Source organism: Pseudanabaena sp. Chao 1811, assembly GCF_027942295.1.
Lineage (GTDB): Bacteria > Cyanobacteriota > Cyanobacteriia > Pseudanabaenales > Pseudanabaenaceae > Pseudanabaena.
On record NZ_CP101416.1, the window covers coordinates 748,324 to 805,994 of the forward strand.

The window sequence follows — 57,671 nt, forward strand, 5'->3', positions numbered from 1 at the left end:
AGGTTTATAGCTTGCTCTTTGAAGCTGGCTTTAGTACTGCAGCCCAAGCCGATGAATTTAAAGGTCGTGGTGTTGGTCTCGATGTGGTTAAAACCTGTCTAGATGACATTCGTGGCGTAATTATTGTGGAGTCGATAGTTGGTAAGGGGACAACCTTTACCATTCGCTTACCATTGACCCTCAGTATTTCTAAGGCGATGTTCTGCATTAGCGATCGCGCCAGAATTGCCTTCCCTGTGGATGGTTTCGAGGACATGGTGGAAGTTCCCCAAAGTCAGATTGTACTGAATGAGAAAGGTCAACCATGCTTACCTTGGCGCGATACAATTTTGCCATTCCAGCATCTCTCCAATTTGCTTTCCTACAGCCGACATCTCAGCCGCAGCAATATCTATGGCAAACAAGACAATGACGAACTTTGCATCATTATTCTCCGTAATGACACAAGCTATCTAGCATTACAGGTGGATCAGTTCCTTGGTGAATACGAAATCGTAATCAAACAGTTAGAGGGTCCAATTCCTCAACCTGCGGGGATTGCAGGAGCAACGGTGTTAGGGGATGGTCGAGTGATGGCGATCGCTAACGTTTTAGAACTATTTGATATAGCTAGTGGCAGACTCCGTCCTTCTGCTTCGGGCATCACAATTCAGCCAACGATCGAAGAAGATGTAGCTGTCGATCCAACGGTACTAATTGTGGACGACTCAATTACAGTTCGCGAGCTATTGTCGCTAACCTTTGCCAAAGTTGGCTATCGTGTCGAACAGGCAAAGGATGGTCAGGATGCATGGGAAAAATTGCGTGCAGGACTGCCCTGTGACATGATCTTCTGCGATATTGAAATGCCACGGATGGATGGATTGGATCTACTATCCAGATTGCAAAAGGATTCTCGACTTAAGGATATTCCTGTAGCGATGTTAACTTCCCGTGGAGCCGATCGCCATCGTCAAACGGCAATTCAGCTTGGAGCAAAAGGCTACTTCACTAAGCCCTATCTCGAAGAAGAATTGTTGAGTGCCTCAAAGCGCCTCTTAAATGGAGAAACTCTGCCGATCTAAACATTCCAAAATGTGCAAATCACATTTTGGAATCAAGAAATAAACTATGCTGCTGAGTCTTAAAATTGAAAATTTTGCCCTAATCGATCGCTTAGAACTGGAGCTTTATGCAGGGCTAAATATTCTCACAGGCGAAACTGGGGCAGGGAAGTCAATTGTGCTAGATGCCCTTGATGCAGCATTAGGGGGCAAAGTTTCGGCGAGAATGCTCCGAACTGGTACTGATCGCGCCAATATCGAGGCAACATTTTCAACGAATCAGGCGATCTCCCAATGGTTAGAAGTACAGGAAATTGATGCCCTTGATGCTGACACTTTAATTTGTAGTCGCGAAATTACGGCTCGGAGCAATCGTACCCGTGTGAATGGGGTGGTAGTAAATAAGCAGCAAATTCAGGAACTACGCGATCGCCTAGTCGAAATAACAGCTCAAGGTCAGACAATTTTACTCAGTCAAGCCGCTCAACAGAGGGAATGGCTAGATAGTTTTGGCGATCAAGCTTTCAATCAGTCTCTATCCTTACAACGTCAGAAGGTCGCGAAATTATTTGAAATCAAGGAGCGATCTCGTAGGGCTTTATTTGATCGTCAGCAAAATGAACGTAATCGGTTGCAGCATCTAGATATGTTGCGCTACCAACTCAAAGAGCTTGAAGCGGCTAATCTTGACGATCCCGATGAATTGGAAAATCTAGAAAGTGATCGCAATCGCCTTGCCCATAGTGTGGAATTGCAAAAGCAAGGCTATGCAGTATACGAGGCACTTTATCAGAATGATAGTGGCAACGCCTGTGCGGATTTATTAGGGCAGGCAGAATCCATTCTCACATCAATGGTAGAACTAGACCGCGAAGCCGAAGGGATTTTGGAACTAGTGGCAAGCGCTCTTGCCCAAGTAGAAGAGGCAGGAAGACAAATTAATAACTATGCCAATCGTCTTGACTCTGATCCTGAGCAATTAGAATCCATTGAGCAAAGAATTAATCAAATCAAACAAATTTGTCGCAAATACGGCACATTACCCGAAGCGATCGCCTATACCGAAAAGTTGCAAAATGAGCTTGCAGAACTTACCGATCAAAGTATTTCTATTGAAGACTTAGAACGTAAAGCAGAGGCGGATTTACAGGCATTACTCAAAGCTTGCAAAAAGCTTACAGAACTGCGGCGACAGACCGCGATCGCCTTAGAACAGGCACAAATCGAAGCTCTCAAAATGCTGGCGATGGAGAAAGTGCGCTTTCAAGTTGGCATTTATCCAGTGGAACCCACAGCTTTAGGTAGCGATCGCATTGTGTTTGAGTTTAGCCCTAACCTCGGCGAACCCTTGCAACCGCTAGCAGAAACAGCATCGGGTGGAGAAATGAGTCGATTTTTGTTAGCGTTGAAAACCTGCTTTGTCAAACAAAAAACTCAGGAAATCAATCAAACTATCGATGTAGAAATGAGTCATGCCCATGTTGGCACGATGGTATTTGATGAAATTGATGCGGGTGTGTCAGGTCGTGTTGCCCAAGCGATCGCTACCCAACTCTGGCAACTTAGCCGCAGTTCACAAATTCTCTGTGTCACTCACCAGCCCCTAATTGCGGCGATCGCGGATCGACATTTTCATGTCAGTAAAGATGTAATTGGCGATCGCACCCAAGTCCAGATTCGTCTGTTGGAAATAGAGGAACGCAAGCAAGAGTTAGCACAAATTGCTTCAGGAAAAAGCTTTGAACAAGATAAACCTCAAGGCAAATCTCAAGGTAAAAGTAAAAAGGTAAAAGATAAAAGTGAGATAGATAGCGCATTGAGTCAAGCGATCGCCTTTGCCGAATCATTGCTTGATCAGGCAGCCACAATTAAAGCCAATATTTAAACATTTTGAGATTCAATTGCACCTTCAGCATCATTAGCGATCGCCTTTAAGCGATCCAACATATCCGCCGTCACATCTTGCCACATCCCACGCTGATTCGCTTCTAGCAAGCGTTCCGACATATCTCGCAACGCCCAAGGATTGCTAGATTTAATGAAATTCTGGACTTCAGGATTAAAGATATATGCCTCCGCAACACCCTCATACATGAAGTCGGAAACGCAGTTAGTCGTAGCATCATAGGCAAACAGATAATCAAGAGTTGCCGACATCTCAAAGGCTCCCTTATACCCATGACGCATCGCTCCTGCTATCCATTTGGGATTGACGACACGCGATCGATACACTCGCGCAATCTCTTCACTCAATTTACGAACCTTGGGCTGAGCCATCCGTGAATTATCACCAAAGTACACCTCTGGAGCGTTACCAGATATAGATTTGACAGCCGTTGTCATCCCCCCCTGAAATTGATAATAATCATCGGAATCGAGAATGTCATGCTCGCGATTGTCCTGATTTTGCAGCACGATTTGCATATTACTGAGCCGTTGATTAAAGGCTTCAGGGGCGGATTTACCCTCGGATTTACTGGTATAGGCATAGGCACTCCAATTGATATAGGCTCGCGCTAAATCTTGCTCACTTTCCCAGTTTTGCGACTCGATTAAACCTTGCAAACCTGCACCATAGGCACTTGGCTTTGAGCCAAATACCCGATAACGCGATCGCTCTTCAGCCTGTTCTAAAGTCAATCCTTCCTTTTGCCAATGTGCGGATTCTGCTTGAACTTTTGCCGCTAAGGGATTCTGATCGGCAGGTTCATCGAGATTTGCTACAGCATTCACCGCACTATCAAATAAATCGATGAGATTGGGAAACGCATCTCTAAAGAATCCTGAAATCCGCAAGGTTACATCAATACGAGGACGACCTAAAATTGATAATGGCAAAATCTCAAAATCAATCACGCGCCGCGATACGCCATCCCAAACAGGTTGCACTCCCAATAAAGCCAGCGCTTCAGCAAGATCATCGCCACCCGTTCGCATTGTCGAAGTTCCCCAAATGGATAGCCCCAAGGTTTGCGGATATTCACCATGCTCTTGCGTATAGGTTTCAATCAGCACATCCGCAGCTTTGTGCCCAATATCCCAAGCGGTTTCCGTCGGCACGGCGCGAATATCCACCGAATAGAAATTCCGTCCTGTGGGTAATACTTCGGGTCTGCCCCTTGTCGGCGCACCTGATGCACCGCTAGGGACATATTCGCCATTAAGTCCGCGTAGGAGATTGGTAATTTCTTGGTTGGTTTTGTAGAGAGATGGCAAAAGGCGATCGCGAATCCATGTTAGTTCTGTTTGAATTGCAATACCCTCATCCCCCAACCCCTTCTCCCATGAGGGGAGAAGGGGAGCAATATTGATTTTCTTGTCCCCCTCTCCCTCCTTGGGAGAGGGGCTAGGGGTGAGGGCATCCACCAACCCTGCCGCATATTCTTCTATAACTTCAATCGCATCGCCAATAATCCGAGAATTTGCTAAACGTGGATGCGAACTTGATGGAAGTGACTCACCTAAATTTGCAGTCAAGGGATCGAAATCTAAACCCCAATCCTGCGCGATCGCTCGCGTCAGTCCCAAACGGTTAACCGTCGGATTACGGGCGATCGCTACGACTAAATCCCTTAACTGCCGACCTTCTGGGCATTGACCGAAAATATGTAAACCATCACGAATTTGGGCTTCCTTAATCTCGCATAGATAACCATCGGCTGTCATGAGAATCGTATTTAGTGAATCCTCTAAACGGTCTAGGGAAATTCCTAGATCGTGATAGAGATTTTCCTGTTTGATTGTATCTATCAGGCGATCGCGGATCATGCCCAAACGAGAGGGATCGAGGGTTTCCGCTTCGTAATATTCATCAATCAAGCCTTCCAATTGCTGCAAACCACCATACAACTCAGCACGAGTCATCGGCGGCGTAAGATGATCGAGAATCACCGCTTGCGATCGCCTTTTTGCTTGAGAACCTTCCCCAGGGTCATTGACGATAAAGGGATAAAAATGTGGCATCGCCCCAAAAGCGGCTTCGGGATAGCAATTTTCCGATAGAGCCACGCTTTTTCCAGGGAGCCATTCAAGATTGCCATGTTTGCCGATATGGGCGATCGCATGGGCGTTAAATTTGTCGCGCACCCAATGATAGAACGCCATATAGTCATGGGTCGGCTCTAAATCGGGTGCATGATAATTGAGCGTAGGCTCGAGATCGTAGCCCCGTGATGGCTGAATACCGACAAAAATATTGCCAAATTGCATACCTGCGATCGCAAATTCTTGTTCGCATTTCGGCTGATTCCATCTTGTCTGAATTCCATTTTGGACAGGCTCAGGCAAATTCTGGAAATAGCTTTGATAATCCTCTAAAGATAGCGATTGATAGACCTGACGTACTCCAAAGGATTCGCGATCATTAGTCACGCCTGTAGTTAACAACTTCATCAATTCATCGCTAGTCTCAGGAATCGCCCCAACGCTATAGCCTGAACTTCGCAAAGCTTTAAGAATCTCTAAACAACTGGCTGGGGTATCTAACCCGACTCCATTGGCTAATCTGCCATCACGATTAGGATAGTTAGCAAGGATTAAAGCAATTTTGCGATCGCCTACATCCGTATGCTTTAGCTGGATCCATTTCGCCGCCAGATCCGCCACAAAGTTGATGCGTGATCGTACTGGTTCATAGGTCAATACTTCCGTTTGCAAAGCGAGATTTTGCCCCTGCATTGCTTTAAAAGAAACTGCCCTTGTAATAATTCTGCCATCGACTTCAGGCAAGACTACATTCATCGCCATATCTCGAGGATTCAATCCCTGTGTACCATTTACCCAAGTTTTCTTCAGTCCACCACTAAAAATCACCTGAAACACAGGCACATTCAAGGCTTCCCAAAGATCAACCTGTGGCGTATCCGTTTTTAGACTTGCCAAAGAGAAGCTAGTCGTATTCAAAATCACATCAACTTTTTGACCAGATTCAGGCAAGCAATAGCGAATTAATTCCGCTTGCACATCGGGTTCTTTTAAGGATGAAACATAGATCGGTAAAGGCGTAAGATTACGTTCAGTTAAGGCTTTACATAAAGCTGCGATCGCCCCCGTATTTCCTGACAAATAATGAGCGCGATAAAAAAGAATCGCCACTCGTCCCCCCTCTCCCAATGGGAGAGGGGGCTGGGGGGAGAGAGTTTCAAATATCCCAATCCGAGGCACTGATTGCGGAATTGCATATTCTATCGCTATCTCTAGAAATTCCTTTGCAACAAACTTCAATAAATTCTGATAGTTCTCAATCCCTGCTTCAATAAAATATTGCCAAGCCTGATTTACTAAAGTTAGCGTTGTTGTCGAATGGCTAGTTAAGCTCGGATCGGGACGCTCATCCCCCGGTAATACGATCAAGACTGCGCCTGTATTTGCCACAGTTTCCTTAACCACCTCTAAGCCGTAGCTCCAGTAAGACTGTCCCCCAATTAATCTGACAATAATTACTTTGGCTTGCTCTAACACCTCTTCTGCATAGGTATCGATCGCGATTTGTTGCTGCAATTGCAAGACATTCACCACCCGAATCTGCGGAAAATCTTCAGGCAATTGAGCCGTAGCCGCCGCAAGGGTTTGGATATCCGTATCCGCAGCAGTAATGATCACAATCGGTGCAGGTTGCTGATCAACAAAAACAACGCTGTCGGTGGACTGGTTCCAGCCGCCTGAAATAGTGGCAATACGGTGCATTAGTTAGCTAAATTAAGGATAAGCATTTCTATATAGCGTACATTGCAAAGGCAGATAGAATCAGTTGAGTCTAAGAGAAAGCCTTGTAAATGTTTAAGGATAAGTAACTATTTCGGATCTGACCAAGGCGCAAATTTAATTTGTAATCCCCTTACTTCCATTTTGAAGTAAGCATAGGGTGCTTTTGCCAACTCTGGAAACTGAGGTATTTTTAAGTCATAACCATTGGTTAGTCTTAAAGGTAGTTTTTTCCCTAGTTTTTGTATTGCCACTTGATTAATTGCTTCATAGTCAACGATTTGCCCATCAGCAGAGACTTTCAGCTTAAAGATAGCAGGTTCTTCATAATAAATACCTTTATCATTCATTATGGCCAGAAAATTTTGGCTTAACTGTAAAATTGACTGTAGTACTCCTATTTCTGAAGGATTATTAAGATCAGGTGCATAGTTTTTAAAAACTGAACTAACACGAGATTCAAGGATAAGATTTTTGCAATTTTCTTGCTTACATATTTGATCAAAATATTTCTCACTGCTTGGATATGCGATTGCCCAAGGAAGAATATGCTTTACTTTGCCCTCTGAAGAAATCAAAACCTTAAAATCAACAAATTCTATTTTGCCACCTTGAGCCAATTCTGCACTTAATGTATTGATTGTTTTTTTCTCCAGCGCTTCTATAATGAAAGGCTGAGCATTTCCTAGTTCCCGTGATTTCTCATCATAGGCAAAGTATGCGATCAATTCTCCATTTTTATTCAGTAAAAATCTCCAAACAATGTCTTGGTCATACTTCTGGTTACTTTTGACATACTTATTTTGAATAACTTGAGTCAACTGATTAGCCAAATCTGCCCAAGTCTGAGGATCTTGGATTAAAACTATTCTATTGCCATATTTAGATTTAGATATTGCTTCCTCTCGTCGGTAAGAGTAAACCAGACCCATAAAAGAGATAATATTACGAATCTCCGACGCAGAATGTACATCTATATTCGATATTGGAAGTTTATAATTTCTGAACAAAGTTACGTCGGATGGTATGTAAAATTTTGTGCCCCAACTTAGTGCAGACCAACAGTCGTCCAGTATATTCTGATCGTTTATCAAAGGATCGGTTCCATTTACTTTCAAATAGTCTGATATTCTGCCAAAGAAAAAAGCCTGTTGGTAATAACATTTTGTTCTTTTAGATCCTAGGGTAGACGCAACTGTTATAGCGTCTTGCTGCTCTGCCGACTCTTTTTTAATTAAACTATCAAGACTGATCAGATTATCAACAATTCTATTTAATGAAGCTCGTGTTTTTTCGCTGATATTTTCTTCGTATTTAAGCTGTGCCATTATCACAATGGCTTGATTAATCGCAATATCTGCGGATAATCTAGGGTCTTGACTAAGATCGTTAGATGCGCGACTGAGGTTAGTTATTGCTTTGTTAGCACGGACAAGTAAACTCTCAGCTTCACGGACTATCCGCTCATCAATTCCACCCTGCCAATTATTCTTTTGCAACTCTGCCATGAGCATCACCCTTGCCTGAGCATTTAGAAATTGGGGAACTCCATAAAAAGCTCCTTTTTTGTATACTTTTAAAGCCTCATCAAAGTTACCTAATTTCTCATACAAAAAGCCAATAGCAATTTGTGATTTATAGTCATCTTGGGCAAAGTTTAAAGCTCGCTTATAACTTTGCACTGCTTGAGACCACTCGCCATTTTTTTCATGCTGCTGCGCCTGATCAAAGTAAAAATCCCCAACTTTAGGCAAATTATGATGGATGCCATATGCTGCCCCCATTAATAACAATGATGCTCCAAAGGTAGCTTCAGCATGAAGCGAAGCAGGAACTTTCATACTCATCAAAGTACTTTCAACAGCTTTTTTGCCTTTATCAGTAAGTGCGCCCCCTGCAACAAAAGCTAAACCTGCACCCTGTCCGATTGTGCTGAGAGTACCTAAAAAGTCAAAACCTTCATTAGAGAAAGCCTTCGCAGTTTGGGTAATAAAAGATGTTGCAACCACCAAACAAACTACTGTACCTACATTCCATACCCAATCAAACTTGTCCAACCAAGTCTTGGATTGAGAAGATTCTATAACTGGTTCAAGATACCACCACCAAGAAGATTCTGGCGGCTGTAAATTCTGGCGCAATTGCAGCAACTCTTCAGCATCACAAACAATGTCTGAGCGTTGTTTCAGTTCTAAGTCTAGTTCAGCCAATATTACCAATTGCTCATCATCTAGCTGTGCAACTTGGGAGAGCGCATCTTGGAGGCGATCGCGCGATCGCAATACTTGGAGAACTTGCCGATAAGATGACTTGGATTGAGATGGTAAACCTTTAAGAGCCTCCGCATAGTCAGTAAGGAGTTGGGCTAAATTAGACTCGTTATGCTGACTACCAAGGTTTTCCATAATCCAATACTTGCAAAAAACTTACTAGTTAAATTTCTCTATTGATAGGGAAGTGAGCAAACGGCTTAATTTAGTGGCAAGCGATCGCATCTCACTTAACGTCAAAATGTCTCATTTATTTTCTGCTGTAATCATTGATTATTCACCAATTCCTTAATAATTTTTTGTTTTTGAGATCGCTAAAACTAAAACCAAAACATCTTCCAAACAATCTAAAAATCATTACTTTAGCGATCGCCAAAATCTTTTTATCATAGATATCGATCGCGATTTGTTGCTGCAATTGCAAGACATTCACCACCCGAATCTGCGGAAAATCTTCAGGTAAGTTCGCAGTAGCCGCCGCAAGGGTTTGGATATCCGTATCCGCAGCAGTAATAATCACTATCGGCGCAGGTTGCTGATCGACAAAAACAACGCTGTCGGTGGACTGGTTCCAGCCCCCTGATATAGTAGCAATACGGTGCATTAGGTTCAGCTAGGAAAATTAGGCAATGGCAATTATTATCGCAGGTGAACGCAGTGGTGTGGGGAAAACTACAGTTACCTTGGCGCTACTAGCAGCCCTGAAAGCGCGATCGCAATCCGATCGAGTGCAATCCTTTAAGGTTGGTCCCGATTACATCGACCCGATGTTCCATGCCTATATCACAGGGCTACCCTGCCGCAATCTCGATCCCGTCTTAACCTCTGAAGACTATGTGCGATCGTGCTTTTCTAAACATTCTCAAAATGCTGCATATTCTCTAATCGAAGGAGTAATGGGACTATTCGATGGTGCGACAGGAAAGGATGACACCGCAAGTACTGCCCATATTGCAAGATTACTAAACGTACCAGTAGTTTTAATTCTCAATTGCGCCAGTACATCACGATCTGTTGCCGCGATCGCTCATGGATATCGCACTTTCGATCCACGTATTCAGATTGCAGGTGTAGTTCTCAATCGTGTTGGCAGCAATCGCCATTTAGAACTCTTAACTCAAGCTCTTGAGCCTCTTAACTTACCAATTTTAGGTGTTCTCCGTCGCCAAGATAATATATCAATTCCCGATCGCCATCTTGGACTAATACCCACTGCCGAAATGTCTGATCTCGATGGCATTATTCAGCGATTGGCGCATCTAGGCGAAACTTGCTTTGATTGGGAGAAGTTATTGCCATTGATGAAAATCCCTCACCCCCACCCCCTCTCCCATGGGGAGAGGGGAGTAAATATTACTCCCCCTCTCCTGCGGGAGAGGGGGCTGGGGGGTGAGGGCAAAATCCGCATTGCGATCGCCAAAGATCGCGCCTTTAGTTTCTACTATGCCGATAACCTCGATTTGTTTCGAGAATTAGGAGCAGAATTAATCTTTTGGAGTCCGATTAGCGATCGCCAATTACCAGAAAATATTCAAGGTTTATACTTTGGTGGTGGCTTCCCAGAAGTATTTGCTGCTGAATTAGCTGACAATAAAACTGCAAGAGAATCTGTTCACAATGCCATCAAATCAGGAATACCCACCTATGCTGAATGTGGCGGCTTAATGTATCTATGCGATCGCATTGTTGATTTTCAAGACCAATCTTTTCCAATGGTGAATATTTTGCCGACAGCAGCAAAAATGGGTAAGCGGCTAACTTTAGGCTACCGACAGGCGATCGCTTTGCAAGATAGTCCTTTGATGCATAAAGGCGATCGCCTCTGGGGACACGAATTTCATCGCTCATCTTTAACAGAAACTAGCGATCGACCCTTATATGCTCTGCAAGGCTATGAATCGCATTTGCAGTATCCCAATGAAGGCTGGCAAAAGTATCAAGTTCATGCCTCCTATACTCATCTCCATTTCGGCGCACAAACCCATCTTTTAAAAAGATTTTTGGCGAATTGTAAGGCAATGCGTTGCCTCTGAATTAAATTACATCAGCAAACGTTTTCTCCATTTTTCTGAAGTATCAAATTCCACTCCAAAGAAACAGGGCACTGGTCAGCTAATGTGGGATGAGTTCTGAAACGTCCATTTCATGTCGATAAAAAAGACTCAAATATGTCACTGACCAGTGCCGAATTCTTATGCGTTTAAATTAGAGCCAGAATTTTGCATCTGATGATATTTCCATAAAGCACCCTTCCTATCAATTAGTTCCTGATATGTACCCTGCTCAACAATCCTTCCCTGTTCCAAAACCACCACTTTATCTGCATTAGCGATCGTTGAAAGGCGATGGGCGATCGCAATTACAGTACATCCTTTAGATAGTCGATCAAGCGATTCTTGAATCAATCGTTCCGTCACAGAATCAAGCGCACTTGTCGCTTCATCCAAAATCAAGATATCAGGTTTACGGAGTAAGGCACGGGCGATCGCAATTCTTTGGCATTGACCACCAGATAAACGTACACCGCGATCGCCAAGTACAGTGTCAAAGCCCTGTGGCATATCCAAAATAAAATCAAGGGCATTAGCTTGGCGGGCGGCATCTATCAACAACTCTTCATTAATATTACTGTTGTCTAACCCATAGGCGATGTTATAGCGCACAGAAGCATTGAAGATGAAAGTATTTTGACTCACAATTGCCATTTTGCGCCGTAAGGAACTAATTTTTAGCTCTTTTAAGTCAATTCCATCAATAAAAATTACGCCATTAGTAGGATCATATAATCTTGGCACTAGATCCGCTAAAGTAGTCTTCCCCGCCCCCGAACTACCGACTAGAGCCGTAGTTTCTCCCTGTTTGATCGATAGATTAATGTCATGTAATACAGGCTTATCAGTGGAGTTGTAACTAAAATCAACAGCACAAAAATCAATCGAATTCTTAAGATGAGTAAATTCTAATTCTCCATCTTTAAGATAAATCTTGTCTTCTGTACTTAAAACAGCTCTCAGTCTAGCAAGAGACCCCCCATAGGAGCCGATTTCCACTCGCAATCCATTTACTTGCTCAACTAAAGGCATCATTCTAAAGAGAATGAACATAAAAGTCAGCAATGATGCTGTTTGTAGCTGACCACTACTCACAAAAGCAAAAAAAGCAGATACAATTACGCAAATTAAAATTGTGGTAGAAATTGCTTCGGCAAGGGGACGAATCAAATCGACAGATTTATTCAGTCGAAATAAGGCTTGTTTAACTCTTTCAGATACCTTATAGAAACGGACTCTCTCAAAATTTTGGGTGGCTGAGGTTTGAATTGTTCGCATTGCGCTAATTAATTCAATACCACTAGAAGTAAAATCAGCCCCCGCCTGTGATACGGGGAAACTAGCCTCTCTTACTCGCACCACAAAACTGGATATAAATACGGATAGCATCCCAAAAAGCACAAGTGCGGCGATCGATAACTGCCAAGAGATTAAAAACATGGCAACGATATAAACCAACAGAGTTGAGCCTCTAATCGCAAAGTTAGAAACCGCACCAAAACCTCTTTGGATCGTCGCAATCTCATTATTAAGGCAGTTTACTAAGTCTCCTGAGCGAGTTTGAGAATAATAACTAAGACTTAAGCTAATTAACTGCTCAAACATCGACTTGCGCATCCGATCCGCAAAGGAGGCATCGGTTAGTTTGGCGTAGACTGGTCCCAAGTAGGCAAATAGCGATCGCATCCAAGCCAAGAGAATTACTAAAAATCCTAGACGGGCAATGCGATCGTTTGTACTAGTTGTTGGGCTAAACACCCATAAATTTAGCCAGTCAAATCCTAGATTGATCGAACTATTTGTTGGATTAGTTAAAACTTGTAGAAAAGAGTTGATAACGACAAGGGCAGCCCCTTCAAAAACTGCGCCTAAAAAAGAGAATATAACCGCAAGAACGGCTATATCCCCAAAATACTTAAACTCTCGCAGAAAAACGCGGTTTTCTTGCCAAAAGGAAGTAACCTGAATTAGGCTTCGGAAGAACGCGAAGACTTTCTGCATATGGTGTTCTCAAAAATAGTTAAAACTGGCGCAGAAACCGCAAATCACTAGTGAATAAGCGGCGAATATCATCAATTTTATGCAAAACCATGGCAACTCGATCTACACCAAATCCCCATGCAAAACCTGTAACTAATTCAGGATCATAGCCAACAGCTTTAAATACATTAGGATCGACCATACCACAACCACCAAGTTCTAGCCAACGACCATTCCACATGACATCAACTTCGGCGGATGGTTCAGTGAAGGGAAAGTAGCTAGGGCGAAATCGAATCGGACATTCACCGAGGAGTTCTTCCACAAAGGTTTTCACAGTACCCTTTAGATCACCAAAGGTGAGTCCTTCCTCGACAGCTAATAGCTCGATCTGATGAAAAATTGGGGAATGGGTGGCATCAATATCATCTTTGCGATACACACGTCCGGGGCAAGCAATTCGCAATGGTGGTTCATTTTCTTCCATATAACGAATTTGCACAGAGGAAGTCTGAGATCGCAATAGTTTACCATCACTCAAATAGAGGGTATCTGCCATATCACGGGCAGGATGATCCGCAGGGGTATTCAACGCCTCAAAATTGTAGTAATCCGTCTCAATTTCAGGACCTTGAGCAACCGTAAACCCCATACCCACAAGAATGTCCAGCATTCTATCAATAGTGCTATTAATGGGGTGCATTCTACCTTGATGCGATCGCAGGATACCTGGCATAGTTACATCAAGGGTCTCCGATTCTAAGCGCTTAGCAATTACTGATTGTTGAATCGCAACTTTGCGCTCTTCTAGTTGATTTTGTAATGTTTGCTTAACCTGATTGGCGATCGCTCCGACCTGAGGACGCTCCTCCGCCGATAACTTACCCATCGCTCCCAGAATTTGTGAAAGAGTTCCCTTCTTTCCTAAGTACTCAACCCTTAGCTGTTCTAATTCTTCAGGAGTTTGCACATCCCCAACTGATTTTGTTGCTAGTTCTGCCAGAGATTGCAATTGAGATTTTAAGCTCTCTAAGTCCGTTGCCATCAACGTTTCCCGTTTATTTATGAAGAATTTTTGCTCTCCTAACTGTAGCAGAAAACATCCAATCTATACGATTACCACAATAAAAAGCGAAGGTAGCACAATGTGCTACCTTCGCTTTTTATTGTGGGATTTATCTTTTAGCACTAGCTAGGAATGACATTGGGTCGATTGCGCTACCACCATTAGGACGAATCTCAAAGTGAAGGTGAGGACCAGTACTAAACCCAGTACTGCCCATTGAACCAATGGTTTGACCTTGGCTAACAGTTTGACCTTCCTTGACATAGAGTTCGTTCATGTGGGCATATCTGGTGATTGTGCCATCAGGATGACGAATATCAATCATGTTGCCATAGCCACCATCGTTCCAGCTTGCATAGTCCACAACACCAGAAGCTGCTGCCAAAATAGGAGTACCAATCGGTGCGGCAATGTCGATACCCGCATGGATGCGCCCCCATCTCCAACCAAAACCAGAGGTGAACACACCATCTGCTGGCCAAATAAACCCCGTCGATAGTCCATAATCATTGACATCAGGCAGATAAGCACTAGCAGTCAACTGTGGCAACTGTGGTGTAATTCCTGAACGATCACCAGGGTTAGCGATCGCACTACGACTAGAATCAAAACTGCGATCGGGATTAGGAGAAGCATTTAAATTAGCGGCAGCAATCTTTGCGGCTTCTAGCTTACGAGCCTCTTCAGCTTTACGTGCAGCTTCTTTAATCTCAGCATCGCGGACTTTGGCATTGAGCTGCTCCACCTCAGTCTCTAAACGCTTAACTTCCAGAGAAGTCATTCTAGACTCAGGCTCAGGCAACAAAGCTACTTGACTGGGCTTACCGTTCGTAGCAGTTGTTTGCTCTACTGAATCTGGTGCAGGTACTTTAGGCGCTAGATTAGCCGCCAGTTTTGCAGGAATCTGGACATTGGGTTCAGCAGCAGGTTGAGCAGAAACGTTAGCAGGCTGAGAACTAGAGATAGTATTCTGCTCGATCGCACGGTTAGCAGGAATATTAGGAGCTGAGATTGCAGCTACGGTCGCAGGCTTTGCTTTTGGCTCAGATGCTGGCTGATTTTGGGCTTCAGCAGGTGCTGCATTACGCAAGCTGACTCGTTGCTCAGATAGCAAAGAAGTAGGAATCTGTGGAATTGACAACGCGGTAGCAATCTTTGCGGGAACCTGAACCTTTGGCTCAGCTACAGGTTGAGCAGAATTAGCTTCTACAGGAATTGAGCGATTAGAACTGTACTGTTCGGTAGCACTCGTTGCAGGAATTGATGGTGCAGCGATTGATCGAGCTGGCACATTGAGAGCCGTTGGAGATAGCGCCGAATTTTTCTTATTACCATTGCCACTAAGTTCGCTAAATAGTTGGTCAGGAGCAAATGGAAAGAGAGATACAGCAACCTTAAGAGCAGGCTCGGCAGCTACAGGTAAATTGGGTTGAATAGACGTAGCCTTAGCTGGAATGCCAGCTGATTGTTCTTGAGCAGGAGAATTAGGGAGATTAGCAGTACCTGTTCCTGTAAGCTGCATCAAGCCATCCCAAGGCGCAACACGATTTGCCGCCGCCACCTTAATACCCGTATTAGCAGAATTATTTGCCAACACCATAGGAGTTGCAGCCACAACACGTACCTGTGAAACCTCTTTTGGCGAAGATGCACTGGTAGTATTTGCAGATGCGGACAAATCACTTACAGGTGATGGGACTTGCTTAAATGGCTTTTCATTAGTGGCAGCAACCGTCTGGACTTGTGGTAAGTTGCGTTCTTGAGGAAGCTTTAATTCCTGATTAAGCTCTAACCATTGAGGATTTTCTAGCTTATTTGCCTCAATGATTGACTTTTGAGTAATACCGTAACGGCGAGCAATTGTCTCAATGGTGTCACCGTTCTGTACCTTGTAAGCAGTGTACTTAGGCTGTTTGGCGATCGCATTGTCAGCAACATTAGCCTTCGAGTTAGCACTAGCGAGCGTAGCGGTTGCTTTCTTCCCTTCAAGCTCTTGCAAACGCTGCATCAAGCGTTCTTTCTCAGCAACTAGCTGCCTTTTAACATGGGCTTCTTTGACCTGCATCAAGGAGGCAACATTACCTGGAATAACTAGAGGTTGGTCGATCGCTAAGAAATCCCCAGAAGTTAGCGATGTAAACTTGATAATCTCGTTTTTAGGAACATTATAGTAACTAGAGATCGCTTCTAGCGTATCTCCTGGTTTTACCTTGTGAACTAAACCATTCACAGGTGGGATCATTAATTTCATACCAGGCTGCAATTCAGTATTTGCACTGATGCCATTAGAAGCTGCGATCGCTGCCGCATCAACTTGATAAACCTGAGTTAGCTTCCATAAAGTTTCATCTTCACGCACTTCATGGACAATCACTCCTTGCGCATTGTCCCATGTACCCGAAGCGATCGCTGTGCGTGCCATTTCATACTTGCGATCTTGGTTTTGTGCCATCACGTCTGTCAAAGTACGGGACGAAGCTGCCACGGGTGTAGCTTTGAGATTATTATTCGCCGATTGTTGGTTGACTAATACCCCCACGGTTCCTGCAGATAGAGCAAACCCTAATGCTGCAAGTGAGCGACGTACCTTCAAAGAGGACAACTTCTCGCCCAATGCCAGGGAAACACTGGTGGTTAGATCCTCGTCTTTGGAAGATATCTTTTTCAAAAAACTGCCTCCTCTAAACTAGCTTCGCTCCTAATAAATCAAGTGTGAGAACAAGACGAACTACATGAGTGTATTTATGCAAATGACATAAATCACTAATTCGGTAAGGAGCAATTACAGATATTAAGTTACCTTGATTTTTTCCTTAAAACAAGTTCATGGTGAACAACAAAAAATCTATTATTGTGCATTCAAACCCCTTTCCACCCCAGAAACATGCAATGCGCGTTTTGTCAACAACCGATTCGGTAAAATAATCTCTCAAAATCTCCAAAAATAAGAATCAGAATTATATCTGCCTAAAGATAGTTTTTACTTAAAAACTAGATATCTAGAAGATCATTCTTTTGAGGCTAGGAGGTAACTTTACTTAATTTGCCACTCCAAGATATCTCTGATTTCCCAGCATAGCAAGAGAGGACTTTGTAGTTATTTATAGAGTCAATCTCTTAATTACTCTTTCTTACGTCTATTTACTCTGCTTTTCACAAAAATATACATCCCCTCTTTATGTAAGCTTTTTTTAACAATTTATATAAAAAAATTTACTAGCCGTCCTGCTTTTAGACATCACAAGATCTCGAAAACCAGAAAATTACAGGTTCAGCACTTTGACTGACCATGCCACCTTTATTTTCTGGTAAATGCCGATACAGAATCATACTAAGTACAGCAATAGCTTAAAATTACTTTAAAAATGCATTAAGAAATGAAACGACATTTATTTCAGGATCGCCAAAGCTCGACGCTTTCAGCAGCATCAAGGTACAACAAGCCTCTCTATGCTGCACAGGATAAAGCTTTTAGGTAATCTATATTATCTAGAGTTTAAAGTGTGATGTGTGACACTTTAAGCCCCATCATCTCAAGCATCATTGGCTAAATTAAGGACTTTTTAGGAAAAGAAGATCTATGAGCATTGGATATCTCGCGCTGGTCTTACACGCTCACCTGCCTTACGTCCGTCACCCTGAAAGTGACTATGTACTTGAAGAAGAATGGCTGTATGAGGCAATCACTGAGACTTATATTCCCCTAATTAAGGTTTATGAGGGACTCAGACGAGATGGCATTAATTTCAAAATGACCATGAGTATGACACCACCATTGGTGTCTATGTTACGCGATCCACTTCTCCAAGAACGTTATGACAAACACCTTGCTCTACTACAACAACTAGTTGAGCTTGAGGTCATCCACAATGAACATAACGGTCATGTTAAGTATCTTGCTGAGTACTATGTCAAAGAATTTGCCGAAACTCGCGAAATTTGGGAAAAATATGGCGGCGATCTTGTCACTGCTTTCAAACAATTTCAAGACACTAACAATTTAGAGATCATCACCTGTGGTGCAACTCACGGCTACCTGCCATTGATGAAGATGTATCCAGAGGCAGTCTGGGCACAGCTAGAAGTTGCGGTTGAACATTATACAAATGAATTTGGACGCGCCCCTAATGGCATTTGGTTGCCAGAATGCGCCTATTATGACGGTTTAGAGCGGATGCTTGCCGATGTGGGGTTGCGATATTTCCTCACCGATGGACATGGTATTTTGTACGGTCAGCCCCGTCCCAGATTTGGAACCTATGCCCCTGTATTCACGGAAACAGGTGTAGCTGCCTTTGCCCGTGACCATGAATCATCGCAGCAAGTATGGTCATCGAAGGTGGGCTATCCTGGCGATCCTGTTTATCGGGAATTTTACAAAGATTTGGGCTGGGAAGCTGATTATGAGTATATTAAGCCGTTTATCATGCCCAATGGTCAACGTAAAAATACGGGTATTAAGTACCACCGTATTACAGGGCGTGACTTTGGTTTAGATGCAAAGCAACTTTATGATCCTTACTGGGCAAAGGAAAAGGCAGCAGAACATGCAACTAACTTTATGCAGAATCGCCAAAGTCAAGTTAGTTACTTACATAATATGATGGGTCGCCCACCACTTGTAGTATCACCCTATGATGCGGAGTTGTTTGGTCACTGGTGGTATGAAGGTCCTTGGTTTATTGATTTCTTAATCCGTAAATCCTATTACGATCAAACGACCTATGAAATGACCCATCTTGCCGATTATCTCCGTGGCAATCCTACGCAACAGGTGTCACGTCCTGCTCAATCTAGTTGGGGATACAAAGGTTTCCATGAATATTGGCTCAATGAGACCAATGCATGGGTATATCAGCATTTGCATAAGGGTGCTGAGCGGATGATTCATCTCTCCTATCGTGAACCTGCGGATGAGTTGGAGTGGCGCGCACTCAATCAAGCCGCCAGAGAGTTACTCTTGGCGCAATCCTCAGACTGGGCATTCATTATGCGAACTGGCACGATGGTTCCCTATGCGATTAGAAGAACGCGATCGCACTTAATGCGATTGGAAAAGCTATTTGAAGATATTGAGGCAGGCAAGATTGATGCTGGCTGGCTAGAAAAAGTGGAATATATGGACAATATCTTCCCTGACATCAATTACAGAACCTATCGTCCTCTTACCGCTGTTTAATTTCTTATACAGCACTTTGCGCTGTCATACAGATAAGAGCATAAAAGTGCAGCGCAGAGGCACTTTTATGCTCTTATCTGTATCTTTCAAGAAGCAAGTGGTTACAACTTATGGTTCTGCTAATTGCCGTAGCTTTAGACAGTTACTAAAACCCGAAAAAAGACTTACTAAGTAGGTCTTTTTTCTTTACATTTATTTAAAAAACTTTTAGTAACATACGCTACGTTTTTTATATTTATATGTTATGTTAAGCATATAAATAATACGTGGAACTTATTAGGATATTAACTATGAATGTTAGTCAAAGAAAGGCAGAAGCAGCAGCTAATCACAAAGCAAATCTATCAGCTTCCATTAAGCGCCGTATGGAAGTTGCAAGATCTAATAATGACACCAACTTGCTAAATGTCCTTGAACAAGAAATGAAGCAATTAGGCTTAAATTAAGCGAAAAAGGCATAAAAAGGGGTACAAAAAGGGCAATTGATGCCCTTTTTGTTTAGTCAGCACCACCAAAAACTTCTATATTTTCAAATAAACAGACGGGGGATGCGTGTCCGACGCGAATTACTTGATTAGGCTCGCCTTTGCCACAGAAGGGGGAACCATAGGCTTCGACGGTAGGTTGACTACCGACTCTAGCGAGACTACTCCAAAATTGATTAGTGACACCACGATAGTTAGGATTGCGAAGAGTTTTGGTTAATTTGCCATTTTCGATGAGTTTGGCGTATTCGCAGCCAAATTGGAACTTGTTACGATAGTCATCAATTGACCATGAGCGGTTGGATTCCATATATACGCCATGTTCAATATCAGCAATGATTGATTCAAAGGAATGTTCGCCTGCTTCGAGGTTGATGTTTGCCATGCGATCGATCGCTGGGCGGTTCCATGAAGTAGCCCTAGCATTCGCCACACCTTGAAGCCCCGATCTCACTTGACTTTCGGAACTACCTAAACCTCGCAATAGTTTTCCCTCTTTAATTAAGTATTCCTTAGTGGCGGGAATACCTGCATCATCAAAGGCATAGCTAGCAAATTCCCCAGCCCTAGTAGGGTCAAAGGTGACATTCATCAGCGAGGAGCCATACTGCATTTTGCCAAAGTCTTCCAGTTTGACAAAGCTACCACCTGCGTAATTACGTTCGTCACCGAGAATGCGATCAATTTCTAGGGGATGTCCAATGCTTTCATGGATTTGCAGCAACATTTGATCGGGCGCAAGCACTAGGGATGTCGTTTCTGTAGGACATTCGGCGGCAGAAAGCAATTCCACAGCTTGCTCTCCAACTACTTTAGCTCTTTGCAAGATGGCACTGCGATCAAAAACTTCCATGCCGATTTGATTGCATCGGGCGAGTTGTCCATTATCACCACGACGCTGAATGATCGCCCCATCTTGGGCAGTTGCAGCATAGTCGGTAGCAACAACTAAAAACTTTTGATAAATATCCGAACCATTACTACTAATAAATTGGGTCTCTATTTCTGTAATTACTGCATAGGCACTGGTTTTGACAATTTTATCGGAGACCTTTAAGGTATCGCAGATCTCAATTAGTAATTCATTGAGTTCTTTAGGGGCGATCGCATCGGTTGGTTTGAGAAAAGGTGAGAAATACTGTCCAACTGCTTTGGGTCTTTGATTAATTGTGAAGCGATGTATTGCCCACCTTGCCGCAGTTTTTGCTTGTTGGTAAGCTCTTTGGGCTGTGAGTTGGATATTGGCGAGATCAAGATGATTGGTACTGGCATAGCCAAACTGACCATCAACTAATACTTCGATCATCACACCATGAGATAAGCTGCGACCATTGGACTGAGGGATGCGATCGCGCACATAACGAGTGGTATTAATCTCTTTAACTTCACGTAAGCCAATCCATTCCGCTTGGGGTAAATCAATATGAGATAGGGCAATTTTTAAATCAAATTGACCATCAGATTTTAAGTCCAATGCAGAATCAGTCTTTACATCAAGTTTCATAAGTGGGTAGATCTCAATATAATTTTGTCATCATAGCCGAATTAAAAAAGAAGAGACGCTTTGCGTCTCTTCTTTTTGTTAGGTAAGCGGGTGATGGGATTCGAACCCACGACATTCTCCTTGGCAAGGAGATGCTCTACCACTGAGCCACACCCGCATTTGGTGTTGTTTTTGTGCGCTCTTGCGTTTTGCGCTTTATTAATATGCCAAACATTGCAACGAATGTCAACTATTTTTTTTAAACAAACTAAAACTCCCGTAGGGAGTTTTAGTTTGTTTAATATTTGAAGCCATTTTTGCGTGTGTGGACAGCAGGTTCACCTTCACGGAGGCGATCGCCTGCATTAATTGTTGCCAAGATGATCGTATGGTCACCCGCATCAAGGCTACTAGTTACCGTTGCATCAAGATAAGCGATCGCCTCGGTGAGATAAAGCTGACCACTAGGAGCAGTTGCCGTGTCAACCCCATCAAAAGGATCGACATCGGGTGCGAAACCTTTCGCAAAATGTCCAATGATTTTCCCCTGCCCCTTTTCAGCAACATTAATCACTACGGGACTACCTACAGTTAAGAATGACTCAATTGGTCTACCTTTACCAACCACAAAAGTTACAGATGGCGGATTAAAGCCTGCTTGTTGTACCCAAGAAGCGAGCATCGTACCTGTTGCGCCATTTTGTTGAGAAGTAACGATAAACAAGCCACTGGGAATCGTCCCGATCGCAGCTCCAAGTTGTTCATTTTGGGAAATAGTTTCGGTCATTTTTTAGATTAAATTTTGGCTATTGAGGAATTCTGTTTTAGCTTACCGTTTCAGACGGACACAAGTTAAGACATAAGAAAAAGGCGACGCAATGCGTCGCCTTTTTCTTGACTCTAAAAATAAAAAATATCTTAAGGGCATTAGCAAAGCTAAAATCCTTAGAAACAAAAAATTAAATGTACAAATCAGGGTCAATTCAGGGTCAAAATACTAGACGTAAGCAGTCTGGAAGCCCCACCAGAGAAGGAACCCGATCGCACTCAGGACAACAATGCTCGATAGCACGATTGATAAAGGGCTATCGGCATTTTCAAATTTCATGATGCCGCGATTAAAATCTGACATATAAGCAAAACCTAACTAGTTGATTTAGATTACTTAAGCAAAACAATTTAGTTATAGCTCAACTATGAGTGAAATTACTCAAAAGTAACAAAATCTCTGGGAATCAGGACTCTAGGATAAGAAATTACCTATGCTCGAAAGGATGCGTATTTTTTGGTTGCCATCAAAGCCCGTTAAAAAATTAAAAGAGTTGCCTCCAGATGCAGGGGTCTATTACATTACGGCACTGTGGATTGTGCTGTATGTGGGTAAAGCCAAAAATCTCCGCAATCGTTGGAAGACCAACCATCATCGCTATCAACAATTTAAGTTGCTGCACCCATTTGGCAGACTACATTACAAGGTTTTAGCAGCTAGCCAAATTACTGCCTACGAGAAATCAGAAATCACAAAATTTCGTCCTGCGTGGAATGGTACTGCTAGAGTCACTTTTTGGAATCTACTATGCTTATTTATCGCTGTGTGGGGTCGCGTGATTATTTATGCCCTGTTGCTATTGCTGGCGATCGCTGCTTTTATTTATCTGCTCAGGCAATGAGTCAAGGACTTGATTGATATGCCAACGCTAGAGCCTATTTGTTGATGCTAAATTAGATAGTTAATCATCAGGAGATTGATATATGCCACAGCTAATTGGAATTTTGGTACTAGTCGCCTATGTATTTGGGGTTGTGAAATTTTTGCAAGGTTTTCAACGTACCGATTTTTCGGGTAATCAGATTGGACTTGCTTTACTCTGGCCAGTCCTATTTGTCATGAATGGTAACTATCGCAAAAATTTCTTCAAAGCACTTAAAGGCTCTTAATGAACTGGTGGAAAAGACTCAGATCCAATCCTCTCGCTTGGATTGGAATCACGATTTTAACTGTTTTTTATGCGGCAGCTCTATTTGCTGATTTCGTAACGCCTTACGGAGTCAACGAACAGGTAAAAAATGCCGCTTTGCTGCCACCCACACAGATATATTGGCATGATCGCCAAGGTCAATATATTGGCGCACATGTCTATCCGACCACCCAAGGTAAGGTTGATCTCGAAACAGGCGATCGCGCCTTGATTGTTGACTATACCAAACCATCGCAGATTCAGATTTTCCACGGTGGGCATTTATTTAGTACCACCAGCGAGGGGAAACTGAACCTGTTAGGAACCGATGAGCAAGGACGGGATCAACTAACCCGCTTACTGCATGGCGGCAGAATTAGTCTGTTGATAGGCTTTATCGGTACGACTATTTCCTATGCGATCGGTTGCCTTGTTGGTGGCATTTCTGGCTATATTGGCGGCTGGCTAGACGTAGTCCTGATGCGGTTCGTCGAAATTTTAATGTCAGTTCCTTCAATTTATTTATTAGTAGCATTAGCTGCAATTTTGCCTCCCCAAATCAGTAATACTCAACGATTCGCGTTAATCATTGCGATTATTTCCTTTGTGTCATGGGCAGGACTAGCCAGAATCATTCGTGGACAGGTATTGTCCATCAAAGAGCAGACCTTTATTTTGGCGGCTCGTGCCTCAGGCGCAAGTCCATTGCGGATTATTGTGAACCATGTTTTACCTCAAACCATTACCTTCATTATTATTTCGGCAACTCTCGACATCCCCCGATTTATTGTCGTAGAAGCTGTCTTAAGCCTTGTTGGACTAGGCATCCAACCTCCCGATCCGTCATGGGGTAATATGCTATCTTTGTCTACTAACGCTTCGATTGTGATCCTGCAACCTTGGCTAGTGTGGACTCCTGCATTAGCGATCGTGTTAACGGTGCTATCATTTAATCTCTTAGGAGACAGTTTGCGTGATGCCCTTGACCCCAAAAACATTAGGCAATAAGCTTTATGCCGTTTGCTCTAGCAAGTTTAAGGTTAAGAAAACCTATGCCCGATAACAGTTTTAGTATCAGTTTTTTAGTCAGTAGCTTTTAGCATGATTTCAGAGTGCAATAACCTAAGAATTTCCAAAAAGTCTTCAAATATGTCGCCAAAAAACTCATGCAATTAGGTAGTATGAGATGAGGATCTAGACTATTTTGTATTTTCTATGACGGGTTTTTGCTCTTTCGTCATGTCAATCTGAAAGTTAGCATCAGCAAAATAGGAGTATATTCAGCGTGCAGTACTTAGCGGAACTTCAAAAAACTCAAGCAGCTTTTGGATTAGGTGGTAACTCGTCTGTCCGTCTACTAGCACGTAATACGGGTGAAAATGTTTGGCAGCCGATTACGAACGAGCAAGTTTTGCAGGTTCAAGATTCGAGCCAAGCCAAAGATTTTAAAGATGGTCAGATGGTCATTGCCGAAGTTACAGGCAGTAACCAAGTACAAAGTATCCAAGACGCTTCTAAAAAGATCGTCAATATTCTCCAAGCCTATTCGCGATCGCAGGATAAGTATAAATCTGCGGAAGAAGAAGTTGAACAGTGGAAGCAATCTCTTAATTTTCAAAGCCAAGAGTTACATCGTCGTGAGCAGGAATTAGAACAAAAGGAAATAGAGCTAGAACACCTCGATGCAAGACGGCAAGAGATTGAAGAACTAGAAGAAAAGTTTGCTAAAGAACGCAATGAAATTGAGCAATTACGAGCAGGTATCGAAGCCGAACGGGGACAGTTTGAAGCCAAAGCAGCCGCGCTTACGTCAGAGCAAGCACAGCACCTCAAAACGCTAATAGGACAATTATCATCTAGCTTCACAAGTCCAGATTCTCTAAGGGATCGGATTTATAGCGCTCTTGATCTAATCAATAAGCGTCAGGAAGTACTTACAGGATTTTGGCAAAATTTAGATGCCCTCAAAAACGAAGCAGAAAATCAAAAGAGTATTCTCAATAAATCCACGGAAGATCTGAATGCACGTAAAGCCCAATGGCAGCAAACTCAAGTTGCTTTAGCGGATGCACAGGCAGAGCTAAAAGCACAAAGGGGCATTCTTAAGCTCCAAGAAAACAATATGGCAATGTCTAGGGTGCAACTTGATGCCCAAATAGAGCTATATGAACAAACCTCCAATGCGATCGAAGCCTTTGGTGGGCCTGGCAGTATGGAAGTTCTCAGTCCAGAGGAAGAACATCGACTCCAGTCCATGCCCATTGAGGAGTTAGAGTCAACCATTAAGGCATTGCAAGCAGATTTCGATAAGTTAACTAACTACATCGGCGCTCAAGAGGATGAGCTAGCTGGTCTAGAAGGAGAAATCGCTGATTTGCAAAGTCAGGTCGAAACGGCTGATCAGTTTGCACGGATCGAATTAGAAAGTAATAAAGAATTTGCAGAAGAGCAGTACAAACTCCTTGAGGAAAGCGTTTCAGGTATGAGACGTGGTATGCAGGAACGTCTGTCATTGCTAAATCAGCAAAAGGCAATTCTGGATCGTCGCAAAGGAATTACCGTTGAGGCAAGTCCTGTTAAAAGCTTGATGCCTCTATTGTCCCAAATCGAATCTCAGAAAAACCGTCAGGAACAAGATTTGCGGAAAATGGAAAGTCAAATTGAGGCGGTTAGAAACTATACACAGCAGCAACAAGAAATGCTGGCAAAGCAAACTCAGGAGCATTTGCAACAAGAGCAGGCTATTCGGACAGCAGAACTGCAACAGCAAGAGCGTATCAAAACTGTAGCTGAGTTGCTAGGACAAATTATTGCTCAAGAGCAATTACTACGTCCCGTGCAGGATATTGTCGATACTTTGCGTCCACAGTTAGAAGCAGCAGTTCAGGATTTAAGCTCTGGTTCTAATGGAAGTAATTCTTCGCAAGTTCTAGCTGATTTACAATCTATCATCCAGAATTTAGTTACTTCCTAAAGTATGGATGGATCTGGATACTTCTAGGCGATCGCACTTTCTCAGTACCTATCAACTATTTAAGAAACAATTGCCGACATGTCGCAAGCTGTTGAACTAAGTTCATCAAAAACTCTAAATCCCATCACGTCCATTCCAAAACCTGAGTCTACGGCATCGCCAACTCTGACAGAGCTTAAACAAGAGTTAATTCTGTGTCAGCATTGTTTGCGTACTGCTAGCAATGGCATTAAATGTCAGGGAATCTGTGTGGCAGACAGCAACTACTAATCTCATAAGACAATAAAGGGGGCTAAGCCCCCTTTATTAATTTAATCTTCAATTTTGATTGAGATAATTTTGTCGCCGCGACGGATGGCTTGGGCAACTTCCACATCATCGGTGTAACCGAAAGCCGCATATTGACCATCTAAAAATGATGCGTCGCCAAGGGTCACAAAGAATTGACTGGTGGCACTGTTGGGATCGTTAGTACGCGCCATAGAGAATACGCCAGCTTTGTTGTGCTTGATCACTGGCTTTTTACCGCGAGCTAAAACATTGCCAATTGTTGCTTCGCTATCACCTTCTGCCCAAATTTCGAGCTTAATGCGATCGCCTGATCCGCCAGTACCGTTACCGAGAGGATCGCCGCCTTGAATGACAAAACCGGGTTCGACACGGTGAAAGGTTAGCCCATCATAAAAACCATGCTTGGCGAGGTCTACGAAATTTTTCACAGTGATGGGGGCATGTTGGTCATCAAGCTCAGCACGCATGGTTCCTTTAGCGGTCTCAATTACAGCACGGATCATAAATAAACTTACCTAAAATTTTTTGCAAGGTTAGAGCAGCTTAAAGTATAACAATCGCTGGGGCAAATGTCTGTAAACCTCAAAAGTATTGCGATCGCAAGATCTTTACAGCGCTTTGCACTCAAACCCAAACCAAGAAAAAATTTAAAAGTGTTGTAAAGCAACACTTCTGGTTTGTTTAATAGGAAATTGCTGTAAGCCCCTTATTCAATTTGAGGAGTATGATGGAGAGATAGATCGTCTTTTTTAAGGATCGCGTAGGGTTATGGATAGCAATAATTTGCTGAAGCAGTTATTAATGCTTGGTGTCGGTACAACTTCGATTGTGCTGGAAAAGATCAAGGACGCTAGCGAAGATTGGGTCAAGGATGGCAAGATCGATCCAGAGCAAGCCGCAGAGATGTTCAATGATATTGCCGATCGCCTCAAGTCGGAACAGGGAAATTTAGAATCTTTAATTCAGCGTCAAATTCGCAATGTAATGCAGGATTTGGGTGTACCGCGTCAAAATGAAATGGATGAGTTACGGGGAAGAATCGATCGCCTTGAGCGTCAAGTACGCGAATTAGAAAATAAACAGTGGCGCTAGATCAAAACCGAATATTTTTGTTAAAAGTGTTGCAATGCAACACTTTTAACAAAAATATTCGGTTGCTATATATGGATATTAATTAATGGAAGCTTCAGGAATTCTCTATTTGGTGGGAACACCGATTGGTAATTTGGAGGATATGACTTTTCGGGCGATCGCCACGCTTAAACAGGTGGATTTAATTGCTGCTGAAGATACAAGGCATACGGGCAAGCTCCTGCATCACTTTGGGATTGATACCCCCCAAACCAGTTATCACGAACATAATGCCCATAAGCGCGTACCTGAATTAGTCGAGAAATTACAGCAAGGCATGGCGATCGCCTTAGTCACCGATGCGGGGATGCCCGCAATTTCTGACCCCGGAGTAGAACTAGTACAGAGTTGTATTGCCGCAGGGGTGCGCGTAGTCCCCATCCCCGTAGTCACCGCAGGAATTGCGGCTTTGACAGCTTCAGGTTTTGCGACCCAGTATTTTGGCTTTGATGGATTTTTGCCAACGGATAAAAAGGAACGCCGCGATCGCCTAGAAATTTTGCGATCAGAAACTCGCACGATGATTCTCTATGAAGCACCACATCGATTATTACGAACCCTTGAGGATTTAGCCGAGAGTTTTGGCAAAGAAAGACGCATCTCGGTGGCAAGGGAATTAACTAAACTCCATGAGGAATTTTGGCGCGGCTCCATCGAAGAGGCGATCGCTTATTTCACAGATCATGCCCCCAAAGGAGAATTCACATTAGTTTTAGAAGGCGCGAAACCTAGCGAAAAGCCTATATGGACGGAGGAAGTAATTTTAAAAGAGTTGCAAAATTTGATTGATGATGGTATTTCGCGATCGGATGCTAGTCGGCAATTAGCAGAGCTAGCTGATTTACCGCGTCGCCAAATTTATCAGTTAGCACTGACGCTATAGCGATTTTGATTTTGTCTTTCAATCCCCGCATGAAATTATCACTTGATTACTCATCTTTTACGTCGCAAAACCGTCAATAGCTTCTCAAAGCCTTCGGGCAATGGCGCAATATTTTCAATGAGTTCGCCTGAGACTGGATGCGTAAAGGTCAACCGCCATGCATGGAGGGCTTGACCCGAGAGATATTGCGAGACTTCTTTATTGGGATGTCCATAGACAGGATCACCTGCGATCGCCCAGCCCATATATGCCGAATGCACTCGAATTTGATGGGTGCGTCCCGTTTCCAACTCAAATTTAATGAGAGTGTAATTGCCTAAGCGTTCCTTAATTTGCCAATGGGTAATGGCTTTGCGCCCATTTTCGACTACTGCCATTTTTTTGCGATCGCTACGATGTCTAGAGATCGCCGCATCAATTACTCCTGATTCGCCCCCTAATTGACCTTTAGGAACTCCGCGCACAATTCCTAAATATTCCCGTCGTGCTGTTTTTGCCTGTATCTGAGCCTGCAAATCCTGATGAGCGCGATCATTTTTCGCCACCACCATCACGCCACTTGTATCTTTATCTAAACGATGCACGATGCCCGGACGTTGAGTTCCATTTATACCTGATAGTTCCTTACAATGGGCTAAGAGAGCATTAACTAAAGTTCCATCGCTATGCCCTGCGGCAGGATGTACTACCAGTCCCGCAGGTTTATTAATGACAATCAAATGCTCGTCTTCGTAGAGAATATCTAAGGGAATCTCTTGAGCAATTAAATCTAGAGGTGTTGCTGCTGGGGTGATTAACTGAATGCGATCGCCTGCCTTGATTAAGTCCTTTTTGTTATTACAATTAACATCATTAACGGTGACATAACCTTCATTAATTAAGTCTTGTATTCGCGATCGCGATAGATCAGTATGCTTTGCTAAAAAGCGATCAATACGTTCTGGTTTAGTAAGATCGCGTGATACTTCAATCAAATTAATATTATTTTCTATAGAACTTATCGTTAAACTCATGGAAATTTATTTATGGAGCATCTAGAGATAGGGAGACAAATATTAAACCCCTAAGAGATTTGTTATGGTTGGGCAAATAATTAAGTTAGGACTTACGCAGTGCTAACGAATTTACTGGGTTTTGAGTGGATATGGCGCGGGCAAAGCCCGCGCCATATCCACTCGATGCGTAAGTCCTAATATTTTAAAAAATATTTTAAAAAATATGCTTAGCGGCTTACTGAGGAGCGCCTAAGAAATCACGCTTGCCTAACTCCACACCATTATGTCTGAGAATGTCATAGGCAGTCGTCACATGGAAATAGACATTTGGCAAAATGAAGAACAATAAATAGGCTTCTCCTGTAAAAGTCATGGTCTCCTTGCCAACGGGTAAAGTAATTACCTTCTCTTCCGAACCATCAATCTGTTCAGGAGTAAAAGTCTCGATAAAAGCGACCACATTTTTCAGGCGATCGCCTAATTCTGCAAATGTAGTTTCCTTATCTTCTATTGCTGGTGCTTCCACACCCACTAATCTTGCAACACCACGTCTAGCAATGTCTGAAGCGATCTGCACTTGGCGACTGAGAGGAAACATATCAGGATACAATCGACTGGCAATTAGTACAGCAGGATCAATTTTTTTGGTTTCCGCATGGGCTGCTCCCTTTTCGAGAATGGAGACTAAATTATTTAGCGATCGCACTAGGGAAGGAACCGCAACCTGATACATCGAAATGGTCATTAATACCTCTCCAGTTTCTTAATAAATTAATCTTTGTAACTTGCCTATCACTATAACCGATCTCGCCATTGATCCCGAAGCAACGAGAAAATCCAAGCACAACGGAGGATTTGGATTTTTGTTTTGTCATAGTCAAAATGAAAATCCCAAATCCTAATTTCCAACGGGACGATCCAAACAAGATTACAATATGTTAAGCAAACTTAACGACGGTAAGGGTCGAGCATAACAAAAGATGAAAGCAGCGATTATTGGTGCAGGCTTAGCTGGTATGAGTACTGCCGTAGAACTCAGTGAGCAGGGCTATGAAGTAGAACTTTTTGAATCCCGTCCCTTTGTCGGAGGCAAGGTCAGCAGTTGGCTAGACAAAGATGGCAACCATATCGAGATGGGCTTGCATGTATTTTTTGGCTGCTATTACAACCTCTTTGCGCTGATGAAAAAGACAGGAGCCTTCGAGCATCTTCGCCTCAAGGAACATACACATATTTTCGTTAATCCCGGTGGCGCACAGGCTGCCCTAGATTTTCGTAACTTTGGTGGTGCACCTTTTCATGGTTTAAAGGCATTTGTGACCACAGGACAGTTACCACTTAAGGACAAAATCCAAAATGCGATCGCGATCGGGCGGAGTCCCTTGATTCGCGGCTTAGTCGATCATGTTGGCGCAATGAAAGAAATCCGCGCCCTTGACAACATTAGCTTCAAAGATTGGTTTTTGGGCATGGGTGGATCGCAAGCGAGCCTTGACCTGATGTGGGATGCGATCGCCTATGGTTTAGGTTTCATCGACTGCGAAAATATTTCGGCTAGATGTATGCTCACCATCTTCCAATTCTTTGCATCCCGCACCGAAGCTTCCATTTTGAGAATGCTCGAAGGTTCTCCCGATGTGTTTTTACATCAGCCGATTGTGAAGCATATTGAATCTAAGGGCGGTAAGTTCCATTTGCGTCGTGGCGTGCGTGAAGTTCTGTTTGAAGGGGAAGGCGAAGATACTCGCGTCACTGGCTTGATTGTCGGTAAAGAAGATGGCGAAGAAGTCGTCACTGCCGATGTCTATATTTGTGCCACGGATATCCCAGGGGTGAAGCGGATTATCCCTGAGAAATGGCGGGTATGGTCGCAGTTTGACAATATCTATAAGCTTGATGCTGTGCCAGTCATTACGGTACAACTGCGCTTTGATGGTTGGGTAACGGATATTGATAACTTGCTCTATGCTGTGAAAGTCGATTTCTCGACCTTTGCGGATTTGGCGATTACTAGCCCCACTGACTACTACAAAGAAGGCGAAGGCTCTCTATTGCAGTTAGTAATTACCCCTGCGGATGATTACATTAAGCTTAGCAATGAAGCGATCGTCGAGAAGATGATTGCTCAAGTGCATCAGATTTTCCCATCTTCTAATAAGTTGAATGTCACTTGGTCGAGCGTGGTCAAACTCGCCCAGTCCCTCTATCGTGAAGCCCCCGGCAAAGATCCCTTCCGTCCCGATCAGGCAACTCCTGTAAAGAATTTCTTCCTTGCAGGTAGCTACACGATGCAGGACTACATCGATAGTATGGAAGGTGCAACTCTATCGGGTCGGATGTGCGCGGCAGAAGTAATTAAGAGCAAACAACTTGCTAAAGTCTAAACAAGAAGCGCCGCAATGCGGCGCTTCTTGTTTATTAGACCTTGCAGATCTCCTTTCAATAATTCGTAGTCTGGAGGATATTGCAATGGATCTTCTTCAATGATTTTCAGCAGTTGTAAAACTTTGTCTTTCAATCCACTAGAAGCAAGCTTTTTCGCATCTTTTTGAGCTTGTGTCATGAAAATTAATTTGTACATTACCAGTCTAGTTCATCTAAAGTTAAGCCTTGATCAATAGATTCAGAGCGACCTTCTTGAATACTTTGAACCATTCCTTCAATTCCTCTTAGGTATTCATCATCACTGACATAAATAGATTGTTCTATAATCTTCACTTCGTCCTTAGAGAAATGAGCAAGTAACCATAGAAATTTGTCACTAATGCTGTCGTCAATTTTTAAGGTAATTGTTCGCATAAACTAACTACGAAGTTTTCTATATTTACTTTTGCAGTAAAGTTTTATTTTTTGTATCCTAGCATTTTTATCCTATCTCATTTATATTCCTGCCGAAGGCAGGAATATAAATTTAAATGTGTAACAGCGATAGCTGGTAATAATTTTCAGCGTGGGCGATCGCATCTTGTTGTTCTGCTTCTGAAAGTTCGCGCATTACTTTTGCTGGCACACCTGCCACCACCACACCCGCAGGCACATCTTTAGTCACTACGGCTCCCGCGCCGACAATACTACCTGCACCAATTTTCACACCTTCGAGTAGAATCGCGCCCATGCCAATTAAGCAACCTCTCCCTATTTCGGAACAATGAATTACGGCTCGATGCCCGATGGTTACATAATCGCCGATCGCTAAAGGTTTGTCGGGATCGCCGTGGATGATTGTGCCATCTTGAATATTGGTGCAGTAGCCAATATCCATACGGTTGACATCGGCTCTGATGACGACTTTGTACCAAATATTTACGCGATCGCTAAGATGCACATCGCCAACCACTACCGCATCATTGGCAATAAAAGCGGCTTTACTGAGATCGGGAATGGGAAGTTGAGAATAGGGAAGACGCATATTTACTGACTTTTTCTAAAATAATAGGAGATAATTTGCCCACAAAGCGGGCAAATTATCTCCTATTGCGAATCACCCTCCTATAATAATGATTAATTCTGCTGCTAATTCATAATCTATGTCACCATCTCCAGCTTCTGACCAAGCCCCGACCCAGACTACAGATTTATTGCTTTCGGTATGCAACTTGCAAGTTAACTTCCGTGGCGATGAGGGACTCGTCCATGCTGTCAAAAATATTTCTTTCGAGCTTGCTCAAGGTCAAACCCTTGGCATTGTCGGCGAATCTGGTTCTGGCAAATCGGCAACAGCTTTGGCAATTATGGGATTGCTAGGAGAATCAGGCAAAATTACTAACGGGCAGGTGCTATTTCGTCCCAAGGGTAGCCATCCCGTAGATCTGGTGCGCGTGTCGCCTCAGAAAATGCTGCAATATCGCGGCGATCGCATGGCGATGGTATTTCAGGAACCCATGACTTCGCTCAATCCTTTGTTTACCTGCGGCTATCAGGTCATCGAAGCGATTCAAATGCATCAGAAAGTTTCTAAGGAGGAAGCAGAGACTCGCACGATCCAGTTATTTAATGAGGTACAATTACCCAATCCTGAGCAATTAATCGAACGCTATCCCCATGAGCTTTCTGGCGGACAATTGCAACGGGTGATGATTGCGATGGCGATTTCCTGCAACCCTCAGTTGATCATTGCCGATGAACCGACTACGGCGCTCGATGTAACCGTACAGGCGGCGATTTTGGAACTGCTCAAGGAAATTCAGCGATCGCGCCAGATGTCGATGATTTTTATTACCCATGATTTAGGGATTTTGGCAGAGATTGCCGATCATGCGATCGTCATGAACCAAGGGGAAATTGTGGAATCAGGGGATACGCAATCGATCTTCCAAAGCCCCAAACATCCCTATACCAAAGGCTTGATTGCTTGCCGTCCTCAACCCGATCGCCAGTTGCGCTTGTTACCAACGGTCAGCGACTTTATGGAATTACAAAATGGCGTAATCGTTGAGAAAGAACCATCCGATCCGCGCTATTTAGAAGTTGTTCCACCCGAAGAAACGGCGGCGCGGTTGAGTGAACTCCAAAAGCAAGAACCACTTCTCTCTGTGCAAAATCTAAGAATTGAATTCCCTATTCGTAGCATTTTAGGCTTAAAAAAACGCTATCTCGTTGCAGTTAATAATATTAGTTTCGATGTCTATCCGGGGGAAACCCTTGGGCTTGTGGGTGAGTCGGGCTGTGGGAAAACAACGACGGGACGGGCTATTTTAGGCTTAACCAATTCTGTGATGGGTTCCGTTAAGTTTGAAGGTAGAGAAATCTCTAAACTTAAGGGTGAGGCTCTTCAGAATTTACGCTGTGATTTGCAGGTGGTATTCCAAGATCCCTATGGTTCACTCAATCCAAGGATGTCCGTTGGTGATGCGATCGCCGAGCCATTGATTGTCCATAGTCATCAAGAACGCTTTCACCGCTATCGTAAAGCCGAAGCGAGAAAAGAAAGAGTTGCCTATTTGTTAGAGCGGGTGGGCTTGACCGCAAGTGCCATGCGCCGCTATCCCCATGAATTCTCAGGTGGTCAACGCCAACGCATCTGCATCGCTAGAGCCTTAGCTCTCAATCCCAAATTAATCGTTGCCGATGAACCTGTTTCCGCCCTTGATGTTTCCGTACAGGCACAGGTTCTCAATTTATTAAAGGAACTACAAGCGGAATTTGGATTAACCTATATTTTTATTTCCCATGATCTCGGTGTAGTTAAATTTATGAGCGATCGCATTATGGTGATGAACAAAGGCGCGATCGTCGAACTAGATACCGCCGAATCTATCTATACCAATCCTCAACAGGAATATACCCAAAAGCTAATTAGTGCGATTCCTAAAGCTTTAGTATCCTCATAGTTAAGACATACCGCCATTCTCATCACCACAAACATTATTTTGGATAGAAAGCCATGCTAACACTAAAAAAAAAATATTCGCTTACGGAATACTTTGAGCGTGAAATTCTTGCCGAAACTAGAAATGAATATATTGACGGAGAAATTGTTGAAATGACTGGTGGTACACCAACCCATAACACCCTTGTTGTCAACTTATTATCTATCCTGCATATATCTTTGCCTGACCCATATAGGGTCTTCGTAACCGATCAGCGTCTCTGGATTCCTGCTCAACGTATTGCGACATACCCTGATGTGATGGTCATTGCTGAACCTTTTTCATATCAAGAAGGTCGCAAGGATACTTTAGTTAACCCTGTTTTGATTGCCGAAGTTTTATCTCCATCAACAGCAAACTATGATCGTAGTGGTAAATTTGCCGCTTTTCGGACTATTCCTAGTTTCCAAGAATATTTGCTGATTGCTCAAGATCGCATCTATGTAGAGCATTTTTATAAAGAAGGCGATCGCTGGATCTTTGCAGCCTATGAGAGGGATGAGACAATTTCTCTGCAATCCGTTGATTTAGCGATCGCCACAACTGCCATATATAAGCGTGTTAACTTTGAACTAGAAGCATCAGCATCGGAGCAGTAATCATGACACAAGCAGTTAAATCTCCATCACTCTATGAACAGGATATTTTACTCTGGGTTGAGGAAACAGTTGCTAAACTCAAAGCCCATGATTTTGAGAATTTAGATTTGGAGAATTTAATCGAAGAGGTAGAATCTTTGGGGATTTCGCAGAAAAAAGAATTGATTAGTCGCTTAATTACTTTACTGGAACATTTGCTAAAGCGTCTTTATGTTGATCTTCCCTATGACTATAATGGATGGGAACGTACAATCCGTAATCAGCGCAATGGTCTTCAGGTTTTGCTAAAACAAGTGCCAAGCCTAAAAACTCGGTGGCATGACAGCTTTACTGATGCTTGGGAGATTGCCCTTAAAACTGTGCGTGAAGAATATCAACAAGTAGACTTTCCTGATCAATGGCAATTTGATCAGGAAATAGAAACTATGCTCAACAATCGCTTTTGGGAACAGGAATAGAAATTACAGCGCTTTGCGCTTACTTAAAACCCAGAAATATTTTTGAAAGCAGCGCTTAGTGCCGCTTTCAAAAATATTTCTGGGCTACTCAATGTACTAAGGGTTCTGTGATTTAATAAACCAAAATTTTTATGGCGCGGCGAAGCCGCGCCATAAAAATTTTGGTTTATTAGATTAGTAATAGAGCTTCTGCTAGTTCCTTATCCATTTTTTCGGCACTGGCGATCGCATCGGTCATGATTTGGCGAGGACTAAGCCCGTTATGATAAGCCGCTAGCCAACGTTGTGCTTCATTGCCCTGTTCGAGGATTTTCTTCAAGGGCGAGAGAAAACACCACACACCCGAATCCTTAGCTCGCGATCGCAATTCTTCGTAAAGATTAGATACCCACTCCCGCGCCGTAATCTCTTCACCTGTCTGCCAATGGGTTAACACAGCATCAAGACTATTAGTAGCTGCGGCGATTTCATTGCGATCGGCAATTTCCGCAAGTTCACTCGGCGTAAATTTACTAGAATTAGGCGCAAGTGGATCGAGAGATGAGCCAATTCCTGCTTCCAGAAATTGAGTGAGGCGCATTTCTAAAAGTGAAGTGATTGCTAATAGAGCCACAGGATCTATAACAAGATCGGAAATTCGTAATTCTAAGCGATTGAGGTTATAGGGACGATTGTCGCCATTGGGACGTACCGATGACCAGAGATGGCGCACATTTTGCATCGTTCCCAATTGCAATTGCTGCTCTGTCCATTCCACAAAATGATGATGATCGCGGAATAGAGGAACTTCCTTTGGTGTTTTAGGAAACATTTGCCAACGGGAAGAATGGAAACCAGTTGCCTTGCCATTGAGAAAAGGAGAAGCGGCACTGAGAGCTAGATAGAGAGGTGCTTCAAGACGAATGAGGCGACAGGCGGCAATTAATAGCTCTAAATCAGGAATCCCAACATTAATATGAATACTAGCAGTGACTACATCCGTACCATAGGTCTGCTCAATATAGGTGTGATAGGGATTATTAGGATCGGAGCGATAGAAATGATCGGTTCCCCCCAGAGCCAGCGTACTCCCCGGCATCAAGGTGTAATCGCCCAGCGATCGCAAATAGCTGCGTAGTTTTTGGCGTGGTTCCACCAAAGCCATCAGTAATGGCTCATATTTGAGAAAAGGTGGAGTGATGTATTCGACATTGCGGCTATCGGGTTCGCGCACAAACCCATGCAGATTTGCCACGATGCGATCGCTAAAGCCAATCACATCCCCCGTTGGTGTAGAGGTATATATTTCTACTTCAAAGCCTTTAGATAAAAGCACGGGAGGTTTCCTTTTGCTATAGACACTATCTATTAGCGTACCCTGCAATGCGATCGCTTTAAAGATGCCTTAGGGTATACAACTTTTGACATTGCTTTGTGCTTTAACTTTTCATCAGTTCCTTCATCTGCTTGGCGGCTAGGGCATAGCCCCCATCAGCCCCATCCACAAAATGTACTTGCCGACCATCGCGTTCAAAAACTAAGCAGGTCATCAATGCGCGATCGGATATGTGAAAACCATATACTAGCCGCCCCTCTTGAAACTTTTTCTCTAAATAATCAGTTAATTTTTGCCGCTGTTTGGTTCTACCAGAAATAACCATTCGCAATACATCATCAAATTTTTTGAAGTCCGTGGCTTCCGAGACAATCTGCTTGTAATCACCCCAATTAAAGTTTCCTGTCTTGATATTAAAAGTCATCAGCAGTAGTCCTAACAAATTAATCATACGGATTTTCCATAGATATAAAGTTTGTTTGATCCACCCCTGAGAAGCTTCAAAAACTCTCGTTTCCGATAATAAACTTTTCCCTCGAAAAGCAAGTTGTAGATTCTCTGTCACAACAGGATGGCATTCTGTACCTTGCCCATAGATGCGATCGATCTGGTTAATTACTTCACGATAGAGATTGTCGATTTGTGTCTGGCTGGGTGCGGTCACTTGCACAATTAAGCTTAAGATTTCCTCATGGCGAGTGGGGATATCTTGCCATCGGCATTCTAAACCAGAGAAATCAGCGATCGCATATTTATGATTCAGCTTAGGGCTGTATAAATCCGTTGTTGCCTTGTCCTTAACTAATCTTGTTGCATAACTAATACCTCCACCCCTGATAATTGCTTGAGTATAGTTGTCGGAGATCCGCAACTTAGCAATTTTGACATCATAGCTTGAGGTAATTGCGTCCAATGGAACAATGCCAGTGCGTAGGATCAGGTTAAATTCCTCATTAGCCATTTTTTGAACTGCTAATAAGGCACGTTCAGCATCGGGAATAAATTTGGGAGGAATCAGAAGCGAGGCTCCATCACCACCAAATACAAAGGGAATCTCTAAGTCTCCAACTAAGTTCAAAATAACAATAATCGAACAAGCCCCTAAAAGATTGACATCCTTATACCTCCCTGCTTCGATCGCTTTTGTGGAATCGGCAATATCAGTAATAATTACAGCCCAGTCTTTAGGAACTGCATAAAAATTTTCACTATGAGTAATATCTACAAAATTTTCAAGTACAGGTAGATTCGCATAAAAGTCTTCATTATCAGTATTCTGTTGTTGAGAGCTTTGAATACTCATATCTATAATCCTAAATGCGAAGGGCGATTCAGTTGATTTTATCAATAAAAATACGGGTAAAAGTAACCGCCACTTGGCGGCTGTTTACGCTCCTTCCACAACAGTGCTTAAAATGAAGTACGGGATTGTTTTTCCGCCTTCGGCGGAAAAACAATCCTTTGTATCACGCTTGATTGAAAAGCGCTATATACTAAATGCTAAGGTATCGCCTTCAGTACGAGACCTTAGCTAGCACTACCCAAAATATTTCGGCTTTACGTCAATCTTTGAGGTGTCACTATGACCCAAGCCCTAAGTCGCCCCACTACATCCAGAGAACAAGATCGCGATCAACACCTTATCTATTCAGGTATCACTTGGGAGCAGTTTAAGCTGATCCAAGCAGGTTTTGCCAATTCTACGGGGGTACGACTTTTTTATTATCAAGAAACTATTGAAATCATTATGCCAGGACGCGCTCACGAAACAGTCAGCCGATTTATTTGTGTTCTACTAAGTATCTTTTGTATAGAAAATAATATCGAGTTTGAGCCAACAGGTTCAATGACTCAACAGCGTGAGGGGGAAGTTTCGGTTGAACCAGATGAATCGTACTGTTTTGGAACATCGAAGCCCACTCCTGACTTAGTAATCGAAGTTGTTTTTACTAGTGGCAGTCCTAAGAAGTTACAACGTTATCAAGCTTTAGAGATTCCTGAAGTATGGTTTTGGCAAGATGGCATATTTAGTCTCTATCGTTTACGAGATCGCACCTATGAAGTGATTTCCCAGAGCGAGATTCCAGAGCTTGCAGGTTTAGATATAGAGTTATTGACCCGCTGCGTCTCAATGGCACAAACTTCCCGATTAGAAGCAGCAAATACTTTTCGTAATGCTCTTAAAAAGTAAGGGATACTGAATTTTATAATAGGTATAAGCATTCCAGAGCGATCGCGCCATCACCAATAAATTTCCTGCTCGCTAAGGTAAGAAAACCGACAAGATCAGCGATCGCACTATATTCCTAAGTATGTTAGCTTTATATGTAATTTTGAACTGAGGTTAAGCCATGTTAACTACAGAGACTTCTAAACAAATAAATGTTAGACAGGCGTTAATCCAAGAAATTGATCAGACTTCAGATTATCTTTTAAGCGAAGTTCTAGACTTTCTTTTGTTTATTAGAGCTAAACATTCGCCAGTACAGATGGAAATACAAACAGATGTTGGTGAATTAGTAGAAGATTATGATGATCCTAAAGAAAAAATCTTAGAAGATCTGCGTCAGTCTTTAGAAGATGTTAAAGCAGGTAGAGTTCACGATATTTCTGAACTTTGGGATGGCATTGATGTCTAGTAATGATTCCAAATTGAAGATTCAGTTTACGGATGTTTTTAAGCGTCAAGTTCGAGATTTAGCAAAGCGCTATAGACGGATTAAATTAGATCTTCAACCAGTTTTAGATCAACTCCAAAGTGGTGACTTAGTTGGCGATCAAGTTCAAGGTACTGGATATACAGTATTTAAAGTTCGCATTAAAAATAGTGATATTCAGAAAGGTAAAAGTGGCGGCTATAGATTGATTTACTATATTAAAACCTCTGAGAATATTTTATGTGTTTTGATTTACTCGAAATCTGATGAGGACAATGTAACATCATTAGAAATCAAGAAAATCATTCAAGAATTTTATGATTAATGACTAAAATTATAATAATTTACTGCCAATTACTCACCCAAATTCGATAATGATCGCCCACAGATTAGCCCCTCATCAGCAAATTTCCTGTTCGCTAAAGTATTCGATTTTGTTCAAAAATTAGGTGCGTTACTTTTCATTAACGCACCCTACAAGATAGGCGATCACACTAAACATTAACCACCTCCTGCTGCACCAATTATAAATAGGATACCAAATACAATAAGTGATAAAAGAATCCACCCTCCCCCAAGTCCCCAAATTATTTGCACAATAGGTGGAAGCATCTGCCAAACTTGAGGGAGAAAACGGCTGACTCCTTGACCAATAAGTAAAAAAACAAGTAGAACTAATACTACTACTGTCCTATGTTTCTTTGGTATGAGTTCTAGTATCCACCAAAGAACTCCAACAGTAAGAAGTATTAAAAGTATAAATCCTTGTCCTTCCATATAGAAACTATAACTTGAACTTGATTGTGGATACTTATTCTTGCCTTTTACAATTGATAAGTAAAGCGGAAAAAGACGGGTATATAAAAATTTGCTTCAAGACGGGAAAAGGCGGAGAAAGACAGATATAATCGGGATTGAGGATTTATGGCTTTGTAAGTATGGACGTTAAAGAATTGCTGAAGTTTGTTGATGAGAGTATGTTTGCGAAGACGGGGAAAAGACTTAATGATTTGCAGCGTCAGGTGATTGAGGGGGCGCTAAACCACCAAAAATAGTAGATATAGCCGAATCCTTTGAAAGGAGTGAAGGTCATGTTAAAGATACTGGTTATGAGCTTCTGCAAATGCTTTCAGATATTTTTGAAGAACCAGTTAAGAAAGGGAATCTTAAATCTGTTGTAGAAAGACAGAGAAGTATAACTTTTAACGTTAGCGATGGAAGTATGGGGAATATTGCTGATGTTATCCATTGCGTAAATTTCAATAGCGATTCTAAATCCAAATCAAATCAAGTTCCATTAGAAAAATCTGATTCTCAAAGAGAGAAGCAAATAGCCAAAATCAAGAAACTACGCGATCGCGGCTTAACTGATGATGAAATTGCTGAATTGTTAGAGATCCCTTTAGAATCAATTATAGGTATAAATTTAGAAGAATCTGCTTAGTTCTTAAATCAATTAGCATCATTCGCTACATAACAAGCGATCACCTCACCTAATTACTGGTAAACATCCCTACGATGACCAATTTTAAGCACTAAAATTAACAGTTGATTATCCTGAATAGAGTAGATGATGCGATAGTTCCCCACCCTAATACGATAAAGATTATCTTCACCTACCAGCTTAACCACACCATCAGGACGCGGAACCTCAGCTAAAGCATCAATCTTTATCTTTATCCTTTGCTTCTCTTCAGTGGATAGAGCTTTTAACTGTTTGGCAGATTGTTTTACAAACTCAATACGATACGTCATAGACCAATCTCAGCCTTGAGACTTTCCCAAGAGATAGTACCTTCAGAATCAATAGATGCTAGAGCAGCTTTAGCATCTTCAATATCCTCGTAATCTTCATCAGCTTCATAGTTGCCAGCATTTATATTCAAAACAGCTTGTGAATGTTTTGCTCTCACAAATAAGAGAAAGTCTAAAACTTCACTTAAAACACTATCTGAAGTTAGTTCAATTTCTTGAATTAGAGATCGTCTAATATCGCTTTGAGTTGAAGTTTCTGTAGTTATCATCACTTTACATCTCTCGCATATTTTAGTTTCTAAAATCTTAGCAAATTCTAACAGTAGATTGATTGTATTAAAAACAATATCTGTATTGCGATCGCATTAAAGCTCTCAATAAAAAAGGGACGCGATGCGCCCCCTTCTATTTAATTTATTCCCATTCAATCGTGCCAGGGGGCTTAGACGTAATATCTAGCACCACGCGATTGACACCTTCTACTTCATTGACAATGCGATTGGAAATAGTTTCCAATAGCTCATAGGGAACCCTTGCCCAATCCGCAGTCATGCCATCCTCGCTACTGACTAGACGTAAAACCACAGGATGGGAATAAGTGCGCTTGTCACCCATTACCCCAACACTGCGAACCGTTGGTAATAGTACCGCAAAGGCTTGCCAGAGATTATTGTATTGACCTGCACGATTGATTTCCTGACGCACGATCAGATCGGCATCGCGTAAAGTATTCAATCTCTCGCTGGTAATTTCACCAATGATCCGAATTGCTAATCCCGGACCAGGGAAAGGCTGACGCTTGACAATCTCTTCAGGAAGACCAAGGGCAGTACCGACCTTCCGCACTTCATCCTTAAATAGTTTACGAAGAGGTTCCACAAGCGTGAAACGTAGATTTTCGGGCAAACCACCGACATTGTGGTGACTCTTGATTTTGACAGCAACACGTTTACCCGTAGCAGGATCGACGTTGGTATCCGCAGATTCAATCACATCGGGATAGAGCGTCCCTTGAGCGAGAAAGTCAAATGGTCCTAAACGGCTGGATTCCTCTTCAAAGACATTGATAAATTCACCGCCAATGATCTTGCGCTTTCGTTCGGGATCGGTAACTCCTTTTACCTTTTCAAGGAATCTTTCGCGAGCATTGACATATTCCACATGAATATGGAACTGCTCCTCAAACAGCTTGACAAGTCGCTCAGGTTCTAGCTTCCGCATGAAGCCTTGATCAATAAACATACAGGTGAGTTGATCGCCGATCGCTTTATGTAGCAAGAAGGCAAGTGTGGAAGAGTCCACCCCACCTGAGAGGGCTAGCAAAACGCGCTTAGTCCCAACCTGTTCGCGGATTTCACGAATCGCATTTTCGATAAAGGCATCGGTAGTCCAGCTTGGTTCGCATTGGCAAATGTGATAAACAAAGTTGCGAATCATTGCCATGCCACCTGCGGAATGTACTACCTCAGGATGGAATTGCACACCATATAGCTTTTTGACATGATCAGCGATCGCAGCACAGGGAGTATTTGCCGTATGGGCAAGCACTTCAAATCCTTTAGGCAAATCCACTACGGAGTCGCCATGACTCATCCACATGGTGATCCCTGTATCCACATTAGTGAGTAGATCCGTGGGATCGTCGATTTGTAATTCTGCTTTGCCATATTCCCCGCGATCAGCGCGTTCGACAGTGCCGCCGAGCTGTTTCGCCATTAGCTGCATTCCATAGCAAACGCCTAAAACAGGAATACCTAAATCGAAAATCTTAGGGTCGCATTGTGGCGCACCTTCATCGTAAACAGAACTGGGACCACCTGACAAGATAATCCCTTTAATATTTGATTTCAGCAATTTTTCGGCTGAAGTGTGATAGGGTAAAACCTCGGAATAAACTTGTGTCTCACGGATACGTCGAGCAATTAGCTCCGAGTACTGAGACCCGAAATCAAGAATAGCAATCATGGAACGAGTGATTTTATTGGCTGTGGTACTATCAGAACTTGTGCTAGCTGAATCTATACTAGATGAAAGCGCACCTTCAAGATTGAGTACGGCATTCGATGATGTTGGGGGGGAAGAAACCACAGTAGATACCTCTATCTTAATGAGATAGCATTTAATGAGAGTGTCAGGCTTTCGTTAAGCCTATCGCTGCGAAAAAAGTAGCTATTCGTACAATGCTAGCAAAATGGTACGTGTTTATGTATAAAAAAGTTATGATAGCGATCGCATTGCTACCAATTTTAGGGTTTCCAGTTTCAGGATTGCCGATTTTGGAAGCAGGAGCAGTGCAGTTGCGGGATGGTAAGACTTATTTCTTGCATTTACCAACCTTCCTAGAGGCTGAATCAACCGTAAATGTGATCTATGCGCGGAATGCCACTTATTATTTCAAGATCGCGCTTCCCCAGAGTATGGGAGAAAACTTACAAAGGCTGGAAATAGTTCAATCAGAAGGTTTTGAGACGCTTGACTTTCGGCTTGATGAAACAATTGCCTATTTGCAACCCTCCTCAGGCGATCGCATTGCTGTTTCTGGTAAAGCTGAAATTCTCCAAAATCAGGATCGCGATCAAAGGAAAATTGTCATTACTTTTGATCCCCCAATTCCTGCTAATGGTGAGCTTAATCGCCAACTAGTAGTCGGACTAAGACCAATTCGCAATCCCCGTTATGATGGGGTCTATTTATTTGGAGTCTCTGCATCTCCGCAAGGCGATCGCCCTAACACCCAATTTCTGGGCTATGGCAGATTAAACTTCTATGATCCCTTCCGCTAAATAATTCTGCAAAAACATAATGACCGATAGCAATGATAGTTTAATCGTCAAGCCCAAAAAATCTGGACTAGCGCCATTGATTCTCACTTTGGTGGAATTGTTGCGCCAGCTAATGGAAGCGCAGGTAATTCGGCGGATGGATGCTGAGAAATTAACTGAGTCGGAAATTGAGAGAGCCGCAGATAGCTTACAAGCTCTAGAGAAACAGATCTTCAATCTTTGTGAAGTTTTAGAAATTGATCCCGAAGACCTCAATCTCGATCTCGGTGAATTTGGGAAGCTGCTGCCTAGACGCGGAGCCTATTATCCAGATCAGTCCTCTAGTGAGTCATCGATTTTGGAATTACTCGATCGCTTGATTAGTACAGGAATCGTCCTCGAAGGTGATGTGCAGATTGGACTCGCCGACATTAACCTAATCGATCTCAAATTAAAATTATTACTAACTTCAGGCGATAAATCCGCTTCTTAACTAGAAATTGGCAAAGCTAATCTCTAGCAAACTCTCTCCTGCAAGCTTTACAGCTTCTTGAATGCGAGTTAATGGCACATGATGCGATCGCGCTAGCTTCGCACAGTCCTCATATTCTGGTTGAATTGTCCAGAAGCCGTCCCGCCATGCCATCTTCACTCGCGCCTTGCCATATTCCGTTACGACTTCACGAATCTCACGATGAAGGATTTTGCGCTCTTGCCAACGATAGCGAATACCGAGAGTACTAGTTTCCCGAAAGAGAATTTGCTCACAAATAGACTGGCGATCGCAATGACAAATAACAGTAATGAGAGTCCCGTTGCGGGATTTTTTCATGCCCACTGCTTGGGTATACACATCCAGAGCACCGTTTTGCAATAACTGCTCCATCGTGTAGGCGATCAATTGAGCAGACATATCATCAACTTGAGTTTCAAGAATGACAATGGTTTCCGTAATGCTTGCGACTGTTTGCTGTTTGTCAATTTCTTGAATCAAAGCAGCATTAATCTCTAATCTTTTTTTTTATCTTTGGACTTACTCTTCCCAACCCACAACCGTAAGGCATTAGGAATTTCTAAATCCTGAGAACCTGCCCCTAAACCTACTTTTTTGATTTTCATTAAGGGAACTTCGCCAAACTTTTCACTGAGGGTGACAGCGATCGCCGCTCCTGTGGGGGTGACTAATTCCTTGCGAATGCCATTATCAAAGGTAGTTACACCATGTAGTTCCCATAATTTCAAGGTGGCGGGGGCAGGCACGGGCATCTTGCCATGATCGCAATTGACATAGCCCCCACCCGCAGGCAAAGCCGAGCAATAGATTTTTTCGACTTCTAACCAAACAAAGCCTGCACAGGTACAGACAATATCGACGATCGCATCGATCGCTCCTACTTCATGAAAATGGACTGCTTCGGGGGCAATCCCATGCACGGCTCCCTCGGCGATCGCTAGTTCTTTAAATATCGCTAAACTCCATTTCTCAACCTGCGCTGGTAATTTAGCATGACGAATAATATTCTCAATATCGGGTAAATGCCGATGCTCTTTATGGGTATGCTTTTCATGATGATCATGACGATGGGAATGTTCTCCATGAGTGTGCGCGTCATGATCGTGAGAGTGACTATGGGTATGATCATGGCTATGCTCATGGGAATCAGTGGCGGCTACGGTTGGTGGCTCATTACCGACATAATTCAATAACTCCACATGGAGCTTTGTTGCTTGAATGCCACCACGATAAACAGATTCTGTCCATAGCTTCACTTCGCGATCAAGTCCCAATTTATGAACAATATCTTGCAGATATTCTAGTGGGACACCTGCGTTCACTAGCGCCCCCAGACACATATCACCTGCGATACCTGTCGGGCAATCTAAATATGCAATGGTTCCCATACTTAATCACTACAGAAATTATAAAACTACTCTGGTCTGCATCCTAGCATTGATATTGATTTTCATGGCATCCAAGATCTAGAAAGTGACTCTGGCATATCTTCTATGGTAGCGAGAATCCAATTACTCCTTGAAGATTAGCACCTTCCCAAATAGTACTTTCCACTAACGCATCTGTTAAATTAGCATTAGCAAGATTTGCCTTTGAGAGATTTGTTCCCATAAAGTTAGCACCACTTAAATCTGCACCGCCCAAGTATGAATTTTGCAATTCAGCCACAGCAAAATTTGCCTGTTTGAGAATTGCCATACTTAAATCAACTTCCTTCATTTCTGTATGACGAAATTTAGTTTCGATGCAGATTGCCTGTGTCAAGATTGCTCTGTACAGGTAGGCGCGACTAAAATCAGCATGACTAAGATTTGCCTTAGTTAAATTCGCCATACTCAAAAAAGCATCACCCAAAAAAGCGTCACATAGTTCAGCACCAAATAGTTGCGCTCCACTTAAGATTGCACCTCCCAGATTAGCTTTATTGAGAATTGCCTTATTTAAGATTGCCTCGCTAAAATTTGCCATCAGGCAACCAGCCATGCTGACATCTGCAAAATCAAGTGATGCACCACATAAATTTGCACGAGTTAGCAAGGTTCCCCGTAGTTTGGCACGACTCAGCTTGGCATGACTTAGATTCACATTGCTCAAGTTTGCGCCACTAAAATCAGCATTTTGGAGATCTGCTCCACTGAGGTTTGCACTATGGAGATTAATCTTTTTGAAACTCTCTCCACTTAGATTTACACCCCGTAAATCTGTATCACTGAGATTTGCGGAACCAAGATTGATACCCCTAAGCTCTAGCGATCGCAAGTCAGTACCAGCCAAATTAACATCTTGGACATTCGCTTGACTAATATTAGCCTGAGCCAAGATTGCACCACGCAAATCAGATCCCTTTAAGTTGGCATTAGAAAACACGGCTTCGCTTAAATTTGCACCGACTAAATTTGCGTAGCTTAAGTCCGTCCTACTAAAATTAGCCTTGCTGAGGTTGACTTGACTCAAATTTGCACCACTAAGCTTTAGCCCAGACAAATCTACTTTTGTGAGATCGATCGCCTCAGGTTGAGCTTTTTCGCGCCAAGCATTCCAATGCTCAGCACCATCTTTAATATGTCGAACAATTTTTAGATCAGCCAAGATGATAGTTACTCAAATTTATGCTTGGGTATCATTCTAATCTAAGGTTTTTTATTCAATAAATCTAGATAAGCGAAATGGCTGATATGGCTATATAGGTCTAGAAGATTGTTTCTCCGCCGAAGGCGGAAAACAATCCTCTAGACTGGAAAACGCTATATAGCTAGTAATATTTTTGATGGTGCGACTTTTTCGCACCATCAAAAATATTAAATTAGCAATGTTTTAGCGTTGCGATGCCAGCGATCACGTTTAATTCTTCGCAGTGCCGAACCTGTAAAATTCTGATCCCACTCTTCTTCAGTCATATTTACTAAATCTGTTAATTGGGGATCGACATTATGGGGAAAGGGTTGAAAATCAGCTTCTAAGGTCTCTTGAGCAAAACGCTGATTCCAAGGACAAACATCTTGGCAAATGTCACATCCTGCAACCCAGTTGTGTAAATTAGTGGCGATCGCATCAGGAATTTGTTCGCCTTTGTTCTCAATGGTGTGATAGGCAATACAGCGATTAGCATCTACCACAAAAGGCTGGGCGATCGCCCCCGTTGGGCAAGCATCAATACAGCGCGTACAAGTTCCACAATGTTCGGTATGGGGGCGATCAGGTTCTAGTTCGAGATTGGTAAGAACTTCTCCGAGAAATAACCAAGAGCCATATTCACGAGTAATCACATTGCTATGTTTGCCAATCCAACCGATTCCCGCCCTTTGAGCAAAGGCTTTTTCTGCGATCGGTCCCGTATCTACATAGTAACGAGTTTGAATTTTTTCCCCTTGATACTCACCCAGTGATTCTAACCAAGTAGCCAAAGCCTTTAACTTTTTAGTCAAAACCTTATGATAGTCGCGCCCCCAGCCATAGCGAGAAATTTTCCCCACTTGGCGATCGCTTGAATGTTGATGGGGGGTGTAATAATTCAGCGCTACACAAATGACCGACTTTACCCCTACCATTACCTGAGTGATATCTTGGCGCTTGGGATTTGCCATCCAGTCCATATCCGCTTGATAGCCCAGAGACAACCATTCTTGCAAGCGTTCTGCCTCAATCCCAGACTCAGCTTTGGTAATTCCGACTTTGCTAAATCCTAGATCTAAGGCTTTTTGCGCGATCGCTTGTTTGAGTTCTTGTGGAGATAATTGGTGCTCTTTCATATTTCAAATCAAAAATGCGATGTTTAGCATCGCATTTTTGATACTTTTAGCCTCCACCTAGCCAACCAAAAAAACCACCTTTTTTCTCTTCTTTGGGTTTGGCTTGAGATTTATCTGTATTCGTGGCTATACCGCTAACTTGGTTAATGTACTGGAGTGCTAATGGTTCTTCAGGATTCAGCTTCAAGGCTTGCTGGAAACTGACTTTTGCCATACCTGCTAATTTTTGATTCATATAGACAAAGCCTAACAAAGCATGACATTTGCTGTTATTACAATCAATTTGAATCGCATTCCGTAATTCTTTTAATGCTGAAGCCCATAATTTTTGACTGATATAGATTTCAGCCTGACGAATATATTGACTACTAGAAACATCATTAGCATTACTAGCATTGCTACTAGCTTGGTTCGTATTTTTGCTTGATTCGTCCTTATTCGCAGTGTTGTTTGCCACATTACGGGATGACATTTGAGCCTCACTCCGCATTTGGTAACTGCTATTTGAACTATTAGCATAGGAAGCAGTAACTCGACTGGTACTAGCGCTACTAGCAACATTGCTATTGGTATTGTTAGCAAAGCTTTGAGGCGAAGCTTTTGGTGTACTAATCCCTGAAATTGTTGGCGAGTCTGATGTGTGTCTATATCCTTCTTGTAACAGGATATGTACTAAATTCAGCTCACTTAGTAAGCCAATATGTTCTAGAACTTGATCGAGATTTTGATACTGAGATTTTGCAATTGTCTGAACTGTTTGTTCGTAATTGATCTCTGTCGCAGAAGTTAAATATTTTTTGGCAATTTCTGATTGGGGCAGAAATGTCTGGTTACGTTTCATTAAACGCTTGCCAAGTAGTTTTAGAATCGCCGAATATTCTGTACGTTCACGCTCTTGGGAAAGTACATCGTAGGCAGGATTAACGAGTTTGGATAGATATTGCGTAGCTACTTGCTTTTCTACTGCTGTGCGTCCATGAATGTCTGGATGCAGGCATTTTGCGATCGAGAGATAGCGTTTACGCACATGGGAAGCTTCAGCTGTCAGTGGTAAGCCTAATACAGCATAGTAATCATTAAAGTCATACTGACCGATGCCACGCTCTATACGAAATGTTTTTGGGTTTTCCACTATCGATCCTCGGCTTTTTGCGACCCAAACAAAATTTTTTAGATTTTAAACTAGATAAGTAATAATAGCTTACCCATAATTATTAATACAGCTATGATCGCCACAATTACACATTTTCCATAGATAAAATACAGCACTTTACGGAAAAATGTGGAAGATATTCGCAAGGTAAAAACCATACTCAGTAAGGTTTTGAGCTATAAATTGTACCTGCGGTAATATCTAAGGTGCTGTATTTAAAATTTACACATTTTTGCTTTGAGCGATACAGTAATTCGTCTAGATGCCTTACCCCGTATACATAACTTAAAATTCAATCTCCGTAATAAGTAGCTAGACGTAATTAAAACCCAAAGACATGTGACGCACGCGCAACGTGCGTCACATGTCTTTGGATTATGCAATGAAATGACAAAGTTATTTATAGCCTCCCAAAACCTATTTCAACGTCAGTTCGGTCTAAGCTAGCAAATTTCAAAAGTCCAAAAGTAAAAGCCTTGCTATGCAAGGCTTTTACTTTTGGACTTTGAGAGAGGGTTTGCTTTTGTGAAAAGTGAGTTCCATGTAGCAACTTGCACCATACTTCGCATGAAAATTGCCAAAAATAGGAAGCATCGCTTAGCGATGCTTCCTATTTTTGTTTGCGACAAACTGAAGTTAATGAAGTTATAGGCTCGCTAAAATCTGTTTTGCCGTTTGAATTTGATCGTTGCTAAAACCTGCTTCGTTTAGAAAGTTTAAGAACTCAGAACTGCGATATCTAACATCCACACCGATCGCGTCTCGAAATGTTTTTTTGGCACTGGGTTGATTGCCCGATGTCCATTGGGCGATCGCTAGAGCAACGAAAGGATGCGGGTTAGTTGGTTCGAGTTCGATCGCATTTTTGGCATAGGCGATCGCAAGGTCATATTGTTGTAAGCGCTGATAGGCAAGGCTGAGATTATAGTGAGCAATCTCATTATCAGTTTTGAGAAGTGCTGCCCAACTATGCAAAACTACCGACTGGGGCAAATCTCCACGCACGAGATAGACAATGCCGATCGCATTAAAAGCTTGTAAGGATGTGGGCGATCGATAAATTGCTTCCCAAAGAGATGCTGCTGCGGTGTCATGTCTTTTAGCAAGGTGCTGTGTCCAACCAAGGATAACTCTGCCATCGATATTCTGAGGATCGAGGGTGACTGCTTTTTGGAAAGCAGCGATCGCATCGTCGAGGCGTTCTTGTTTGCGATAAGCCAGTCCCAATTGGCGATATTCTTCGGCAGCCTGTTTATCAGCTTGAGATGTTTTGGCAGACTGTGCTGAGTTAGGTTTAAGATTAGCCGCAATTGCAGATGATGCAGATGACCAAGATGATATTGATATCCCGCTAGTAATGAGTATCAGCAAATTTAACAAGCTGAAAATATTAGACAATCTTTTCAAAGCAAGTTGTATCCCTAGAATAAAAAAGGTTCGCAAAGCGAACCTTTTTTATTCTATTTTATTTGCTGGTTTATTTGCTGGCAGTAAGTTGACGATAAGCTCTCGCAACGAGTTTGTCATTTACAAAGGTGGCATTCAGATTCATATCTTTGTTTGACCAGCTCACAATCACTGCGCGATCGCCAAACTTGTGATCGATGCCTAAAGGCTTCCCTTCGCCTCCCAAGATACTTGCTACTTGGTCATACCCCATTCCCCGTCCTAAACAGACATAGTTTTTGAGCGTGACCCCCGGATTGCCACAACGGTACTGCACGTTGGTGGTGATGTTATTGTCATAGTGGCGTGGAGGAAGCAGGGCAAGGTTGATTGTTGGTCCCGATAATGCTTCGGTTAGCCAATATAGACAGATCAGTAATACCCCCAGTACTAAGACATCTTCAATCACAGCACGGACTAAATTGCGCTGATGGCGACGTTTGATTTGTTGGGCTTTTTCCTTTGTCCAAGTTTCCCAAGGAAAATTATCCACCCATTGGATCGTGTCGTTAAACTTGGCGATCACACTAGTACGGATTGCTTCTAAGGCTCCCTTAGGATCACGGATGGTAATACGGCTAGTAGTACGGGCAGCAGCAATGGTTTTCGGATCAAGTAACCATCCACGAAGACGACGTACTAGATTACCTGCTTTAGACTTGCCCTTTGACAATGCACTTTGTTGCGAATTCCGAGCAAGCGATCGCTTGTCCTCTGTTCTTGCAAGCGCACTTTTAGGTAAGGGGGCTGGTGCAGCAACTAATGGAATATCTCTTCCCTGTGATAGGACTAAATTATCTTCCCCAATGACATAAAATTCCCATTCAATGCGGCGTACCCCAATCAACTGCAAGCGATTGAAGTATCGATCAATGCTTTGAGTAAATTCATTGAGGCGATCGCGATCGGAGTTAGCAGCAATCAAAGTAAAAGCAATGGATAGAACTTGCTGTTCAAACTTAAATTCCGTTTGCTCAGCCGCTACTAGATCCATATAGTCGGAAGCAAGACTAGTCAGAACATACTGTAATTTCTGCCAAGCCTGTCTATCTTCAAGATTTAACCGCACTGCTTTCATGATTTATCCTCATCTTAGACCTTAACTCGGTCCCAGTCTCTAGCAACTGATTTTGGGTATGTAGTTGCTCTGTTTGTAACACTCACGATGTTACCCAAACTAATAAAGGTTTTTAACATGGCTAGAAAATATAGCAATCCTCAATGATTTACGAGATGTGCAATTTACATCTCATAAATCATTAAGGATTCCCAAATAAATAAGTCCTACTATCACAAATTCAGAATGACGGCGCTTTGAGCCGCCATTCTAAGAGAATTATCTCCCCGCCGAAGGCGGGGAGATAATTCTTTATTGAAAATCGCTGTATTTGTATTCATAAGTCAGGAAATGCTTCGGCGACGGCAGGATAGACAATTTGACCATTTTGAATATTTAGTCCTTTCGCTAAGGTGCGATCGCGTTTTAATGCTTCCAAACCAAAATCCGCCAACGCACAGGTATAAGGAAGTGTGGCATTGACCAAGGCTTGAGTGGCAGTCCAAGGCACTGCCCCCGGCATATTTGGCACACCGTAATGCAAGACTCCTTCCTCCACATATATAGGAGAGGTGTGGGAAGTTGGGCGCACTGTTTCGATACATCCCCCTTGATCGACTGCCACATCAACAATGACGGAACGCGATCGCATTTTCTGCACTAGTTCACGGTTTACTAGAGTCGGTGCGCGTTTGCCTGCGATTAAGACTGCGCCAATGACGAGATCAGCAGAACTAACAGAATCAGCGATATTGCTGCCGTTGCTATATAACAATTGCACCCGTGAACCAAAGAGGGATTCTAATTCACCAAGACGTTGAAGATTCACATCTAAAATTGTCACCCTTGCCCCTAGACCGATCGCCATTCTTGCCGCCTCTGTACCAACTACACCACCACCTAGTACAACGACATGTCCTGATCTGACTCCGGGAATGCCTCCGAGTAATACCCCACTGCCGCCCTGTTGCTTAGTCAAGTAATGCGCCCCAAACTGTACAGATAGCCTTCCCGCGATAATGCTCATCGGTACAAGCAAAGGCAACTGACCATTATCTAACTGTACTGTTTCATAGGCGATACAGGTTGCGCCCGATTTGATAAGCGCTTCAGTTAATTGGCGATCGGCAGCGAGATGGAGATAGGTAAATAGAATTAGTTGCGGATGAATTAAAGCATATTCACTAGGTAAAGGCTCCTTCACCTTGACCACCATTTCTTGGGCGTATACTTCTTGGGGTGTGGCGACAATTTTTGCCCCTGCACGGATATACTCATCATCGCTAAAGCCAGAACCAATCCCCGCATTGGTCTCAACAAAAACTTGATGCGATCGCGCTGTTAAAGTGGCTACCCCCGCAGGCGTAAGCCCCACACGAAACTCAAGATCCTTAATTTCCTTTGGCACACCAATTTTCACTGCGATTTCTCCTCAAAAATCAAGAACTTGACTAATTTCATCTAATTAGCTTGGCACAATTAAGAACTAGAACCTGTAGCAAGCTGCGCTTGCGCTAAAGTTTCTGGTTTATATTTAATTGGAATAGCAACACAAAGTATTGCCATCAATTAATTTTAATAATTTTAAACCCATTGTCTAAGCCTTGTGTGCGCTATGCTGCGATCGCAATAGAGCCTCCACTAACAAATTGACATTAACGGGTTTACTCACGTAGTCATTCATCCCCGCAGCCAAACAGAGTTCGCGATCGGTATCCATAGCATTTGCTGTAACAGCAATGATATAGGGCTTATTTTCCAAACCTAAATCATTAATTATCTGCTTAGTCACCTCAATTCCGTCTATTTCAGGCATTTGCACATCCATCAAAATCACATCATAGGTATGTTGGCGTAAGGTTTCCAAAACTTCAATTCCATTAACAGCAATACCAATTTCTTCGTAACCTAATCTATTTAAAATTTTACAAGCAACTTTTTGATTAACGATGTTATCTTCAGCGATCAGAATCTTCAAAGGAAATTTCTGTGCTAAGTTTTGCTCGAAATATGATGGCTGATTAACTTCCAGTACATCATTTTTAGGTGTAGTCGTTATCAGTTTAGGGGCTTGCAGACTAACAGTAAACAGAAAAACACTGCCAATCCCTCTTCTACTATTGACAGTAATTTCACCCCCCATCATGTCGGCGATTCTCTGACTAATTGCTAATCCTAAACCAGTACCTTGATTTTTAAAGTTGTTTTCACCTACCTGTTCAAAGGGCAAAAATATAGATTCTAATTTACTATTATCAATGCCGACTCCTGAATCTTCAATCTCAAATTTCAGTGACACCAATTTGTTTGATGAATTATCAGATGATAGCGTTTCAAGCTGAGAAGACTTTAGAGCAGCAACTCGAAATATCACATGCCCCTTATTCGTAAATTTAACGGCATTACCAAGCAAATTAAGCAGGATTTGCTTGAGCCTTTTACTGTCTGCATAAACTAATTCAGGTAGATCAGGGGCAAACTGGTAAATGAAATCAATCTTCTTTTGATTAGCTTGAACTTGAATGATTTCTACTAAATTTTTGACCAATGATAACAGGTGTACTTCTTGGAGATGAAGCTCCATTTTGCCAGATTCTATTTTAGAAATATCCAGTATGTCATCAATTAGGGTTAGTAAATGTGTACCAGATTGATAAATTGTCTGAATATCTAGTTTCTCTTGATTGTCAATATTTTTAGATTCTTGTAAGAGTTGGACTAATCCTAAAATTGCATTAAGAGGAGTCCTTAACTCATGACTCATATTAGATAGAAATTCAGTTTTAGCACGATTTGCCAATTCCGCAATTTGTTTTGCCTCTGTTAGGGCTATATTTTGTTTCTCCAAAATGAATGCAGTATCATTTAGAATCGATTTACTTTTTTCGAGTTGAATTGATTTATTAGTTAATCTCAGCTTTGATTGTTGTAAATTTGTGATTGCCTGTTGTTTCTCCGAAAGTATGGCAATTAGGCTGAGCGTAGTTACAACAATCACAATAATAAAAGATTGTAATAAAACTAATGAAGAGGCATTGTTTTTAGAAGCAAATGTTCCAAATCCTTGAACAGTTCCTAAAATTGCAATCGTTGAGATAATAACAATTAAACTCGTAGCTCCTAATTGCCCAAATCTTAGAACTGTCCACACAAGACAAGGAATTAACATGTATTCTAAGTCATATCCTTTATAAAAGGATATAAACCCTAGAAAAATCACAACAACAACTAAAATAATTGCTTCTAGTATTTGCCATTGATGAATTTTGGGTGGTTTTGGTTTTGCAATATTAAATAAGATTTTGCTATCTTTAGGAACTTTGAAATTCTTGAAATAAAATTCATAAAAGCTTAAAATTAATGGCGTAAATATACATATACCCGCAACATTAGAAATCCACCAAGTTAACCAAGTAATATCAAAACTCGACCAAGAGACTTTGCTACCTAGACATAAACAAACTACGCCGACGGTAGCATTAATCATTGGCGCAAAACCACAGGTCAAAAAGAGAAATTTATAAACATCATTCAACCTTCTGAATGGATGTTTTCCTTTAATTGTTTTGCGTAATAGATAGCCACCAGCCCCAGTACCAATGCTTGTACCGATCGCAATTCCTAATACTTGAAGGATAGAGGCAGTCATCGTAGACCAGCTCTGAGCATCCCAAAATGCCCAGATATTGGCAAGAAACGAACCAATTAAAACCCCTGGTAAAACCTGATACCCGAAAATTATTACTGCCGCAGATGCAAATCCATCAGGTGGCCACACAGGTGTAACAGATTGGGGTGTAGCTGCCACATGCCGTGAAATTTCAGCTGTGCCGTAATAAACTAGCGCCAATACTACAATTGCTACAATTCTTGGGAATGTCTTTAAACGTTTCTGTGAAAGAACCAACATTTTCCCATACCTATGTAGTAGAGACTGTAAGTTGAAAGCGTATAACGACTAGTTTTTTAGCTACTTTTTATATATACATGAGTATACATAAAAAATAAGTTTCTCTAGATTTCTTTAAAAGTATCTTTCAAAACGGTGCGAGCAGCTAACTGACTTCTTGTAGAAGACAATATTTCTGCTTCACGACGCAGTCTCGCGGCTGTATCAAGGGTTTCTAATAATGATTGCTGCTCTAGGCTAGCACCTTGAAAATTGCTCGCTACCCAGTAAGACAATTCAATCGGGCTGCGTGGAATTTTGGGTAACTCAATTTCTTGATCGGTTAACTTCTGGGAAAGACGGATCACATCATTGAGCAGTTCTCGGACCTCTGTAGCTAATAAATATGGCGCATCACTGCTCGGCTCGTCTTGAATCCACTCCACCAATCCAACTCGGTAGGGGGTTTCACGCACATACTCTAGTACTCGAAACCGTTGCTGTCCCATAGTCAGAAGCTTAAAGCGATCGTCTGGTAGACGGTGATACTGCACGATTTGGGCAACGCATCCGATATTTGCAGGTTTACCTGTCTCCGAGTCCCACATTAGTACACCAAACATGCGATCGCTCTCCAAGACAGTATTAATCATCATGCGATAGCGATACTCAAAAATATGAAGCGGCAGAGACTGTCCCGGAAATAACACCAACTCAGGTAAGGGGAACAGTGGTAATTCTCTAACTGAAACTGATGATGAAGTCATGTTGCTGAGCTTGACACTAAGACGTTTTTCCTAGTTTAGCCTGTTAAAGCCAGAAATGAGAGTGGCTACTCTACTTGTCCATCATCCCCAGATTGCTGTCTGGTTACGTCCTTGTTGTTTTGCGTTATATAGAGCTTGATCTGCCTGATTAATTAGAGATTTTGGTGATTTGTCTAAACTAGGAACCAAGGTGGCTAACCCTAAACTAATCGTGACTATCTTACTCGCCTCAGAAGCTTGGTGGGGAATACCTAAGTCCTGAATGGTACTATGCAGCTTTTCAGCTACTGCGATCGCCCCTTGTGCATCTGTATTCGGCAAAATAATCACAAACTCTTCGCCACCATAACGAGCCACCAGATCGGCTGAACGGCATACGACCTGTTGTGTAGCTTGAGCTAGTTTCACCAAACACTCATCGCCAATTTGATGTCCATAGGAATCGTTATAGCGTTTGAAATAATCAACATCAAACAAGAGCAAAGAGATTGGTTGCATTTCTCGACATAACCTGAACCATTCCTGTTCTAGGCGATCGTCAAAACAGCGACGATTAGCAATTTTGGTTAATCCATCAATATTTACTAGCTTTTCTAGCTTCTGGGTTGCACAGTGCAACTCTTCATAGAGCTTTCGTAATTCTTTTTCTGTTTGTTTTTGAGAAAGGATTGCTGTCTCAGCAATCTTCT

The 57,671-nt window shown here is 42.5% G+C and carries 55 protein-coding genes and 1 tRNA gene (2 of these 56 only partly in view); 22 read left to right on the forward strand and 34 right to left on the reverse strand.

The genetic code is table 11. The features are described from left to right. Together NMG48_RS03575 and recN are read left to right on the forward strand one after the other, a co-directional pair. Positions 1-1,064, forward strand: the final stretch of a protein-coding gene (locus tag NMG48_RS03575; RefSeq protein WP_271254016.1) for a hybrid sensor histidine kinase/response regulator. The gene continues 4,870 nt to the left of window position 1, outside the view; only the last 1,064 of its 5,934 coding nucleotides appear in the window; its start codon lies beyond the left edge, outside the window; its stop codon occupies positions 1,062-1,064. Between the two features lie 46 nt (positions 1,065-1,110). Beyond that, positions 1,111-2,928 (forward strand): DNA repair protein RecN, encoded by a 1,818-nt coding sequence (gene recN, locus NMG48_RS03580; protein ID WP_271254017.1) that lies wholly within the window; start codon positions 1,111-1,113, stop codon positions 2,926-2,928. Here the strand turns inward: recN and cobN are convergent. The 3 genes from cobN to NMG48_RS03595 form a co-directional block, all read right to left on the reverse strand. Then, positions 2,925-6,728, reverse strand: a complete 3,804-nt coding sequence (gene cobN, locus NMG48_RS03585; protein WP_271254018.1) for a cobaltochelatase subunit CobN — start codon at positions 6,726-6,728, stop codon at positions 2,925-2,927. The two genes, recN and cobN, sit on opposite strands and share 4 nt — an antisense overlap. A 107-nt stretch (positions 6,729-6,835) precedes the next feature. Continuing rightward, positions 6,836-8,956, reverse strand: coding sequence for a tetratricopeptide repeat protein (locus tag NMG48_RS03590; RefSeq protein ID WP_271254019.1), 2,121 nt, complete (start codon positions 8,954-8,956; stop codon positions 6,836-6,838). A gap of 337 nt (positions 8,957-9,293) precedes the next feature. Next, positions 9,294-9,620: a hypothetical protein gene (locus NMG48_RS03595; protein ID WP_271254020.1), complete on the reverse strand. Its 327-nt coding sequence runs from the start codon at positions 9,618-9,620 to the stop codon at positions 9,294-9,296. 25 nt (positions 9,621-9,645) lie between these two features. On the opposite strand from NMG48_RS03595, the gene NMG48_RS03600 reads away from it, so the two are divergent. Continuing rightward, positions 9,646-11,049, forward strand: a complete 1,404-nt coding sequence (locus NMG48_RS03600; protein ID WP_271254021.1) for a cobyrinate a,c-diamide synthase — start codon at positions 9,646-9,648, stop codon at positions 11,047-11,049. A 159-nt stretch (positions 11,050-11,208) separates the two neighbouring features. On the opposite strand, the gene hepA is transcribed toward NMG48_RS03600, so the two are convergent. The 3 genes from hepA to NMG48_RS03615 all read right to left on the reverse strand — a co-directional run bounded on the left by hepA (position 11,209) and on the right by NMG48_RS03615 (position 16,781). Beyond that, the gene (hepA, locus tag NMG48_RS03605; RefSeq protein WP_271254022.1) at positions 11,209-13,068 is read right to left on the reverse strand and encodes a heterocyst formation ABC transporter subunit HepA; all 1,860 of its coding nucleotides are present in this window, start codon (positions 13,066-13,068) and stop codon (positions 11,209-11,211) included. A 19-nt stretch (positions 13,069-13,087) separates the two neighbouring features. Further along, positions 13,088-14,092: a phenylalanine--tRNA ligase subunit alpha gene (gene pheS / locus NMG48_RS03610; RefSeq protein WP_126387701.1), complete on the reverse strand. Its 1,005-nt coding sequence runs from the start codon at positions 14,090-14,092 to the stop codon at positions 13,088-13,090. A 130-nt stretch (positions 14,093-14,222) separates the two neighbouring features. Continuing rightward, positions 14,223-16,781, reverse strand: coding sequence for a peptidoglycan DD-metalloendopeptidase family protein (locus tag NMG48_RS03615; RefSeq protein ID WP_271254023.1), 2,559 nt, complete (start codon positions 16,779-16,781; stop codon positions 14,223-14,225). Between the two features lie 912 nt (positions 16,782-17,693). Here NMG48_RS03615 and NMG48_RS03620 point away from each other — a divergent pair. Both NMG48_RS03620 and NMG48_RS03625 read left to right on the forward strand, forming a co-directional pair. Continuing rightward, on the forward strand, positions 17,694-19,292 hold the full coding sequence (locus tag NMG48_RS03620; RefSeq protein ID WP_271254024.1) for a glycoside hydrolase family 57 protein: 1,599 nt from the start codon (positions 17,694-17,696) through the stop codon (positions 19,290-19,292). 290 nt (positions 19,293-19,582) lie between these two features. Next, positions 19,583-19,738 carry a hypothetical protein gene (locus tag NMG48_RS03625; RefSeq protein ID WP_174235274.1) on the forward strand — a complete coding sequence of 52 codons (156 nt, stop codon included), beginning with the start codon at positions 19,583-19,585 and terminating at the stop codon, positions 19,736-19,738. 52 nt (positions 19,739-19,790) lie between these two features. Here NMG48_RS03625 and NMG48_RS03630 read toward each other — a convergent pair whose 3' ends face one another. The 4 genes from NMG48_RS03630 to NMG48_RS03645 form a co-directional block, all read right to left on the reverse strand. Further along, positions 19,791-21,281: a TldD/PmbA family protein gene (locus NMG48_RS03630; protein ID WP_271254025.1), complete on the reverse strand. Its 1,491-nt coding sequence runs from the start codon at positions 21,279-21,281 to the stop codon at positions 19,791-19,793. Positions 21,282-21,366: 85 nt separating this feature from the next. Beyond that, positions 21,367-21,438, reverse strand: a tRNA-Gly gene (locus tag NMG48_RS03635). Positions 21,439-21,558: 120 nt separating this feature from the next. Further along, positions 21,559-22,047 carry a flavin reductase family protein gene (locus NMG48_RS03640; RefSeq protein WP_126387694.1) on the reverse strand — a complete coding sequence of 163 codons (489 nt, stop codon included), beginning with the start codon at positions 22,045-22,047 and terminating at the stop codon, positions 21,559-21,561. A 210-nt stretch (positions 22,048-22,257) separates the two neighbouring features. Then, on the reverse strand, positions 22,258-22,392 hold the full coding sequence (locus NMG48_RS03645) for a hypothetical protein (RefSeq protein ID WP_271254026.1): 135 nt from the start codon (positions 22,390-22,392) through the stop codon (positions 22,258-22,260). A 130-nt stretch (positions 22,393-22,522) separates the two neighbouring features. Between NMG48_RS03645 and NMG48_RS03650 the strand changes: the two genes are divergently transcribed. The 5 genes from NMG48_RS03650 (at position 22,523) to NMG48_RS03670 (ending at position 26,462) form a co-directional block, all read left to right on the forward strand. Beyond that, positions 22,523-22,930, forward strand: coding sequence for a GIY-YIG nuclease family protein (locus NMG48_RS03650; protein WP_271254027.1), 408 nt, complete (start codon positions 22,523-22,525; stop codon positions 22,928-22,930). An 82-nt stretch (positions 22,931-23,012) separates the two neighbouring features. Continuing rightward, the gene (locus tag NMG48_RS03655) at positions 23,013-23,198 is read left to right on the forward strand and encodes a hypothetical protein (RefSeq protein ID WP_126387690.1); all 186 of its coding nucleotides are present in this window, start codon (positions 23,013-23,015) and stop codon (positions 23,196-23,198) included. Next, entirely contained in the window at positions 23,198-24,226 is a 1,029-nt protein-coding gene (locus NMG48_RS03660) for an ABC transporter permease (RefSeq protein ID WP_271254028.1), read from the forward strand. Before NMG48_RS03655 ends, NMG48_RS03660 begins: the two co-directional genes overlap by 1 nt. A gap of 277 nt (positions 24,227-24,503) precedes the next feature. Continuing rightward, entirely contained in the window at positions 24,504-26,192 is a 1,689-nt protein-coding gene (hmpF, locus tag NMG48_RS03665) for a pilus motility taxis protein HmpF (RefSeq protein WP_271254029.1), read from the forward strand. A gap of 78 nt (positions 26,193-26,270) precedes the next feature. Continuing rightward, positions 26,271-26,462 carry a hypothetical protein gene (locus NMG48_RS03670; RefSeq protein WP_271254030.1) on the forward strand — a complete coding sequence of 64 codons (192 nt, stop codon included), beginning with the start codon at positions 26,271-26,273 and terminating at the stop codon, positions 26,460-26,462. 41 nt (positions 26,463-26,503) lie between these two features. Here NMG48_RS03670 and NMG48_RS03675 read toward each other — a convergent pair whose 3' ends face one another. After that, entirely contained in the window at positions 26,504-26,986 is a 483-nt protein-coding gene (locus NMG48_RS03675) for a peptidylprolyl isomerase (protein ID WP_271254031.1), read from the reverse strand. 265 nt (positions 26,987-27,251) lie between these two features. On the opposite strand from NMG48_RS03675, the gene NMG48_RS03680 reads away from it, so the two are divergent. Together NMG48_RS03680 and rsmI are read left to right on the forward strand one after the other, a co-directional pair. Next, positions 27,252-27,575 (forward strand): phasin family protein, encoded by a 324-nt coding sequence (locus NMG48_RS03680; RefSeq protein WP_126387680.1) that lies wholly within the window; start codon positions 27,252-27,254, stop codon positions 27,573-27,575. An 85-nt stretch (positions 27,576-27,660) separates the two neighbouring features. Next, positions 27,661-28,497: a 16S rRNA (cytidine(1402)-2'-O)-methyltransferase gene (rsmI, locus tag NMG48_RS03685; protein ID WP_271254032.1), complete on the forward strand. Its 837-nt coding sequence runs from the start codon at positions 27,661-27,663 to the stop codon at positions 28,495-28,497. Between the two features lie 50 nt (positions 28,498-28,547). Here the strand turns inward: rsmI and NMG48_RS03690 are convergent, their stop codons facing one another. The 3 genes from NMG48_RS03690 to NMG48_RS03700 form a co-directional block, all read right to left on the reverse strand. Further along, a complete protein-coding gene (locus NMG48_RS03690) occupies positions 28,548-29,510 on the reverse strand; it encodes an RluA family pseudouridine synthase (protein WP_271254033.1) in 963 nt (320 codons plus the stop codon). A 217-nt stretch (positions 29,511-29,727) separates the two neighbouring features. Then, complete coding sequence (locus NMG48_RS03695) at positions 29,728-30,237, reverse strand: DUF1993 domain-containing protein (protein ID WP_271254034.1); 510 nt, start codon at positions 30,235-30,237, stop codon at positions 29,728-29,730. Next, entirely contained in the window at positions 30,182-30,367 is a 186-nt protein-coding gene (locus NMG48_RS03700; RefSeq protein WP_271254035.1) for a hypothetical protein, read from the reverse strand. The genes NMG48_RS03695 and NMG48_RS03700 overlap by 56 nt, the downstream gene beginning before the upstream one ends. 105 nt (positions 30,368-30,472) lie before the next feature. Here NMG48_RS03700 and zds point away from each other — a divergent pair, with 105 nt between their 5' ends. Then, positions 30,473-31,876, forward strand: a complete 1,404-nt coding sequence (zds, locus tag NMG48_RS03705; RefSeq protein WP_271254036.1) for a 9,9'-di-cis-zeta-carotene desaturase — start codon at positions 30,473-30,475, stop codon at positions 31,874-31,876. On the opposite strand, the gene NMG48_RS03710 is transcribed toward zds, so the two are convergent. From NMG48_RS03710 to NMG48_RS03720, 3 genes are all read right to left on the reverse strand, one after another. Beyond that, complete coding sequence (locus NMG48_RS03710; RefSeq protein WP_271254037.1) at positions 31,873-32,055, reverse strand: hypothetical protein; 183 nt, start codon at positions 32,053-32,055, stop codon at positions 31,873-31,875. The genes zds and NMG48_RS03710 overlap by 4 nt on opposite strands. Positions 32,056-32,072: 17 nt before the next feature. After that, positions 32,073-32,291, reverse strand: coding sequence for a hypothetical protein (locus NMG48_RS03715; protein WP_271254038.1), 219 nt, complete (start codon positions 32,289-32,291; stop codon positions 32,073-32,075). Positions 32,292-32,403: 112 nt separating this feature from the next. After that, the gene (locus NMG48_RS03720; RefSeq protein ID WP_271254039.1) at positions 32,404-32,901 is read right to left on the reverse strand and encodes a gamma carbonic anhydrase family protein; all 498 of its coding nucleotides are present in this window, start codon (positions 32,899-32,901) and stop codon (positions 32,404-32,406) included. Between the two features lie 118 nt (positions 32,902-33,019). Here NMG48_RS03720 and NMG48_RS03725 point away from each other — a divergent pair, with 118 nt between their 5' ends. Genes NMG48_RS03725 through NMG48_RS03735 form a run of 3 tightly spaced genes read left to right on the forward strand, consistent with a single transcriptional unit; the run spans position 33,020 to position 35,918 of the window. Then, positions 33,020-34,822 (forward strand): ABC transporter ATP-binding protein, encoded by a 1,803-nt coding sequence (locus NMG48_RS03725; protein WP_271254040.1) that lies wholly within the window; start codon positions 33,020-33,022, stop codon positions 34,820-34,822. 53 nt (positions 34,823-34,875) lie between these two features. Continuing rightward, positions 34,876-35,460 (forward strand): Uma2 family endonuclease, encoded by a 585-nt coding sequence (locus tag NMG48_RS03730; protein WP_271254041.1) that lies wholly within the window; start codon positions 34,876-34,878, stop codon positions 35,458-35,460. Between the two features lie 2 nt (positions 35,461-35,462). After that, positions 35,463-35,918, forward strand: a complete 456-nt coding sequence (locus NMG48_RS03735; RefSeq protein ID WP_271254042.1) for a DUF29 domain-containing protein — start codon at positions 35,463-35,465, stop codon at positions 35,916-35,918. A 169-nt stretch (positions 35,919-36,087) separates the two neighbouring features. Here NMG48_RS03735 and gshA read toward each other — a convergent pair whose 3' ends face one another. Further along, on the reverse strand, positions 36,088-37,233 hold the full coding sequence (gshA, locus tag NMG48_RS03740; protein ID WP_271254043.1) for a glutamate--cysteine ligase: 1,146 nt from the start codon (positions 37,231-37,233) through the stop codon (positions 36,088-36,090). Between the two features lie 103 nt (positions 37,234-37,336). Further along, a complete protein-coding gene (locus tag NMG48_RS03745; RefSeq protein ID WP_271254044.1) occupies positions 37,337-38,536 on the reverse strand; it encodes a DUF3095 domain-containing protein in 1,200 nt (399 codons plus the stop codon). Positions 38,537-38,815: 279 nt separating this feature from the next. On the opposite strand from NMG48_RS03745, the gene NMG48_RS03750 reads away from it, so the two are divergent. The 3 genes from NMG48_RS03750 to NMG48_RS03760 all read left to right on the forward strand — a co-directional run bounded on the left by NMG48_RS03750 (position 38,816) and on the right by NMG48_RS03760 (position 40,215). Further along, positions 38,816-39,424, forward strand: a complete 609-nt coding sequence (locus NMG48_RS03750) for a Uma2 family endonuclease (protein ID WP_271254045.1) — start codon at positions 38,816-38,818, stop codon at positions 39,422-39,424. Positions 39,425-39,584: 160 nt separating this feature from the next. Then, entirely contained in the window at positions 39,585-39,872 is a 288-nt protein-coding gene (locus NMG48_RS03755) for a hypothetical protein (RefSeq protein ID WP_271254046.1), read from the forward strand. Continuing rightward, positions 39,865-40,215 (forward strand): type II toxin-antitoxin system RelE/ParE family toxin, encoded by a 351-nt coding sequence (locus NMG48_RS03760; RefSeq protein WP_271254047.1) that lies wholly within the window; start codon positions 39,865-39,867, stop codon positions 40,213-40,215. Before NMG48_RS03755 ends, NMG48_RS03760 begins: the two co-directional genes overlap by 8 nt. Before the next feature lie 176 nt (positions 40,216-40,391). On the opposite strand, the gene NMG48_RS03765 is transcribed toward NMG48_RS03760, so the two are convergent. Continuing rightward, positions 40,392-40,667: a hypothetical protein gene (locus tag NMG48_RS03765; RefSeq protein ID WP_271254048.1), complete on the reverse strand. Its 276-nt coding sequence runs from the start codon at positions 40,665-40,667 to the stop codon at positions 40,392-40,394. Between the two features lie 346 nt (positions 40,668-41,013). Here NMG48_RS03765 and NMG48_RS03770 point away from each other — a divergent pair, with 346 nt between their 5' ends. After that, the gene (locus NMG48_RS03770) at positions 41,014-41,334 is read left to right on the forward strand and encodes a hypothetical protein (RefSeq protein ID WP_271254049.1); all 321 of its coding nucleotides are present in this window, start codon (positions 41,014-41,016) and stop codon (positions 41,332-41,334) included. A 53-nt stretch (positions 41,335-41,387) separates the two neighbouring features. On the opposite strand, the gene NMG48_RS03775 is transcribed toward NMG48_RS03770, so the two are convergent. The 3 genes from NMG48_RS03775 to guaA form a co-directional block, all read right to left on the reverse strand. Continuing rightward, positions 41,388-41,645, reverse strand: a complete 258-nt coding sequence (locus NMG48_RS03775; RefSeq protein ID WP_271254050.1) for a type II toxin-antitoxin system RelE family toxin — start codon at positions 41,643-41,645, stop codon at positions 41,388-41,390. Further along, positions 41,642-41,914: a hypothetical protein gene (locus NMG48_RS03780; protein ID WP_271254051.1), complete on the reverse strand. Its 273-nt coding sequence runs from the start codon at positions 41,912-41,914 to the stop codon at positions 41,642-41,644. The genes NMG48_RS03775 and NMG48_RS03780 overlap by 4 nt, the downstream gene beginning before the upstream one ends. A 145-nt stretch (positions 41,915-42,059) precedes the next feature. Further along, on the reverse strand, positions 42,060-43,610 hold the full coding sequence (gene guaA / locus NMG48_RS03785) for a glutamine-hydrolyzing GMP synthase (RefSeq protein WP_271255232.1): 1,551 nt from the start codon (positions 43,608-43,610) through the stop codon (positions 42,060-42,062). 239 nt (positions 43,611-43,849) lie between these two features. Between guaA and NMG48_RS03790 the strand changes: the two genes are divergently transcribed. Together NMG48_RS03790 and gvpJ are read left to right on the forward strand one after the other, a co-directional pair. Next, positions 43,850-44,428 (forward strand): DUF2808 domain-containing protein, encoded by a 579-nt coding sequence (locus NMG48_RS03790; protein ID WP_271254052.1) that lies wholly within the window; start codon positions 43,850-43,852, stop codon positions 44,426-44,428. A 19-nt stretch (positions 44,429-44,447) separates the two neighbouring features. Continuing rightward, a complete protein-coding gene (gene gvpJ / locus NMG48_RS03795) occupies positions 44,448-44,900 on the forward strand; it encodes a gas vesicle protein K (RefSeq protein ID WP_169362246.1) in 453 nt (150 codons plus the stop codon). Here the strand turns inward: gvpJ and larC (NMG48_RS03800) are convergent, their stop codons facing one another. From larC (NMG48_RS03800) to NMG48_RS03850, 11 genes are all read right to left on the reverse strand, one after another. Continuing rightward, positions 44,901-45,401, reverse strand: a complete 501-nt coding sequence (gene larC, locus NMG48_RS03800; protein WP_271254053.1) for a nickel insertion protein — start codon at positions 45,399-45,401, stop codon at positions 44,901-44,903. Positions 45,402-45,415: 14 nt separating this feature from the next. Beyond that, positions 45,416-46,309: a nickel pincer cofactor biosynthesis protein LarC gene (gene larC, locus NMG48_RS03805; RefSeq protein ID WP_271254054.1), complete on the reverse strand. Its 894-nt coding sequence runs from the start codon at positions 46,307-46,309 to the stop codon at positions 45,416-45,418. Between the two features lie 103 nt (positions 46,310-46,412). After that, positions 46,413-47,510, reverse strand: coding sequence for a pentapeptide repeat-containing protein (locus tag NMG48_RS03810; RefSeq protein ID WP_271254055.1), 1,098 nt, complete (start codon positions 47,508-47,510; stop codon positions 46,413-46,415). Positions 47,511-47,719: 209 nt separating this feature from the next. Further along, the gene (gene queG / locus NMG48_RS03815) at positions 47,720-48,670 is read right to left on the reverse strand and encodes a tRNA epoxyqueuosine(34) reductase QueG (RefSeq protein ID WP_271254056.1); all 951 of its coding nucleotides are present in this window, start codon (positions 48,668-48,670) and stop codon (positions 47,720-47,722) included. A gap of 46 nt (positions 48,671-48,716) precedes the next feature. Next, positions 48,717-49,802: a J domain-containing protein gene (locus NMG48_RS03820; RefSeq protein WP_271254057.1), complete on the reverse strand. Its 1,086-nt coding sequence runs from the start codon at positions 49,800-49,802 to the stop codon at positions 48,717-48,719. A 666-nt stretch (positions 49,803-50,468) separates the two neighbouring features. Continuing rightward, positions 50,469-51,194, reverse strand: a complete 726-nt coding sequence (locus NMG48_RS03825) for a tetratricopeptide repeat protein (protein ID WP_271254058.1) — start codon at positions 51,192-51,194, stop codon at positions 50,469-50,471. A gap of 106 nt (positions 51,195-51,300) precedes the next feature. Then, positions 51,301-52,347: a hypothetical protein gene (locus NMG48_RS03830; RefSeq protein ID WP_271254059.1), complete on the reverse strand. Its 1,047-nt coding sequence runs from the start codon at positions 52,345-52,347 to the stop codon at positions 51,301-51,303. 316 nt (positions 52,348-52,663) lie between these two features. Then, entirely contained in the window at positions 52,664-53,746 is a 1,083-nt protein-coding gene (ald, locus tag NMG48_RS03835; RefSeq protein WP_271254060.1) for an alanine dehydrogenase, read from the reverse strand. A 177-nt stretch (positions 53,747-53,923) separates the two neighbouring features. Beyond that, a complete protein-coding gene (locus tag NMG48_RS03840) occupies positions 53,924-56,236 on the reverse strand; it encodes an MASE1 domain-containing protein (protein WP_271254061.1) in 2,313 nt (770 codons plus the stop codon). A gap of 104 nt (positions 56,237-56,340) precedes the next feature. Continuing rightward, complete coding sequence (locus tag NMG48_RS03845; RefSeq protein ID WP_126388230.1) at positions 56,341-56,982, reverse strand: LON peptidase substrate-binding domain-containing protein; 642 nt, start codon at positions 56,980-56,982, stop codon at positions 56,341-56,343. 81 nt (positions 56,983-57,063) lie between these two features. Further along, positions 57,064-57,671, reverse strand: the 3' portion of a protein-coding gene (locus NMG48_RS03850; protein WP_271254062.1) for a sensor domain-containing diguanylate cyclase. It continues 379 nt past the right edge of the window; only the last 608 of its 987 coding nucleotides appear in the window; its start codon lies beyond the right edge, outside the window; its stop codon occupies positions 57,064-57,066.

What these genes read in the sequence shown, in the direction of transcription:
- NMG48_RS03690 (WP_271254033.1), bottom strand. Translation starts at nt 29,510, where the DNA reads ATGAGTTTAACGATAAGTTCTATAGAAAATAATATTAATTTGATTGAA.
- pheS (WP_126387701.1), bottom strand. Translation starts at nt 14,092, where the DNA reads ATGGCAACGGACTTAGAGAGCTTAAAATCTCAATTGCAATCTCTGGCA.
- NMG48_RS03595 (WP_271254020.1), bottom strand. Translation starts at nt 9,620, where the DNA reads ATGCACCGTATTGCTACTATATCAGGGGGCTGGAACCAGTCCACCGAC.
- NMG48_RS03670 (WP_271254030.1), top strand. Translation starts at nt 26,271, where the DNA reads ATGTCGCAAGCTGTTGAACTAAGTTCATCAAAAACTCTAAATCCCATC.
- NMG48_RS03765 (WP_271254048.1), bottom strand. Translation starts at nt 40,667, where the DNA reads ATGGAAGGACAAGGATTTATACTTTTAATACTTCTTACTGTTGGAGTT.
- recN (WP_271254017.1), top strand. Translation starts at nt 1,111, where the DNA reads ATGCTGCTGAGTCTTAAAATTGAAAATTTTGCCCTAATCGATCGCTTA.
- NMG48_RS03770 (WP_271254049.1), top strand. Translation starts at nt 41,014, where the DNA reads ATGCTTTCAGATATTTTTGAAGAACCAGTTAAGAAAGGGAATCTTAAA.
- NMG48_RS03620 (WP_271254024.1), top strand. Translation starts at nt 17,694, where the DNA reads ATGAGCATTGGATATCTCGCGCTGGTCTTACACGCTCACCTGCCTTAC.
- NMG48_RS03830 (WP_271254059.1), bottom strand. Translation starts at nt 52,347, where the DNA reads ATGAAAGCAGTGCGGTTAAATCTTGAAGATAGACAGGCTTGGCAGAAA.
- rsmI (WP_271254032.1), top strand. Translation starts at nt 27,661, where the DNA reads ATGGAAGCTTCAGGAATTCTCTATTTGGTGGGAACACCGATTGGTAAT.
- NMG48_RS03630 (WP_271254025.1), bottom strand. Translation starts at nt 21,281, where the DNA reads ATGAAACTTGATGTAAAGACTGATTCTGCATTGGACTTAAAATCTGAT.
- NMG48_RS03725 (WP_271254040.1), top strand. Translation starts at nt 33,020, where the DNA reads ATGTCACCATCTCCAGCTTCTGACCAAGCCCCGACCCAGACTACAGAT.
- NMG48_RS03760 (WP_271254047.1), top strand. Translation starts at nt 39,865, where the DNA reads ATGTCTAGTAATGATTCCAAATTGAAGATTCAGTTTACGGATGTTTTT.
- larC (WP_271254054.1), bottom strand. Translation starts at nt 46,309, where the DNA reads ATGGGAACCATTGCATATTTAGATTGCCCGACAGGTATCGCAGGTGAT.
- NMG48_RS03600 (WP_271254021.1), top strand. Translation starts at nt 9,646, where the DNA reads ATGGCAATTATTATCGCAGGTGAACGCAGTGGTGTGGGGAAAACTACA.
- NMG48_RS03750 (WP_271254045.1), top strand. Translation starts at nt 38,816, where the DNA reads ATGACCCAAGCCCTAAGTCGCCCCACTACATCCAGAGAACAAGATCGC.
- NMG48_RS03640 (WP_126387694.1), bottom strand. Translation starts at nt 22,047, where the DNA reads ATGACCGAAACTATTTCCCAAAATGAACAACTTGGAGCTGCGATCGGG.
- NMG48_RS03720 (WP_271254039.1), bottom strand. Translation starts at nt 32,901, where the DNA reads ATGCGTCTTCCCTATTCTCAACTTCCCATTCCCGATCTCAGTAAAGCC.
- NMG48_RS03790 (WP_271254052.1), top strand. Translation starts at nt 43,850, where the DNA reads ATGTATAAAAAAGTTATGATAGCGATCGCATTGCTACCAATTTTAGGG.
- NMG48_RS03680 (WP_126387680.1), top strand. Translation starts at nt 27,252, where the DNA reads ATGGATAGCAATAATTTGCTGAAGCAGTTATTAATGCTTGGTGTCGGT.
- hepA (WP_271254022.1), bottom strand. Translation starts at nt 13,068, where the DNA reads ATGCAGAAAGTCTTCGCGTTCTTCCGAAGCCTAATTCAGGTTACTTCC.
- NMG48_RS03700 (WP_271254035.1), bottom strand. Translation starts at nt 30,367, where the DNA reads ATGACAAAACAAAAATCCAAATCCTCCGTTGTGCTTGGATTTTCTCGT.
- NMG48_RS03755 (WP_271254046.1), top strand. Translation starts at nt 39,585, where the DNA reads ATGTTAACTACAGAGACTTCTAAACAAATAAATGTTAGACAGGCGTTA.
- NMG48_RS03775 (WP_271254050.1), bottom strand. Translation starts at nt 41,645, where the DNA reads ATGACGTATCGTATTGAGTTTGTAAAACAATCTGCCAAACAGTTAAAA.
- queG (WP_271254056.1), bottom strand. Translation starts at nt 48,670, where the DNA reads ATGAAAGAGCACCAATTATCTCCACAAGAACTCAAACAAGCGATCGCG.
- guaA (WP_271255232.1), bottom strand. Translation starts at nt 43,610, where the DNA reads ATGATTGCTATTCTTGATTTCGGGTCTCAGTACTCGGAGCTAATTGCT.
- NMG48_RS03695 (WP_271254034.1), bottom strand. Translation starts at nt 30,237, where the DNA reads ATGACCATTTCGATGTATCAGGTTGCGGTTCCTTCCCTAGTGCGATCG.
- NMG48_RS03730 (WP_271254041.1), top strand. Translation starts at nt 34,876, where the DNA reads ATGCTAACACTAAAAAAAAAATATTCGCTTACGGAATACTTTGAGCGT.
- cobN (WP_271254018.1), bottom strand. Translation starts at nt 6,728, where the DNA reads ATGCACCGTATTGCCACTATTTCAGGCGGCTGGAACCAGTCCACCGAC.
- gvpJ (WP_169362246.1), top strand. Translation starts at nt 44,448, where the DNA reads ATGACCGATAGCAATGATAGTTTAATCGTCAAGCCCAAAAAATCTGGA.
- NMG48_RS03655 (WP_126387690.1), top strand. Translation starts at nt 23,013, where the DNA reads ATGCCACAGCTAATTGGAATTTTGGTACTAGTCGCCTATGTATTTGGG.
- NMG48_RS03845 (WP_126388230.1), bottom strand. Translation starts at nt 56,982, where the DNA reads ATGACTTCATCATCAGTTTCAGTTAGAGAATTACCACTGTTCCCCTTA.
- NMG48_RS03840 (WP_271254061.1), bottom strand. Translation starts at nt 56,236, where the DNA reads ATGTTGGTTCTTTCACAGAAACGTTTAAAGACATTCCCAAGAATTGTA.
- NMG48_RS03745 (WP_271254044.1), bottom strand. Translation starts at nt 38,536, where the DNA reads ATGAGTATTCAAAGCTCTCAACAACAGAATACTGATAATGAAGACTTT.
- NMG48_RS03650 (WP_271254027.1), top strand. Translation starts at nt 22,523, where the DNA reads ATGCTCGAAAGGATGCGTATTTTTTGGTTGCCATCAAAGCCCGTTAAA.
- NMG48_RS03780 (WP_271254051.1), bottom strand. Translation starts at nt 41,914, where the DNA reads ATGATAACTACAGAAACTTCAACTCAAAGCGATATTAGACGATCTCTA.
- NMG48_RS03715 (WP_271254038.1), bottom strand. Translation starts at nt 32,291, where the DNA reads ATGCGAACAATTACCTTAAAAATTGACGACAGCATTAGTGACAAATTT.
- NMG48_RS03645 (WP_271254026.1), bottom strand. Translation starts at nt 22,392, where the DNA reads ATGTCAGATTTTAATCGCGGCATCATGAAATTTGAAAATGCCGATAGC.
- zds (WP_271254036.1), top strand. Translation starts at nt 30,473, where the DNA reads ATGAAAGCAGCGATTATTGGTGCAGGCTTAGCTGGTATGAGTACTGCC.
- NMG48_RS03710 (WP_271254037.1), bottom strand. Translation starts at nt 32,055, where the DNA reads ATGACACAAGCTCAAAAAGATGCGAAAAAGCTTGCTTCTAGTGGATTG.
- NMG48_RS03735 (WP_271254042.1), top strand. Translation starts at nt 35,463, where the DNA reads ATGACACAAGCAGTTAAATCTCCATCACTCTATGAACAGGATATTTTA.
- NMG48_RS03675 (WP_271254031.1), bottom strand. Translation starts at nt 26,986, where the DNA reads ATGATCCGTGCTGTAATTGAGACCGCTAAAGGAACCATGCGTGCTGAG.
- NMG48_RS03660 (WP_271254028.1), top strand. Translation starts at nt 23,198, where the DNA reads ATGAACTGGTGGAAAAGACTCAGATCCAATCCTCTCGCTTGGATTGGA.
- NMG48_RS03625 (WP_174235274.1), top strand. Translation starts at nt 19,583, where the DNA reads ATGAATGTTAGTCAAAGAAAGGCAGAAGCAGCAGCTAATCACAAAGCA.